Source organism: Vagococcus fluvialis bH819 (assembly GCF_900163795.1).
Taxonomy (GTDB): domain Bacteria; phylum Bacillota; class Bacilli; order Lactobacillales; family Vagococcaceae; genus Vagococcus; species Vagococcus fluvialis_A.
Genome location: NZ_FWFD01000015.1, coordinates 576716 through 634386, shown reverse-complemented (window position 1 = coordinate 634386; position 57671 = coordinate 576716). Strand labels below are relative to the sequence as shown.

At 31.0% G+C, this 57671-nt stretch carries 65 protein-coding genes and 1 riboswitch (2 of these 66 running past the window's edge); of the genes, 5 read left to right on the top strand and 60 right to left on the bottom strand.

All coding sequences use genetic code 11. The features are described 5' to 3' along the window. The 40 genes from FM121_RS12620 to flgB all read right to left on the bottom strand — a co-directional run. Positions 1 to 77: the beginning of a WxL protein peptidoglycan domain-containing protein gene (locus FM121_RS12620; RefSeq protein ID WP_086952514.1), read on the bottom strand. 958 nt of this gene lie to the left of the window's left edge; 77 of the gene's 1035 nt are visible here — the first part of the coding sequence; it begins with the start codon at positions 75 to 77; the stop codon falls past the left edge of the window. 216 nt (positions 78 to 293) lie between these two features. After that, positions 294 to 1247 carry a flagellar hook-associated protein FlgL gene (gene flgL / locus FM121_RS12615; protein ID WP_086952513.1) on the bottom strand — a complete coding sequence of 318 codons (954 nt, stop codon included), beginning with the start codon at positions 1245 to 1247 and terminating at the stop codon, positions 294 to 296. Between the two features lie 6 nt (positions 1248 to 1253). Continuing rightward, positions 1254 to 2780 carry a flagellar hook-associated protein FlgK gene (flgK, locus tag FM121_RS12610; protein ID WP_086952512.1) on the bottom strand — a complete coding sequence of 509 codons (1527 nt, stop codon included), beginning with the start codon at positions 2778 to 2780 and terminating at the stop codon, positions 1254 to 1256. A 21-nt stretch (positions 2781 to 2801) separates the two neighbouring features. Continuing rightward, on the bottom strand, positions 2802 to 3164 hold the full coding sequence (locus tag FM121_RS12605; protein ID WP_086952511.1) for a hypothetical protein: 363 nt from the start codon (positions 3162 to 3164) through the stop codon (positions 2802 to 2804). A 1-nt stretch (position 3165) separates the two neighbouring features. Further along, on the bottom strand, positions 3166 to 3447 hold the full coding sequence (gene flgM, locus FM121_RS12600) for a flagellar biosynthesis anti-sigma factor FlgM (protein ID WP_086952510.1): 282 nt from the start codon (positions 3445 to 3447) through the stop codon (positions 3166 to 3168). Positions 3448 to 3625: 178 nt separating this feature from the next. After that, complete coding sequence (fliY, locus tag FM121_RS12595; RefSeq protein WP_086952509.1) at positions 3626 to 4675, bottom strand: flagellar motor switch phosphatase FliY; 1050 nt, start codon at positions 4673 to 4675, stop codon at positions 3626 to 3628. Next, positions 4675 to 5673 carry a flagellar motor switch protein FliM gene (gene fliM, locus FM121_RS12590; RefSeq protein ID WP_086952508.1) on the bottom strand — a complete coding sequence of 333 codons (999 nt, stop codon included), beginning with the start codon at positions 5671 to 5673 and terminating at the stop codon, positions 4675 to 4677. Before fliM ends, fliY begins: the two co-directional genes overlap by 1 nt. Continuing rightward, positions 5670 to 6080, bottom strand: a complete 411-nt coding sequence (locus FM121_RS12585) for a chemotaxis protein CheW (protein ID WP_086952507.1) — start codon at positions 6078 to 6080, stop codon at positions 5670 to 5672. The genes fliM and FM121_RS12585 overlap by 4 nt, the downstream gene beginning before the upstream one ends. 27 nt (positions 6081 to 6107) lie before the next feature. Further along, complete coding sequence (locus FM121_RS12580; protein WP_086952506.1) at positions 6108 to 6470, bottom strand: response regulator; 363 nt, start codon at positions 6468 to 6470, stop codon at positions 6108 to 6110. A gap of 17 nt (positions 6471 to 6487) precedes the next feature. After that, positions 6488 to 7084: a chemotaxis protein CheC gene (locus FM121_RS12575; RefSeq protein WP_256958459.1), complete on the bottom strand. Its 597-nt coding sequence runs from the start codon at positions 7082 to 7084 to the stop codon at positions 6488 to 6490. Further along, complete coding sequence (locus FM121_RS12570) at positions 7081 to 9096, bottom strand: chemotaxis protein CheA (RefSeq protein WP_086952505.1); 2016 nt, start codon at positions 9094 to 9096, stop codon at positions 7081 to 7083. Before FM121_RS12570 ends, FM121_RS12575 begins: the two co-directional genes overlap by 4 nt. A 17-nt stretch (positions 9097 to 9113) precedes the next feature. Beyond that, positions 9114 to 9884, bottom strand: a complete 771-nt coding sequence (locus tag FM121_RS12565) for a CheR family methyltransferase (protein WP_086952504.1) — start codon at positions 9882 to 9884, stop codon at positions 9114 to 9116. Further along, positions 9884 to 10897, bottom strand: a complete 1014-nt coding sequence (locus FM121_RS12560; protein WP_179203872.1) for a protein-glutamate methylesterase/protein-glutamine glutaminase — start codon at positions 10895 to 10897, stop codon at positions 9884 to 9886. Before FM121_RS12560 ends, FM121_RS12565 begins: the two co-directional genes overlap by 1 nt. Before the next feature lie 17 nt (positions 10898 to 10914). Then, a complete protein-coding gene (locus tag FM121_RS12555; protein WP_086952503.1) occupies positions 10915 to 11406 on the bottom strand; it encodes a chemotaxis protein CheD in 492 nt (163 codons plus the stop codon). After that, positions 11399 to 11902 (bottom strand): chemotaxis protein CheW, encoded by a 504-nt coding sequence (locus FM121_RS12550; protein ID WP_179203871.1) that lies wholly within the window; start codon positions 11900 to 11902, stop codon positions 11399 to 11401. The genes FM121_RS12555 and FM121_RS12550 overlap by 8 nt, the downstream gene beginning before the upstream one ends. A gap of 32 nt (positions 11903 to 11934) precedes the next feature. After that, positions 11935 to 13974, bottom strand: a complete 2040-nt coding sequence (locus FM121_RS12545) for a methyl-accepting chemotaxis protein (RefSeq protein WP_086952501.1) — start codon at positions 13972 to 13974, stop codon at positions 11935 to 11937. Positions 13975 to 14008: 34 nt separating this feature from the next. Beyond that, positions 14009 to 16069 (bottom strand): methyl-accepting chemotaxis protein, encoded by a 2061-nt coding sequence (locus tag FM121_RS12540; protein ID WP_179203870.1) that lies wholly within the window; start codon positions 16067 to 16069, stop codon positions 14009 to 14011. Positions 16070 to 16090: 21 nt separating this feature from the next. After that, a complete protein-coding gene (locus FM121_RS12535; RefSeq protein WP_086952499.1) occupies positions 16091 to 16801 on the bottom strand; it encodes a cell division ATP-binding protein FtsE in 711 nt (236 codons plus the stop codon). A gap of 14 nt (positions 16802 to 16815) precedes the next feature. Beyond that, complete coding sequence (locus tag FM121_RS12530) at positions 16816 to 17553, bottom strand: flagellar hook-basal body protein (protein WP_086952498.1); 738 nt, start codon at positions 17551 to 17553, stop codon at positions 16816 to 16818. A gap of 16 nt (positions 17554 to 17569) precedes the next feature. Then, on the bottom strand, positions 17570 to 18277 hold the full coding sequence (locus FM121_RS12525; RefSeq protein WP_086952497.1) for a flagellar hook-basal body protein: 708 nt from the start codon (positions 18275 to 18277) through the stop codon (positions 17570 to 17572). Beyond that, positions 18274 to 18984, bottom strand: a complete 711-nt coding sequence (locus FM121_RS12520) for a sigma-70 family RNA polymerase sigma factor (RefSeq protein WP_086952496.1) — start codon at positions 18982 to 18984, stop codon at positions 18274 to 18276. Before FM121_RS12520 ends, FM121_RS12525 begins: the two co-directional genes overlap by 4 nt. A 50-nt stretch (positions 18985 to 19034) precedes the next feature. Further along, positions 19035 to 21107, bottom strand: a complete 2073-nt coding sequence (gene flhA / locus FM121_RS12515) for a flagellar biosynthesis protein FlhA (RefSeq protein ID WP_086952495.1) — start codon at positions 21105 to 21107, stop codon at positions 19035 to 19037. Positions 21108 to 21149: 42 nt separating this feature from the next. Continuing rightward, a complete protein-coding gene (locus FM121_RS12510; RefSeq protein WP_086952494.1) occupies positions 21150 to 22217 on the bottom strand; it encodes an EscU/YscU/HrcU family type III secretion system export apparatus switch protein in 1068 nt (355 codons plus the stop codon). 4 nt (positions 22218 to 22221) lie between these two features. Then, positions 22222 to 22983 (bottom strand): flagellar biosynthetic protein FliR, encoded by a 762-nt coding sequence (gene fliR, locus FM121_RS12505; protein WP_256958458.1) that lies wholly within the window; start codon positions 22981 to 22983, stop codon positions 22222 to 22224. A gap of 9 nt (positions 22984 to 22992) precedes the next feature. After that, entirely contained in the window at positions 22993 to 23256 is a 264-nt protein-coding gene (gene fliQ, locus FM121_RS12500; RefSeq protein WP_086952492.1) for a flagellar biosynthesis protein FliQ, read from the bottom strand. Positions 23257 to 23269: 13 nt separating this feature from the next. Next, entirely contained in the window at positions 23270 to 24022 is a 753-nt protein-coding gene (gene fliP / locus FM121_RS12495; RefSeq protein ID WP_086952491.1) for a flagellar type III secretion system pore protein FliP, read from the bottom strand. Next, positions 24006 to 24386 carry a flagellar biosynthetic protein FliO gene (locus FM121_RS12490; protein ID WP_086952490.1) on the bottom strand — a complete coding sequence of 127 codons (381 nt, stop codon included), beginning with the start codon at positions 24384 to 24386 and terminating at the stop codon, positions 24006 to 24008. The genes fliP and FM121_RS12490 overlap by 17 nt, the downstream gene beginning before the upstream one ends. A gap of 16 nt (positions 24387 to 24402) precedes the next feature. Continuing rightward, the gene (locus tag FM121_RS12485; RefSeq protein WP_086952489.1) at positions 24403 to 24906 is read right to left on the bottom strand and encodes a flagellar basal body-associated FliL family protein; all 504 of its coding nucleotides are present in this window, start codon (positions 24904 to 24906) and stop codon (positions 24403 to 24405) included. Between the two features lie 17 nt (positions 24907 to 24923). Beyond that, positions 24924 to 25079 (bottom strand): flagellar FlbD family protein, encoded by a 156-nt coding sequence (locus tag FM121_RS12480; RefSeq protein WP_373385082.1) that lies wholly within the window; start codon positions 25077 to 25079, stop codon positions 24924 to 24926. A gap of 86 nt (positions 25080 to 25165) precedes the next feature. Further along, positions 25166 to 26065 carry a flagellar hook-basal body protein gene (locus FM121_RS12475; protein WP_086952487.1) on the bottom strand — a complete coding sequence of 300 codons (900 nt, stop codon included), beginning with the start codon at positions 26063 to 26065 and terminating at the stop codon, positions 25166 to 25168. A gap of 92 nt (positions 26066 to 26157) precedes the next feature. Beyond that, positions 26158 to 26643 (bottom strand): flagellar hook capping FlgD N-terminal domain-containing protein, encoded by a 486-nt coding sequence (locus FM121_RS12470; protein ID WP_086952486.1) that lies wholly within the window; start codon positions 26641 to 26643, stop codon positions 26158 to 26160. 12 nt (positions 26644 to 26655) lie between these two features. Beyond that, positions 26656 to 27924, bottom strand: coding sequence for a flagellar hook-length control protein FliK (locus FM121_RS12465; protein ID WP_086952485.1), 1269 nt, complete (start codon positions 27922 to 27924; stop codon positions 26656 to 26658). A gap of 17 nt (positions 27925 to 27941) precedes the next feature. Further along, positions 27942 to 28376: a flagellar export protein FliJ gene (gene fliJ, locus FM121_RS12460; protein WP_086952484.1), complete on the bottom strand. Its 435-nt coding sequence runs from the start codon at positions 28374 to 28376 to the stop codon at positions 27942 to 27944. Positions 28377 to 28390: 14 nt separating this feature from the next. Continuing rightward, positions 28391 to 29719: a flagellar protein export ATPase FliI gene (gene fliI / locus FM121_RS12455; protein ID WP_086952483.1), complete on the bottom strand. Its 1329-nt coding sequence runs from the start codon at positions 29717 to 29719 to the stop codon at positions 28391 to 28393. Continuing rightward, entirely contained in the window at positions 29712 to 30563 is an 852-nt protein-coding gene (locus FM121_RS12450) for a FliH/SctL family protein (protein WP_179203869.1), read from the bottom strand. Before FM121_RS12450 ends, fliI begins: the two co-directional genes overlap by 8 nt. After that, a complete protein-coding gene (gene fliG / locus FM121_RS12445; protein WP_086952481.1) occupies positions 30547 to 31551 on the bottom strand; it encodes a flagellar motor switch protein FliG in 1005 nt (334 codons plus the stop codon). Before fliG ends, FM121_RS12450 begins: the two co-directional genes overlap by 17 nt. An 8-nt stretch (positions 31552 to 31559) precedes the next feature. Further along, on the bottom strand, positions 31560 to 33173 hold the full coding sequence (gene fliF / locus FM121_RS12440) for a flagellar basal-body MS-ring/collar protein FliF (protein ID WP_086952480.1): 1614 nt from the start codon (positions 33171 to 33173) through the stop codon (positions 31560 to 31562). Between the two features lie 29 nt (positions 33174 to 33202). Then, a complete protein-coding gene (fliE, locus tag FM121_RS12435; RefSeq protein ID WP_086952479.1) occupies positions 33203 to 33523 on the bottom strand; it encodes a flagellar hook-basal body complex protein FliE in 321 nt (106 codons plus the stop codon). A 26-nt stretch (positions 33524 to 33549) separates the two neighbouring features. Beyond that, the gene (gene flgC, locus FM121_RS12430) at positions 33550 to 33969 is read right to left on the bottom strand and encodes a flagellar basal body rod protein FlgC (protein ID WP_086952478.1); all 420 of its coding nucleotides are present in this window, start codon (positions 33967 to 33969) and stop codon (positions 33550 to 33552) included. Between the two features lie 39 nt (positions 33970 to 34008). After that, the gene (gene flgB, locus FM121_RS12425) at positions 34009 to 34398 is read right to left on the bottom strand and encodes a flagellar basal body rod protein FlgB (protein WP_086952477.1); all 390 of its coding nucleotides are present in this window, start codon (positions 34396 to 34398) and stop codon (positions 34009 to 34011) included. 579 nt (positions 34399 to 34977) lie between these two features. Between flgB and motA the strand changes: the two genes are divergently transcribed. Further along, the gene (gene motA, locus FM121_RS12420) at positions 34978 to 35745 is read left to right on the top strand and encodes a flagellar motor stator protein MotA (protein WP_086952476.1); all 768 of its coding nucleotides are present in this window, start codon (positions 34978 to 34980) and stop codon (positions 35743 to 35745) included. Positions 35746 to 35779: 34 nt separating this feature from the next. After that, the gene (locus FM121_RS12415) at positions 35780 to 36547 is read left to right on the top strand and encodes an OmpA/MotB family protein (RefSeq protein ID WP_086952475.1); all 768 of its coding nucleotides are present in this window, start codon (positions 35780 to 35782) and stop codon (positions 36545 to 36547) included. 155 nt (positions 36548 to 36702) lie between these two features. On the opposite strand, the gene FM121_RS12410 is transcribed toward FM121_RS12415, so the two are convergent. The 7 genes from FM121_RS12410 to FM121_RS12380 all read right to left on the bottom strand — a co-directional run bounded on the left by FM121_RS12410 (position 36703) and on the right by FM121_RS12380 (position 43975). Further along, on the bottom strand, positions 36703 to 36978 hold the full coding sequence (locus FM121_RS12410; RefSeq protein WP_086952474.1) for an HU family DNA-binding protein: 276 nt from the start codon (positions 36976 to 36978) through the stop codon (positions 36703 to 36705). Positions 36979 to 37214: 236 nt separating this feature from the next. Then, positions 37215 to 38525: a ribosome biogenesis GTPase Der gene (der, locus tag FM121_RS12405; protein WP_086952473.1), complete on the bottom strand. Its 1311-nt coding sequence runs from the start codon at positions 38523 to 38525 to the stop codon at positions 37215 to 37217. Positions 38526 to 38713: 188 nt separating this feature from the next. Continuing rightward, positions 38714 to 39889, bottom strand: coding sequence for a 30S ribosomal protein S1 (gene rpsA / locus FM121_RS12400; protein WP_086952472.1), 1176 nt, complete (start codon positions 39887 to 39889; stop codon positions 38714 to 38716). Between the two features lie 101 nt (positions 39890 to 39990). Next, positions 39991 to 40662, bottom strand: coding sequence for a (d)CMP kinase (cmk, locus tag FM121_RS12395; protein WP_086952471.1), 672 nt, complete (start codon positions 40660 to 40662; stop codon positions 39991 to 39993). Positions 40663 to 40776: 114 nt separating this feature from the next. Then, complete coding sequence (locus FM121_RS12390) at positions 40777 to 41427, bottom strand: LysM peptidoglycan-binding domain-containing protein (protein WP_086952470.1); 651 nt, start codon at positions 41425 to 41427, stop codon at positions 40777 to 40779. A 65-nt stretch (positions 41428 to 41492) separates the two neighbouring features. Further along, on the bottom strand, positions 41493 to 42926 hold the full coding sequence (locus FM121_RS12385; RefSeq protein WP_086952469.1) for a RecQ family ATP-dependent DNA helicase: 1434 nt from the start codon (positions 42924 to 42926) through the stop codon (positions 41493 to 41495). Beyond that, a complete protein-coding gene (locus tag FM121_RS12380; protein ID WP_086952468.1) occupies positions 42923 to 43975 on the bottom strand; it encodes a helix-turn-helix domain-containing protein in 1053 nt (350 codons plus the stop codon). Before FM121_RS12380 ends, FM121_RS12385 begins: the two co-directional genes overlap by 4 nt. A gap of 28 nt (positions 43976 to 44003) precedes the next feature. Between FM121_RS12380 and FM121_RS12375 the strand changes: the two genes are divergently transcribed. Beyond that, complete coding sequence (locus FM121_RS12375; RefSeq protein WP_086952467.1) at positions 44004 to 44210, top strand: ferredoxin; 207 nt, start codon at positions 44004 to 44006, stop codon at positions 44208 to 44210. 116 nt (positions 44211 to 44326) lie between these two features. Here FM121_RS12375 and FM121_RS12370 read toward each other — a convergent pair whose 3' ends face one another. The 6 genes from FM121_RS12370 to xerD form a co-directional block, all read right to left on the bottom strand. Continuing rightward, on the bottom strand, positions 44327 to 46180 hold the full coding sequence (locus FM121_RS12370) for an acyltransferase family protein (protein ID WP_086952466.1): 1854 nt from the start codon (positions 46178 to 46180) through the stop codon (positions 44327 to 44329). A 298-nt stretch (positions 46181 to 46478) separates the two neighbouring features. After that, positions 46479 to 47054: an ECF transporter S component gene (locus FM121_RS12365; protein ID WP_086952465.1), complete on the bottom strand. Its 576-nt coding sequence runs from the start codon at positions 47052 to 47054 to the stop codon at positions 46479 to 46481. Between the two features lie 133 nt (positions 47055 to 47187). Next, positions 47188 to 47318, bottom strand: a riboswitch (FMN riboswitch). Positions 47319 to 47374: 56 nt separating this feature from the next. After that, complete coding sequence (locus FM121_RS12360; protein WP_086952464.1) at positions 47375 to 48094, bottom strand: pseudouridine synthase; 720 nt, start codon at positions 48092 to 48094, stop codon at positions 47375 to 47377. Further along, entirely contained in the window at positions 48095 to 48694 is a 600-nt protein-coding gene (gene scpB / locus FM121_RS12355; protein WP_086952463.1) for an SMC-Scp complex subunit ScpB, read from the bottom strand. Then, the gene (locus FM121_RS12350) at positions 48681 to 49457 is read right to left on the bottom strand and encodes a segregation/condensation protein A (RefSeq protein ID WP_086952462.1); all 777 of its coding nucleotides are present in this window, start codon (positions 49455 to 49457) and stop codon (positions 48681 to 48683) included. The genes scpB and FM121_RS12350 overlap by 14 nt, the downstream gene beginning before the upstream one ends. A 19-nt stretch (positions 49458 to 49476) precedes the next feature. Next, entirely contained in the window at positions 49477 to 50373 is an 897-nt protein-coding gene (gene xerD, locus FM121_RS12345; protein WP_086952461.1) for a site-specific tyrosine recombinase XerD, read from the bottom strand. Positions 50374 to 50530: 157 nt separating this feature from the next. Here xerD and FM121_RS12340 point away from each other — a divergent pair, with 157 nt between their 5' ends. Then, positions 50531 to 51280 carry a hypothetical protein gene (locus tag FM121_RS12340; protein ID WP_086952460.1) on the top strand — a complete coding sequence of 250 codons (750 nt, stop codon included), beginning with the start codon at positions 50531 to 50533 and terminating at the stop codon, positions 51278 to 51280. 12 nt (positions 51281 to 51292) lie between these two features. Beyond that, entirely contained in the window at positions 51293 to 51880 is a 588-nt protein-coding gene (locus FM121_RS12335) for a DNA-3-methyladenine glycosylase I (protein WP_086952459.1), read from the top strand. A 10-nt stretch (positions 51881 to 51890) separates the two neighbouring features. On the opposite strand, the gene fur is transcribed toward FM121_RS12335, so the two are convergent. From fur to pyk, 7 genes are all read right to left on the bottom strand, one after another. Next, on the bottom strand, positions 51891 to 52346 hold the full coding sequence (fur, locus tag FM121_RS12330) for a ferric iron uptake transcriptional regulator (protein ID WP_086952546.1): 456 nt from the start codon (positions 52344 to 52346) through the stop codon (positions 51891 to 51893). A gap of 118 nt (positions 52347 to 52464) precedes the next feature. Then, entirely contained in the window at positions 52465 to 53325 is an 861-nt protein-coding gene (locus FM121_RS12325; RefSeq protein WP_086952458.1) for a CvfB family protein, read from the bottom strand. Positions 53326 to 53388: 63 nt separating this feature from the next. Further along, complete coding sequence (locus FM121_RS12320; protein ID WP_086952457.1) at positions 53389 to 53940, bottom strand: GNAT family N-acetyltransferase; 552 nt, start codon at positions 53938 to 53940, stop codon at positions 53389 to 53391. A gap of 19 nt (positions 53941 to 53959) precedes the next feature. Next, complete coding sequence (locus tag FM121_RS12315) at positions 53960 to 54289, bottom strand: AzlD domain-containing protein (RefSeq protein ID WP_086952456.1); 330 nt, start codon at positions 54287 to 54289, stop codon at positions 53960 to 53962. Next, a complete protein-coding gene (locus FM121_RS12310; RefSeq protein ID WP_086952455.1) occupies positions 54276 to 54989 on the bottom strand; it encodes an AzlC family ABC transporter permease in 714 nt (237 codons plus the stop codon). Before FM121_RS12310 ends, FM121_RS12315 begins: the two co-directional genes overlap by 14 nt. Before the next feature lie 73 nt (positions 54990 to 55062). Next, positions 55063 to 56244: an MFS transporter gene (locus tag FM121_RS12305; protein ID WP_086952454.1), complete on the bottom strand. Its 1182-nt coding sequence runs from the start codon at positions 56242 to 56244 to the stop codon at positions 55063 to 55065. A gap of 125 nt (positions 56245 to 56369) precedes the next feature. Next, positions 56370 to 57671: the 3' portion of a pyruvate kinase gene (gene pyk / locus FM121_RS12300; protein ID WP_086952453.1), read on the bottom strand. 453 nt of this gene lie beyond the right edge of the window; 1302 of the gene's 1755 nt are visible here — the last part of the coding sequence; its start codon lies off the right edge, out of view; its stop codon occupies positions 56370 to 56372.

Here is a 57671-nt window from a genome sequence, read left to right as displayed (position 1 = left end):
TCTACTTGATACGAAAAAAATAAACAACCAAACAATATAAGCGTTAAAAATATCTTTAAACTTTTTGTATTTACCATTTCTCTCCTCCTAAAAAATTAAAGATTCCTTTAATAAACTAAAAAGATAGCCATCTAAAAAAACACTTGATATATATATTTATCGGTAATAAAATAACACTTATTAATTATTTATTAGAAATTTTTCATTTAACATTGTTCTATTTTTCACTTGATAGTATTAAAAAAAACTATCAAAAATATGGTAATAAGCCACATTTTGATAGTTTTTCTATTTTATATGTAATCCAATATTGATGTCTGCATAATTTTTGTTCCCACTGAAAGACAGGCTTGGTAAGCAACCATTTCAGTACTCCATTCCATATACTTCTCAGCTAAATCAATATCTTGTTTCTCAGATAAAGCTTCTTTTAATTGTAAATTCTCAGCTTCATTGCGATCCTTGGCTGACTCTAAACGGTTAGTTGTCGTTCCAATTTTGGCTCGTGAATCGACCATATTTTCAAGATGATTATCCCATCTGGCTATAAGACCTGTAGCTGGTTCATCACTGGTTGCTGCTGTTCCAGAAATGGCTGCATGATCATTATTATTCATAGCAAGCATCAAATCTTGAACAAATATATTTAAATTATCAACATTGCCATCAGCATCTGTCGTTTCATTCATGAATTTACTACCATCAGTTACAAGTTCAACAGTCACACCTTCTGAGATCTCTCTTGGAAGATTGTTATCTGTTCCGTGGTATTTAATTTCTGTGATGTCTCCGTTACTATCTTTAACAACTTCAAAAGGTGGGGTTGTTGTATTTTGTCCCCCAAATACATATCTGCCATCATAAGTAGTGTTAAGTGAATCTACGATTCCATCAATTTCAGATATCATTTCCTGTTTATTGGCTTTCATCTCATCTGGACCTAAAGTATCATTAGCACTTGCTAATAATAAATCTCTAACACGGTGCATTGATTCAGTCGCATTTTTAAGAGCCGCATCTTGAGTATTACTCCAACCAATGGATTCATTGATAGTTGTATTGTATCCTTCGTTTCTATAAATTGAGTCATTCATATTTAATATTTTAGAAAATGCTAAAGGATTATCTGACGATTTTTCAATTTCTAAAAATGAACTTAATTGACGATGATACTTATTCATTCTTGTATAATTATGATTTAAATTCCGTTGAAATGACGCATGTTGATTAGCATCGGATACTCTCATTCTTTATTACACTCCTGTTCTATTAATTAATGTGTCGAGTAGATCAGAGACGACTGATATTACTCTTGCATTAGCTTGAAACGCTCTTTGAAAACGCATAACATCGGTGATTTCCTCATTGATATTTACCCCAGAAACAGAATATTTACGATCTTCTAATTGAAAAAGTAAAAACTCTTGCGTGTTCACTCTATTATCAGCTTGTTGTTTTGCAATACCATTTTTAGTCACAATATCAATGTAAGAACCAAGTAAAGTTGATCCACCAGGCTCATCTTTAAAAGACATTGTATCTGGATCATATTCAAATTTAGCATCTGGGTATCCAAATCGGGCATTCTTTAAGTTACCAAGTGCTAAAGCTCTCGATCCATCACCTACAGCGCCATCAGGTCCAACATCTTTCCCTGCATTTACTAATGAAGGATCTTTTTTTATATCTTCATTTACTTTTATACTCTTCGCACTGTTATTTTCATCAAAAGTAAAAAAATCAATACTCTTACCATCATCTGAATGAATCGTATTAACAGAAGTTGCTAAATTATAGACAAAAATATTAAACTCTTCTGTTCTTGCATTAATTTCTGCTAAGCCCTCTTGTAATCCTTTAGCTGCTCCACTTTCTACCTCAATTGGTTGGAAAGTAGTTGGCGTATCTTTAGGATTTGAAATCAACAACTGACCAACCGGATATGTTTCACCATTTGTTAATGGTACTTTTTCATTCGTTAAGTTTCCACCTTCTGAAACAAGTGGCTGGCCATTTTCATCAGTTCCTACTACAACACTAATTGTTCTAATTTCACCAGGGGCTAGTATTGTTTCTCCACCCATTTTTACTGACACACGACCGTACTCATCAAAAGTAGTGTCTATATTACCGAAACCAGATAAATCCTCTAGAAGCATATCTCGTCTATCTAGCAAATCATTAGGGACACCACCGTCAGCAGATGCTTTGAAAATTTGTTGGTTAATTTCATTTAATTCTTCTAATTTACTATTAAAATCCAAAACATTTTTTTCTAGAACTGAGACAGTATCATTGTGTAACGTTTCAAGTTGTTTAGCTGTACGATTAATATTTTCAGCCAAATTATTACCATTTTCAACTACTATCAATTTTGCAGTATTTGATTCTGGGTTATTTGCCAATTGTGACCAAGCATCAAAATAAGCAGCTAAATCATCTGATAATGCTTTTTGTCCTGGCGTTTCATTAAAAATACTTTCGATTTGACCCAAAACATCTGCCTTTTGTTGGTATTGATTATAGACAGAATTTTCTTTTCTGATATTAGCTAGTACAAATTGATCTGAAGCTCTTGTGATAGAAGATACTTTTGACCCTGTCCCAATTTGCCCTATACCTGTATAATTATAAGGTTGATTAGTTTCCATCTCTGCCCTTTGTCTTGAATAACCAGGGGTATTGGCATTAGCAATATTATGTGATGATGTTTCTAGAGCTGTTTGTTGGGTGTTCATACCGCTATTAGCAGTTCCTAGTGTTCCGAATAAGCCTGTCATTGTATTCCTCCTATATCTTTTTTACATTGAGTGATTGATAAAACCAACATCTACTTGATTTTTTAGATTACCTTTATTAGAGTAAGTTGCGTTTGTTTTTTGCGCAATTTCACCAACAGCCTTTATAAAATTATCATTAAAAGCCATTGCCTGTTTTGTTAAGAGAAGGTTATTATCTTGCAACTCTTTTACTTCACGTAGTAATCCTTTTTCACTTTCGTTTGGTACCCCTTTGATACTACTAAGAGAATCTACGATTAGTTCTTTTTGTTTCACTATTTTTTCAATTTGAATGCCATCACTTTCTAGTAATGCTTTTTTCTCTTTTTTTAATACACGTATTAATTGTTTTAATGTTGGTGTAATTTGTTTAGTAGGTTCCATATTATTGTTGTTGTCCTTTTATCGTTTCAAATAATTTATCGGCTAATTCATCGGAAGATATTTTATATGAACCATCGTTAATTGCTTTTTTAATCTCTGCAACTCTTTTAGAATTATCACTTTCAATCACTTGGTCACTTAATCTAATTTGTTTACTTGCGTTTGAAAGATTAATTGCAACAGATTCTTCTTTTGTAACTTTTTTGTTTTTTTCATTAATATCATTGTTTTTTTGTGAATTATAATTATCACAATATTTTGAATACTGATTATTTATTTTCATGTAAATTCTCCTTTAATTAAAATAATAGAGATGAGTATTTGTTTCTACATAATAGTTATCGGATCTTTTGAAAAAAAATTAATACTTTTCATAATTACTTTATAAGTCACTATTAGGTCTATAAAAAAATTTAACAAAAAAACTAATCGAACAAGTCAAAAGACTTATTCTGATTAGTTTAGTTTAAATTATTTATTCGTTGTTTTTGAGAAAGGATACTCGTAATTCTAATACCAAAGTTCTCATTGATAACAACTACTTCCCCATGAGCTAGTAACTTACCATTAACATAAACTTCCAAAGGTTCGTCTGTTAATTTATCTAGTTCAACAACAGAACCTACACCAATTGACAGTATTTCTTTAATTGATTTTCTGCTATTTCCTAAAACAACACTGAAATCCAAAGGAACATCCATTAATAAATCAAGATTATCACTATTTGTTTCTACTTTTTTTACATCTAAATCTTCAAATTCAGGCTGTTGAATAACAACTTTACGTGTATTTTCTTGTGTTTGAATCGTTTCTTCAACTATTTTTTCTTTCACGACTTCACGTCCTTTTAGAACTTCTGCTGTATCTTGCATCATTAGTTCTGAAATTTCTTCAACCATTTCACGTGTGTAAATTTGCATAATTTCACTTTCAATAACACCTTCAACTGATAAATCAAAAGAAACTTTCGACACGACTGTTTCTAAATCTATCCCAGTGTAACTTACTGATTCTTCATCTTTCCATAAATTAACTTCAGGAGGTAAAATATCAACTTTTTTACCAATCATCGTTGCCATTGAAGTCGAAGCCGATCCAATCATTTGGTTCATAGCTTCTCCAACTGCGCTTAATTCTAATTCTGTAAATTCATTACTTTCTGGATGTCCATCTCCACCAATCATTAAATCTGCAATTATAATTGCATCCTCAACATTTAAAAGCATTAAGTTACTGCCCTCTAAACCTTCTTTAAAACCAACGACTGAAGATACTTTCGGAGTTACCAGATCACTTAAAATTTCTTTGAATTTAACATATTTTACCCTAGGAGTTGTAATTGTCACTCTCCTATTTAAAATTGAAGATAATGTTGTCGCAGCTTGAGACATTGATATATTTCCGACTTCTCCAATTAGATCTGTTATATCTTGATTAAAGAGAGGTTCTATTTCTTCGTTTCCATCTTTTATCATATTATCTATTTGCTCTTGAGATAAACCTTCGCTCATTATTCTGATTCTCCTTCTGAAATTTCTAATACTTCAACTGCTAACCTATTTTCTTTTTTACCTGGTTTTACATAACCAAAGAATTGATCACCAGCATACATTTTTAAAGGTTCTGAAATTTTTTGATTTAAACTTATCGCATCTCCAATTTCAAGATTGATGAAATCAGAAAGAGTCATTGTCGTTGTGCCTAAAATCGTCTCTAAACCTAAATCAACACTTTTGATATTTTTATGTAAATGATCACTATCTTCTTGATTAAATCCTTTATCTGAGTCGAACCAATTTCTAAAACTAAGTTTATCCATAATACCTTCAAAAAAGACATAAGGAATACATAAATTAATAAATGTTTTTTGATTCAATACTGAAACTGTGCACGTTACAAGTACCACTGGCTCATTAGGAGACATATTTTGTAGCAATTGAGGGTTAGTATCTATACCACTTAAATTACAATCAAGCTCTACTAAATCTTTCCATGCTGTTTCAAAGGATACTATTAATATTTTATAAACTTCTTCTAGTAAAGCTAATTCGATATCTGTAAAACTTTTCTTATTTTCAGTATTACTTTTCCCAATTTCAGTTTCACTGCCACCGCACAGTAACTCAACTAAAATCATAGAAAATTGTGGATTAATTTCAATCATCTGGATTCCTGTTAGTGGTGCTGATTGGAATAGACCAAGTAACGTAAATTTAGGTATCGAATGGATGAACTCATCGTAACTAATTTGCTCAATTGATGTTAATTTAAACGATACATTTGACCTAATTTGAGTCGTAAGATTATTTCCTGCATATTTAGAAAAGTCCTCAAAAATCATAAATAAAGTGTTAATATATTCTTTTGATAATTTAGTAGGTCTTCTAAAGTCATATGCTTTAGCATGACTTTCTTCTTCCTTTTCTAAATAAGCTTGTTCATCAATCTCTCCACTGTTCATAGCACTTAAAAGTTTATCAATTTCTTGTTGTGTCAATACTTGTGTCAAATTGATCCCTCATTTTCAGTAAATATTGTCATAATGTCAATAATATTAGTTAGTTTATCTTGTATAGAAATAATTCCTTCTATATTCTCATTATTTTTTGTTTCTAATGGTTGAATTTCTTCAGTTTTTATAGAAAAAACGCCAACAATATCTTCCACAAGTAAACCAATTTTTTCTTCTTCATTTGTTATTACAATTATATTTTTATGGAGTTTGTTATCCTCTTCTTCTAAAAACTTCGAAAAATTAACAAGTGTGACAATTGTTCCTCTAAGATTAATTAACCCTTCAACCCATTTAGGTGCTTGAGGTACTTGAAAAATTTTAGTTGACTTTATAATTTCTCCTACATTCTCCGTACGAATGCCATAATATTTTTCACCTTTAGTAAAGACAATTAATTGCATAATATTTTCTCCTCAATATTATATTGACTAGACACTGACTTTATCCAACGCTTTAATAACACGCTCTGAATCAAAAGGTTTAACAATAAAGTCAAGTGCTCCTTCACGTATAGCTTCCATTACCATTGATTGTTGGCCCATTGCACTACACATTAAAATCTTTGCATTTGGATCAAAAGCTTTAATTTTCTTTAGAGCTTCCACACCATCCATTTCAGGCATAGTAATATCCATTGTTACTAAGTCTGGTTTTTCAGATTTATACTTTTCCACAGCTTCTAAGCCATTTTGAGCTTCACCTAATACTGAATAACCATTTTTTTCTAAAATATCCTTAAGCTTCATTCTCATAAATACCGCATCATCTACTATTAAAACTGTTTTTGTCATTTTATATTTCCTACTTTCTACATTCCTATTGATTTAAACAAATTTTCTAAAACACCGACTTCTGGGATGAAATAAAGTAAAGCATCCATTTTTTTTCCAGAATAATAAAACTCATTTTCTATAATTAAAATCTCATCATCAAACTGATCAAACGCCATATACAAACTACTTATGATTGAACCAAACATATCAATCGTTAAGTTTGGGTCCGACGAAACTATTTTTAAATTTAACAACTGACTAATAGCGTTCAAAAAAGAGTTAACTAATATATTAGAAAGCTCCATAATCGCTGAACCAATCATTTCATCTGTCTTTTCAAAACCTGGTGGTAACATCATGTCACATATTTCACTTGCAGAACTTTCAGGTAAAGCAAATAAAAACATGCCTTCACCGTCACTACTTATCTGAATAGTTGCTGCATAAATCACTTCACTTTCTGGCATTATTTTTTTATACAATTCCTCATATTCCATTACTTTTATTAAAGGAACAACCATCTCCACTGGTTTATCAATTAAAACAGATATACTTGTTGCTGCATTTCCACCACCAATATTTACCAATTCTTTTAGTGCATCAATTTCTAGTGAATTTAATTTATTCATCATACTGTTTTCACACTACCTTCACTACATATAACATTTATATCAATAATCAATGTTATGTCTCCATTTCCAAGAATAGTAGCTCCTAAAAATTTATTTAAGTGTTTTAATTCTTTACCTAATTTTTTAATAACAATTTCTTGTTGACCGATTAAATCATCAACTAAAAATGCGTAATAATTTTTACCTAATAGAACTATAATAAGATGAGGGTGAGCATTTTCGATTTCATTTTTTTTCAATTGAAGTGATTCTTGTAATCTAATTACTGGTATCGCAATGTCTTGGTACATAAATACTTCTTTTGTATGAACTTTGACAATATCTTTTTCCGAAACTTCAAAAACTTTTTCAATTGAGCTTTGTGGCAATGCGAACAATTCACCTGATACTTCCACCATAAGTGATTGAATAATTGAAAGAGTTAATGGCAAATTAATTGTAAAAATTGATCCCATATTTACTTCACTTTGAAGTTCAATAGTTCCTCCGAGTTGACTGATTTTAGATTGGACAACATCCATACCTACGCCTCTTCCGGAAACATTTGTTACTTCTTGAGCCGTTGAAAACCCAGGATGAAAAATTAGATGAATGATTTCTTTATCTGACATCCCCTCAGTTGAAATCCCTTTTTTTTCAGCACTTTTCTTTATAATGTCTGGATTTATTCCTTTACCATCATCAGAAACTGTAATAGTTACACGATTTCCCTGCTGAAAAGCACTTATTTTAATTTCCCCTTCAACTGGTTTACCTAATTCTTTTCTCCGCGCTCGAGATTCAATTCCATGATCAGCAGAATTTCTTATAAGATGGACAAGTGGCTCACTTAATTCTGATACAACTGTTCGGTCAAGCTCAGTATCTTCTCCCTCAATAACTAAGATCATGTCTTTATCCAAATCTTTTGCTAAATCACGAACTACTCGTGGAAACCGATTCATAACTACACTAACTTGTTGCATTCGTATTTTTAATACTAAATCCTGTAATTCAGATGTAATACGAGCAACTTCTGTCAATGGCTCTTTGATATCATGTTTTGTATCATTCATGCTTATATTTTCTAGTCTTGTTCTATAGACTACTAATTCTGACACTAAATTCATAAAGGTATCCAGTTTTATTAAATCCACTTTAATCGACTGTTGTCCATGTTTCGGAATATTTTTTGATTTTTCTTTTTTAGCCGTTTTTATTTCTGTAGTTGTTTTTTTTGTTTCTGGTAAAAGTTGTTTGTTAAACGTTTCTTCTGGCGATAAAATACTTATAGAATCAATGTCACTATTAGATTGTATATTTTTTTCAACTTCTTCAATATTTTTTTCAGTGATCAAAACTATATGGAAATCACGATCAAATTCACCTTTTTCTAACGTTTCTGTATCAGGATAACTGAATGTAATTTCACCGACTTCGTTTAATTTATCTAAAATTAAATAAACTCTTGGTGCTTTTAGAGTGCATTCTTTATCTAATCTTATACTTACAGCAAATGGTGTATACTCTGTGTTTTCTAAATCATTCATTAACTGAACGTCTTCAGTTGTTAATAATTCTGAGGGAAATCTAATTTCCTTAAGAGTTACATCTCCTTTATTTTCCACAACGATTTTTTTTTCAAATTCTTTATTCTCTATCTCTTCTAATTTTTTCATTAAACTTGCAATTTCTTCATCTTGAAAATCAGTTTCACTTCTCAAACTTTCAATGATCTCAGATAAAGAATCTAAACAGTCAAAAATAAGGGAAATACTATCTGAATTCACTTCAACTACTTTATTTTTAAATAATTGAAAGACATTTTCCATACGATGAGTCAATTTTGCCATTGTTTCATAACCCATTGTAGCAGCCATACCTTTTAACGTATGAGCAGATCTAAATATGCTATCAATTGTCTCTTCATTTTCAGGGTCGTTCTCAAGTTCTAAAACACCATCATTTAAGTTTTCTAAATGCTCATCTGCTTCTTCAAAAAACAGTTCTCGATATTTTTCATTTTCGTCCAATAAACTTCCTCCTTTCTTTATTTTTGATAGATAAACGAGTCAATTTTTTTAAAGCCAAATTTTTCTGGCTGATTTATAGTTTCTGTAGCTCCTGTAAAAAATATGCCTCCGGGAACTAAAGAATCATAAAATTTTTGATACAATTCGTCACGTGCATCCGGTTTGAAATAAATTGTTACATTTCTGCAGATAATCAAATGAAATCCTGTTTCAAATCTACTTTGTAATAAATCATGTTCCTTAAATCTAATATTATTTTTAATTTCAGGTTTAAGTTCAAAACCATTATTTTTTTCAACAAAATGTTGCTGCAATTGTTTTTGAGAAACATTTTTTAATTCATTTTTAAAATAAAAACCATTTTTTGCTCTATTTAAAATTAATTTATCAATATCCGTGGCTAAAATCTTTCCTGATAATTTAATGTTATTCTCTGCAAAAAGCATAGCCAGGCTATATGGTTCAGAACCGTTAGAACATGCTGCACTCCAACATTTAATGGTGTTAAAATTATTTTGTAAGTCATTTTTCAAATGTTTTGTTAATGCTATAAATAGTTCTGGATTTCTAAAAAATTCGGTCACATTAATTGTAAGATAATTTTTTAATTCTTCTTTAACCTCAATGTCTTTCTCCATTAAGGACATATAATCTTTTAGATTGGTAATTTCTCTACTTTCCATCATATTGAGTATTCTACGTTGTAATTGATTTTCCTTATACGATGATAAGTCCATTCCTAAGTAGCGATTACCCCATTTATTGAATTCTTCAAAATTATTTTTCATTATTTCACCCTTATCATCCAATTTAATTTTGTTCCAATCATATCCAAAGATAGAATTTCATCTACAACTCCCAATTCAACTGCACGTCTTGGCATTCCATAAACCACTGATGTTTCTCTATCTTGAGCAATTGTATATCCTTTATTTTCTGAAATAATTTTCATTCCTTCAGCCCCATCACTGCCCATACCAGTTAAAATAATACCTACTAAACTTTTACCATATACTTTGGATGCCGTTTCAAACAATGGATCTACAGCAGGTCTAACACTATTTATTTTTTCTTCTTCATTAGTCAAATAAATTCTTTTCTGATCAATTCTCATATGATAATCTCCAGGAGCTATATAGACAACTCCTGGTTTGATTAAATCCATATGTTTTGCTTCAACAACTTCTACAGCAGCTTCACTATTCATACGATTCGAAAATGACTTTGTAAATCCAGAAGGCATATGTTGAACAATAAATATAGGAACTGATAATTCTTTTGGAATATATTTTATTAATTCCATTAATGCTTTTGGTCCCCCGGTGGAAGAACCAATAACAATACCTCTAACTTTGGTAGGAAATTTTTTTTCATAATTTTGTCTTTTTGTTTCACTTATTTCTTTACTACTTGGTATTGTCACAATTGATTTAATCTTTGTCTCTAGTTCACGCATAAAAGATGCTTCAATTTGTGAAATATTGAGAGGTTTTTCCACAAAATCCATGGCACCATATTCTAAGCAAGTAATTGTCATTTCTTTTCCTGAATGAGAACTCAGCATAATTACTGGAATTTTATATTCTTTTTTTATTATTTTTAAAGTTTCTAAACCACCTATTCCAGACATCTCAATATCAAGCGTAATCAAATTGGGAGTTTCTCTTTTCAATTTTAACAATGCATCTTCACCACTTCTTGCTACTGCGCACACCGTGACATTAGATATACTATTAATTTGATCCGATATAACTTTTCTCATAAAAGCTGAATCATCAACAACCATTACTTTTATCGTCATTTAATCTACCTCTCATTTTATAATTCGTGAACTTCTCTATTTACCATTTTTATAGAAACCGTCATTGTCTCTGAATCAACAAAGATAGAACGTCCCATGTCTCCTCCAACATGCCTTCCAACAATTGGGATTCTTAGTTCTTTTAAAACTTTTTCAACGGCTTCTATATTTCTTTCACCTACATTTTGAGTTTTCACATCATTGGCAAGTTTAAACATGCTAGCTCCTCCAGCAATTTTAGCAGCCAATCGACTAGGAGTTGCTTGTTGTTTTTTGATTTCAGTCACCATTGCCGGAATTGCTAAATCTGCAAATTTTTCGACTTTAACAACACTACGTGTACTAAACATTTCACTGTCAGGTAACATGATGTGACTTAAACCAACTAACTTATTTTTTTTATCGCAGATCACAATACCGATGCACGATCCCAACCCTAATGTGATTAGTTGATTAGGTGCTTCAGTAATTTTATAATCTGAAATCCCTACTTTTATCTCTTTAGTCATTGATTTTCATCATCTCACTACTGTCATCCGACATAACTTCAGTTTGACTTTCTAACGAACGCAATAATTTATCTAGCATTATATTACCTTCAAAAAGCGCATCAATATCTAATTGAATGACAATACCATCTTTTGTTTTAACAAAGCTTTTAATATAATTTTTATCAAACGTTACATCGTTAGTCATTAACTCAAACTGATTAACGGAAAAATCTACAATTCCTCTAATTGATTCAACTACCAATCCTAGAAATTCATCTTTCCACTGAACAACAATTATTTTTAAATCATCGTTTAATTCAGTAGATTCACCATATAATCGCTGATTTAAATCTATTATGGGTAAGACATGAGCATTGTGCTCTACAACTCCTAAAACAAATAGTGATGTTTCAGGAATTGGTATTGGTTTAGTCCACTGAATTATTTTTTCAATTTTTTTTATCGGAAGGCTCAGTTCTTGTCGTTGACTAAAAAAAACAATTTGTTTTTCCATCATTTTTCCTCCATTAAAACAATTTTACTTTTTTAAATTTTAAAATTATTGACCTGTTCTTTCAAACCTTCAGCAATCATTTCAAGGTCCTGTATATTGGCAGTAAACTCTTGCATTGTTGCTAATATTTCTTCTGCATTTGCTGAGACTTCTTCTGTGCCTGCTGAATTTTCTTCAGTTGATGCGGATATATTTTCAACTGAAAATAATACATCGTCTTTCTGCTGTTTAATATCTTGGCTCAACTGATCAATCTTATGAACATTTTGAATAATAATATCAAACTGATTAGTTACTTTATCTGTTGATTCAATGGCATTATTAATTATTTCAGTTTGTTTTTGTCCACCATCGTATGAAGCTGAAACTTGGGTTACCATCTCATTTGATTTATTTTGAATTGCTTCAATGATGGATTCAATATCTTTTGTCGAACCAGCACTTTGCTCTGCTAATTTACGAACCTCTTCTGCAACAACAGCAAATCCTTTACCAGCCTCACCTGCTCTAGCAGCTTCTATAGAAGCGTTTAATGCAAGTAAATTGGTTTGGGTAGAAATGTCAGTAATAACTTGAATAATTTTGTTGATATTTTGAATATCCATGTTCATTCCTGTCATGTCATCAACTAATAATTTAAGCTTTTCCCTCTCAATTTCCCAATTTTCATGAACATCATGCATCAAATCAGAATTACTTTTATTATCTTTACTTGCTGTAATAGCTTGGTCATTCATTTCTAATGCTGATTGATTAATTACTTCAATTGTATTGCCTAAATCATTCATTTCACTTACTGTTTTTTCTGCATCTATTGCCTGTGAACTGGTAGCTTGAGCGATTCCTGTAATGGTCTCAGAAACTTCTTCAGTCGCTGAATTGGTTTGCTTAGAAATCTCTGATAAAGAAATACTCATATCTGCTATTTGATTACTCTCTGTTTGAATATTCTTTACAAGGTTTGAAAAACCATCTAGCATTCCATTGTAGGCATTAGCTATTTGACTGATTTCGCTACCATTTTCTTTAACCTCGCCTGATCCAAATAATTTTGTTACTAATGTATTAGCTTTTTTATCATTATCGCCTCGAATATTTGTTATTTTTGATTTCAAATCACCAGAGCTAGCTTTTTCAAAGTAATATACTAACGTTTGTACTAAACGTATTATTAGTTTAGAAACAAATAGTGCAATAAAAATGGCTATAATTCCCCAAATACCGATAATTATTGAAGATAATTTAAGCATTTCAGCTTGTTTTGATTGAAATTCTTTTTCAGCTGCTTCTGCAATGATAAATAGATCACCTTTAGTTTTAAAATAATAATCACGACCTGCTGGTGTATGTACCATGCCCTTTTGTTCTGTCATTTTTTTAAATCCAACATTTTCTTGAACACTTTTACCAATTTCATTTTTATCATTTGACGCCAATACTTCACCATCAAGTGTTACTAATTTCATTCCACCATAAATACCAATTGGAGTAGAATTCACAATATTTACCGCTTCGTTCATTTTTACATCAATTGCAAGAATACCTTTTACTTGATTATTTTCAACGAGAGTAGTCGAGACTGTATTAATAATTTCTCCAGTGTTTAAATCCTTAATAGGTTTTGACATATGTATTGTTTGTGTGTCAGACATTGCTGAAGTATACCAATCACGTTCCTTATACTGCTCTACTGTCATTTTAAAATCAACAACGCTAACAAGTTCTTTTCCAGTTGGAGCAAAATAAACATCTTCATAGTTATCAGAAGAATCATATAAAAATTTCATGATTTTTTTTATTTCTTGTTGTTTTTTTGATGTATTCAAATCTCCTTTAAAAACTTCATGATTTTTAAGTATTTCCATGTCATTTTTAGCAATATTTTGTGCAGAATTGGCTTGTCTTTGAACACTATCTATTTTTTCATGTGATTCTATTTCCAGTCGATGTTGTAAAGTCTCTTGCATTACCTTCATATTAATTAGTAACACAGTAATCACAGGTACAATGGTCAAAAATAAGATAAATCCTATTATCTTATTTTTGACTGATTTTGTTTTTGGTTTTTTCATATTAACAAATCCTTTTAGATTTTATAGTCACTCCTTATTTCAAGATAAAACCATTTGCTTGCCTTTTCAATATTTCTGAAATTTGCTCTAAAGATTCAATATTACTTGTAAATTCTTGCATCGTTGCCAATATTTCTTCTGCATTTGCTGAGACTTCTTCTGTGCCTGCTGAATTTTCTTCTGTTGAGGCTGAAATATTTTCAACTGCAAATAATACTGAGTCTTTTTGATTTGTTGCTTCTTTACTCAATTGATCCACCAGCTCTATTTCTTTAATTAATATTTCAAACTGATCAACTACTTCATGTGTTGATTCTATCGCTTGATTAATAACTTCTGTTTGCTTTTCTCCACCTTCATATGAATCTTTTACTTGAGTTACCATGCCGTTAGATTTATTTTGAATTGCTTCAATTATAATTTCTATATCTTTGGTTGATTTAGCGCTTTGTTCTGCTAATTTTCTAACCTCTTCTGCTACTACAGCAAAACCTTTTCCAGCTTCTCCAGCTCTCGCTGCTTCAATCGATGCATTTAAGGCAAGTAAATTGGTTTGTGATGAGATATCTGTAATGACTTGAATTATTTTGTTAATGTTTTGAATATCTGAATTCATACCACCTATATTGGTTACTAATTCACCTAATTTATAGCGTTCACTTTCCCAATTATCAAAAACATTCTGCATTAAATCAGAATTTTTTTCATTAACTTTCGTTGCATTTTCTGTAACTTTGTTCATATCTGATGATGATTTTTGAATAGAATCAATAACATTTCCTAAATCGTTCATTTCATTTACAGTTTTTTCAGCATCCATTGCTTGTGAACTCGTTGCTTGTGCGATGCCTGTGATTGTTTCTGATACTTCTTCTGTTGCTGAATTTGTTTGTTTAGAAATTTCTGATAGGGAAACCGTCATATCAGCTATCTCATTACTTTCTTTTTGGATTCCATTAACTAATCCTGCAAATCCAGTCAACATATTGTTATAAGCTATGATAATTTGAGAAATTTCGTTACCATTTTCATGAATAGAACCATCACCTAATAATCGACTAAGTATTGGAATATTAACCGTTTCTTTTTCAAATCCCTTAGTGTTAGTTATTTTAGCAGTCAAATCTCCATTAGCTGCTTTTTCAAAAGAATGAACAATCATATTGGCTATCCTAATGACACGTTTAGAAATTAAAACAGCTATAATAACTGCTATTAATCCCCAAATTAAAACAACTACACCTGAAATTTTGAATAGTGAACTACGCTCTTGGTCTAATTCTTTATCAGAAACACCTGAAAATAGAAGTAAACCTGTTTTTGTTTTTCCGACATAAACTTTATCAGTTCCACTACCTACATATCCAGATTTTTCTGGTTTATTTTTGAAGAATACTTTTTCTGAAATATTTTTATTTTTAAACTCAGGACTACCAGACACCAACACCTGTCCATCTTTAGTTGTCAGCATCATACTTCCTGTCACACCTAATTTGGCTTCTTTTACCATTTTACCAACTTCAGCTAAATTTATATCTACGCCAATAATCCCTTGAGTACCATTTTCATTAGCTATTGTTGTTGCCGCAGTAACTGAAACATCGCCTGTAGCTGATGATGTATAAGGGTTTGTCCAAATAGTTTTACCAGGTTTTTCTAACGCCTTTTTATACCACTCACGATCTGTTCTTTCGCCAGCTTTTGCATCTTTTTGACTACCTAAAGCTGAAATGCTATCCTGATCAATCGGTTGATAAAAAACATTTTCTGTATTTTCATCCGATCCATTTACAAGTTTCAACGTATGCCGTATGTTTTCTCTACTCTCATTATTTTTATTTAATTTTTGTAAGCTACCATCTTCTTTTATTGTTTCAATCGAACTTTCTACATTATGCTGAATTGTGTCCATTCTCTGAATAACACGTTCTGTGCTATTCTTTTCTTCAATTGCCACTCTATGGATAACTAATTTAGTTACTAAAGTTGTATTTAATAGTAATACAATAATAACGGGTATTATACCCATAAATAAAATAACGCTAATAATGACTTTACCTAGCGACTTTCCCTTTTTCGTTTCTTTTTTATTCATAAAATCCTCCATTTATGTTTTTTAAATTACAAAAATATCTTTATAATCACTTTTTAGTCCATAAGAACCTTCTTTTTGATCTCTGACAATCATTCCTTTTTTTATTTCTAATACACGATATCTAATTGTATTTACAATTGTTGAATTATGTGTTGCCATTAAAATTGTCGTTCCTTTTTGATTAAGTTGATAAAGTATTTTCATAACATCTATCGCTGATTTGTTATCCAAATTCCCTGTTGGTTCATCTGCCAATAATATTTTTGGTTGATTTAAAATGGCTCTGGCAATCGCTATTTTTTGTTTCTGACCAATTGACAATTCATCAGGATAGTAATCTTTATAATCCAACATACCCACTTCTTCTAAAGCAACGGTCACTTTTTTCTTTATATTTTTTCGATGTTCTCCAATTGCATGGAGAACATACACTAAGTTTTTGTACACTGTTAAAGATTCTAAAAGAACTATATCTTGCGGTATTATACCGATTTGTCTTCTAAATTCAGGTATTTTTTGATTTGGTAACCGACATAAATCTACATTTCCAACATTTAAAAGTCCATGTGATAAACGCTCTTCACAAGTCATTAATTTTATTAAGGTTGACTTGCCTGCTCCACTTGGACCAACAAGATAGATAAATTCTCCCTGTTCTATGTCTAAAGTTATATTTCTTAATGCTATAGAGTTTTCAGTATATTTTTTAAAAACATTTACTAACCTGATCATGTCATATCTTTCCTTTATTGTTTAAAGTTGTTAATTATCTGCATCATATCATCAGTTGATTGTGCAACTTTGGTATTCATAGAATATGCTCGTTGAGTAACAATCATATCTGTCATTTGTCCGGCTAAATCAACATTGGATGCTTCTAAATAATGTTGTTTTACATTTGGATTTTGTATTCTTGGTAAATTCTGATTACCTGGTAATTGAAATAAATTGTCCCCTATTTCTAAAAATTGTTCATATTGGTTACTTTCAAAAACAGGGATTTCTCCAACAACTTGATTCCCAATAGTGATCTGTCCCTTTTCACTTACTGTCGGATTTCCATTAGGCCAATCATTCTTTGGTAAAAAGTAATTTATTTCAACTCTATTTCCATCACTTGTTCTAAGTGTCCCTTGAGCATCAAATCTAAATGATCCATCTCGGGTGTAAGATAATTCATTGTTTGCAGTTCTTACACCGAAAAATCCTTCTCCCATAAGAGCAAGATCAAAGTCATTTGTTCCTGGGATAATTCCTCCTTGAGTTAAATTTAATTGTCCTTGTTCAGTTCTAGTTCCACGAGATATACCATTCATCAGAATATTTCCTCTAGAAGAAGTATCTTCTCTCAATAATTCATGAAAATTAGCATCCTTCTCTTTAAATCCAACTGTATTGGAATTCGCAATATTATTTGAAATAATATCTAAATTTGTTTGTAAACCGTTTATACCACTTTTACTTACTGCTAAACTTGGATTCAATATTAAAAACTCCTTTCTAAGCTCGACCTATTTCATTTGTCAATTTACGTAGCGTCTCATCAGATGTGTGTAACGCCTTTTGATTTATTTCAAACTGACGAGCAGTATCCATTAGTGTTGTCATTTCATTTACCATATTCACATTAGATCCCTCTAACATACTGCTCCGAACTTGGCTCGTTCTATCTTCAATTCCTGGATTTTCAGCAGTAAAAAGTGATTCTCCTTGAGCAACTAAATCAGCTTGATCATTAAACTTGGTTAATTGAAAATTTGGCTGATCATTTCTAACGTCAATAGGCGCTCGGTTTTGTGATAGAACAATATTCCCATCTTGAGTAATAAGCTGATTTTGTTGATTCACTTGGAAGTGACCATTCTTAGTGTAACCAGTTTGTCCATTAGGTAATTGAACATTAAAATAACCCTCACCTAGTACAGCAAAATCAGATTGCTTATTAGTTTGTTTAAAAGAGCCACTACTCATATCTTTAAATATTTCGTCCACTTTATTTCCAAAAACAAATGAACCAAGTTCTTTTCGTTTATTTAATCCTGGACCACCTGTAAAATTATGTAAATTTTGTTCTTCATCTGTTTTCTGGATTGTTTGCTGACTTTTATATCCATAGGTATTAACATTAGCTACATTTGAACTTGTATTTTCTTGTTTTGTTTGTAGAACACTTAAATTTCTTTGTAAAGTATACATACTTCGTATCATATTAATTCATCCTCAACTATTTTTTTTAGTTTTATCAATGTTTTACCGTGTAATTGAGAAACTCTTGGAACTGATATTTCAAGTATTTCAGCAATTTCTTTAAGTGTTAATTCTTCTGTATAATAAAGATTTAGAATAATTTGTTCTCGTTCTTTCAGCAACGCAACAGCTTTTCTTAATGCTTGCTTTTTCTCATCATCTATCATCATTTTGTCTATTGGTATTGAATCAGTGTCTTCAATCATATCCTTTAATTCTAATGTTTCACCTTGTATTGTAAAAATAGTATCATCTAATGAAATATTAGCTAAATAATGAATTGTTTCGTGGATTTTGGATAATTGTTTGGTATTTATATTTAATTCTTCACAAATTTCTTTATCTGTAGCCGTTGTCATTTTTTCACGTTCAATTTTTTCTTTCGCTTTATAAAAGCTATCTAAATGTCCCATCCGAGATCGAGATACTCTAGATGTTTTTCTAATTTCATCAATTACGGCACCTCTAATGCGTATGTATGCGTAACTTTCAAAAGAAACCTTTTTATTGACATCAAATTTTTTTAAAGCATCCATTAAACCAATCACACCAATGTTAAATAAATCATCTTTATCATATTCTGCTGATTTTATATCAATTCTATTAACTACACGTCTAACAAATGGTAAATGTTTTACTATTTCAGCTTCATAATCAACTTCGTACATAACAATTTACCTCCTCTCTTATAGCTGTGTAATTTTTTATGACTTTATTGTCATTTAAGTGAGATCATTCCTAACGTTTCAATTTCAACTTCATTCGGAACTTCATTTAAGGAAAGTACAGCGAGTCCTGGAAAATTATAAGAGATTAATTTTTTTAAGGTTAGTCTTGTTGTTGGCGAGGCTAAGATCACATGCTGAACATTTTCAGCCGTTAATTTTTGATGTGTTCTATTTATAGAATCGAATAGTTGTGTTATTATTTCTGGTTTTAAAACTGGTATTGAACCAGAAGTTGTTTTTTGAGTATTTGTTGAAATCATTTCTTCAACTTCTGGATGAATAGTTACGACCCTCAAAATATTATCCTCACCTAAATACTGTTTAACAATCGTCCGTTTTAAAGACTGTCTAACATGTTCAGTCAGAACTTCAACATCTTTTGTTACCATGCCAAAATCCGCTAATGTTTCAAGTATTGTAACTAAATCATTTATAGGTATTTGTTCTTTAAGTAAGTTTTGTAGAACCTTTTGAACTTCACCTAACCGCATAATATCAGGTATCAGTTCGTCTATAACTACATTGTACTTATCTTTAATCCCTTCAAGTAAATGTTTTACTTCTTGTCTCCCCAAAAGTTCTGCTGTATTACTATAAATAACTTCTTTTAAATGAGTAGCTATAACAGTCACAGGTTCTACAATAGTAGCACCGTGTATGTCTGCAGTATCTCTATCTGTTTCTTCAATCCATAATGCATCTAGGCCAAACGCTGGCTCTTTAGCATCTATACCTTCTAAGTTTAATTGTTCATTTTCAGGATTGATTACCATTAACTTGTTAGGATAGATAATTCCCCTTGCAACTTCATTGCCTTTTATCTTAATACAATAATCATTAGGACCAAGTTGTAGATTATCGCGAATTCTAATCGGAGTTAACAAGACTCCCAATTCATGTGCACACTGCTTTCGAATATTGACAATTTGGCGCATAAGAGAATTATCTATACTATCGTCAGTCATCGGAATCAACGTGTAACCAATTTCGACAGAAATCGGTTCTACTTGGAACGAAGAAACTGTATCATCTTCATCTAATTCTTGTTCTTTTTGCAACAATAGTAATTCTTGTTTTTGTTCTGCTATTTTTTGCTCTTCTTGGTCTATACTCTGATATTTTTTAAATGCTATAAAACCAAATCCAGCTGACATAATAATAAAAGGAATTTTTGGAAATCCGGGTACTAACGCTATCACTAGTAGTACACACGAAACTATCCCAGCTATCAGAGGATTAGGAAAGAAATCTTTTTTTATTGATGTTCCGAATGTACTATCATTATTAGACCTTGTGACAATAATACCTGATGAAATTGAAATCAATAATGATGGAATTTGACTGACCAGTCCATCCCCAATTGATAATTTTCCGAATTTACTTAATGCTTCAGTAACTTCCATTCCTTGTCCTACAGAAAATATCAGAATACCTCCTAATAAATTAATTAACGTTATGATAATACCAGCAATGGCATCACCTTTCACAAATTTACTAGCTCCATCCATCGCTCCGTAAAAGCTAGCTTCTCGTTGAAGGTCGCTCCTTCTTTGTTTTGCTACGTCTTCAGTAATTAATCCGGAATTTAAATCAGCATCAATTGCCATCTGTTTACCTGGCATTGCATCTAATGTGAACCGCGCTGAAACTTCGGAAACTCGCCCTGCTCCATTTGTAACAACAACTATTTGTACGATAGTAATAATTACAAAAATAACAGCTCCAACGATATAATTATTTCCAGCTACTACATCAGCAAACGCATCAATAACTTTTCCTGCATTTCCCTTGGTTAACACTAATCGTGTGGACGCAATATTTAATCCTAATCTAAACATCGTTGTTATTAACAATAATGTCGGGAATGTTGTAAACTCTAAAACACTTTTTGTGAATAATGTGATTAATAATATGTTAATTCCGACTGTTATGTTAACAATAATTAAGAAATCCAATATAGAACTTGGTAAGGGAATAATAATCAATCCAATGACAGCTACAACGACAAAGGAGATAATAACATCAGAATAGTTTTTATTTTTTAAGTTTATTTTTGACCCCAAATTTTTTCATTGCCTCCATAATCTACCTTTTAAATCTAAATATTATATTTTATATTTATTTTCTTCATTCATTTTATAAACAAAAGCTAAAATTTCAGCTATTGTTTCATACATATCAACAGGAATTGGTTGCCCTATTTCTGTTGATTTATATAGCGAACGTGCTACAGGTTTATTTTCTAAGATTGGTACATTATTAAGTGTTGCTTCTTCCCTTATTTTTTTTGCTATTAACTCTGCACCTTTAGCCACAACAATTGGAACACCATTATTTTCTTTATCATATTGTATGGCTATCGCTAAGTGTGTTGGGTTGGTTATGACGACTGTTGAATCTTTTACTTGCCCCATCATTCCAGAAATCAGTTCCATATACATACTTTTTCGTTTGGATTTTATGAGTTGATCCCCTTCTTGTTGTTTGTACTCATCTTTCACTTCTTGTTTAGACATTTTCATTTTCTTTCTAAAAGACAACCATTGAACTACGTAATCAAGTACACCTAATAGAAAGAGAATAATTGCTAACTTGAAACTTAGTTTTTTTAAAAAATTTAAAATAAAAAATGGTAAGGCATGTATTCCAACAGAACCTGCATTGAAAAAGTTGCCTAAAACTGATTTAATTTCATGCAAAGTAATAGTAAAAACTAAAATTAGCTTCCCTAAATTTTTAAGCAGTGTGAATAATGCTTTCTTATTAAATAAATTTTTAAATCCGCTAATTGGATTTAGTTTTTTGAAATCAGGTTTAATAGGTTTTGTTGTAAATAAAAAGCCTACTTGTAATAAATTACTAACCCATGCACTGAAAAAAGCAATAACCATAAATGGTGCAACGATCACGAAAAATTTCATTATATTTTGAAAGCCGATAGCACTAAGATTATTTTCTAAATTTTCATAGCCATATAAATTAGTGTAATAACTTTTAATTAATCCCGAACATTGTCTTATAACATATTCCCAGAGAGGTACAAAAAAGATGGAAAATATTAGAAAAGAGGTTGCTGATACAAGATCAGGACTCTTAACTAGTTCCCCTTTTTTTCTAGCATCTCTGAGCTTCTTGGGGCTGGCTTTTTCTGTTTTACTATCTTTATCAGACATACCCTCACCTCGCTAACGATTGTACAAATTCACTCATATATCTATTCATTTCTGGGAATATATGGACAATTAATTGAAGTAAATTAGGTAAAAATAATAATAAAAAGAAAAAACTTATTAAAATTTTCATAGGCATTCCTAACATTAAAACGTTAATTTGTGGAACACTTCTTGATACAATACCTAAAACACAATCTGTTACAAATGCAACTAATACTACTGGAGATGCCAACATAATCGACATTTCAAATACTTTAGAAAAGAGTTTGACCATACCTTCTACAGTATTCCCTCCCAGTGAAGATTGGGTTAAAGGGACAATTTCAAATGAATTCAATAGATTTTGAATCACAATATGATGCATATCAGTAACAAAAAATAAAGTTAGTGCTAGCCAATAATATAAACGCCCATAATTTGAACCTTGAATGCCGATCGTTTGGTCATAAACTGATCCCATCGAAAAACCTACTTGAAAATCTATAATTTGGCCTGCCATCTCGACTGTAGAAAAGATAAGTTGGACAACAAATCCTAACGCAATACCTACCAGCACTTCTTTAATGACGAAAAAAATAAATATATATATATTTTCAATTACTATTTTTTCTGGAATAATGCTGTAGACACTAATTGTTAATGAAATACTAATAAAGATTTTTAACAAACTAGGTGTTTGTTTAAATGAAAATCCTGGTGCAGTGACCATGAAACTAGAAATTCTGCAAAATATTAAAATAAAGGTAACTAATATTGTATTCATCATTCACCTAACTTATAAAGAAGACATGATTTCAAACATACTTTTGGTAAATTCGATTAATGTCGTAATCATGAAATTTCCAAGTATTATCAAAAATAAAAATACAGTTAATAATTTCGGTACAAAACTTAATGTTTGTTCTTGAATTTGAGTAGTTGCTTGTATAATACTTATTAACAATCCCACGACCATTGCAACTAATAAAATTGGACCTGCTATCAAAATAATCTTAAGAAAAGCTTCGCGCATGACATCTAAAACCAATTCAATTGTCATAAAAAAATCCTTTCTATTGGAACCCTCGTACAAGTGTCTCAACTACTAAATACCAACCATCAACTAAAACAAAAAGTAGTAATTTGAAAGGTAAAGAAATCATAACAGGTGACAACATAAACATCCCCATTGACATTAATATACTTGATACAGCCATATCAATTATTAAGAAAGGAATAAAAATTAAGAATCCGATACTAAATGCTGTTCGTAATTCACTTATCAAAAATGCTGGTGTCACAATATGGATTGGTAGTGACTCAGGATTCTTTACTTCTTTTTGATTAGAATTTTTAACAAACAAAGCTAAATCTTTTTCTCTTGTTTCTTTTAGCATAAATTTCTTTATCGGTTTCTCCGCGAGCTTTATAGATTCAGCTTGCGTAATTTCATCTTTCATCAAAGGTTTGATTGCAGTTTTATTCACTTCGCTATATACAGGTTGCATAATAAAAAATGTTAGAAACAAAGCAATCCCTATAAGCACTTGATTAGGTGGTGTCTGTTGTGTTCCTAATGAATTTCTAACAAACGAAAGAACCATAATTATTCTTGTGAAACATGTTGTTAAAATTAAAAGAGTTGGAATCAGTGTTAGAACAGTCATTAGTACGAATAACTTTACTGAATCTGTTGTTCCTGTTGTTCCAACTAGCTTACTAACAGTATCTGTCAACTCATCCACAGGAGCAGCTGTTGCTCTCATTGGAAAGTAAAAAAGACCAAGAATTATTAAAGTAAGTTTATCTTTAATCCGTCTCTTCATTCTTGATCTCCTTTTTAGTAATTTTTTTTGTTATTTTTTTACAAAAACCAATTATTTGTGCTTGTCTCTTTTCTCTAAATTCATCATCAACCATCTTTTGGATTTTTATTTGTGTTATTTCTTCAGTTGATAGTTCTTTGATCAATTCATTCCGTTCAGATGTCATACTCATTAAATAATATTTTTGACAAACAAGTACAATAGCCATTGAAGATTCTTTACCAACCGTTAATTTTTCTAAAATTTCTATATTTTTACTTTGTTTTTGATTAAATTTATTCATATAGCTTAATGTTATTCTTATTAACACGATCACTGCAAATAGAAAAACAATACTTTTAAAAATTAAAAAAATACTACTCATCATTTCCCCTTCTATGTTACTGAATTACTAAATTGGTAATAAAAACTTCTCGTACCAACGCTGAACCATAATCTTTGTTAATCTGATCTCTTAATTCTTCTTTTAATTTATTAACACCATTTTGATCTGCTAAAATACTAGCACTATCTTTTTGTCTTAATTTATTGATGATGCTATCTCGGACGACTTCATTATTACTTGTAATAATTTCCGCATTCTTACTACTACTTGTTAATAGTGATAACTCAATTCTTATATAAGAAGTTTCTTTATCTTGTCCTTCTGCTAAATTAACTAAAAACTCTTCTAAAGGAACGGATACTTCATCTTTATTGTATTTTTTTTCAACTTCTAATACTTCAGTTTTCGGCTCTGTTTTATGTGTGAATTTATTTCCAATTATTGTACCTACTGTACCTGCTATAACACCAACTACTGCAATAACTATGATCAGAATAATTGATTTTATACTCTTTTTTTTATCTTTTTTTTCTTCGTCCCTAAGCTCTTCTGATTCCATTTTCAACACCCCATAAATTAATTATCATTTTCCTTGGTAAAATTTCTTACCTCTTTTTGATAATTCAAAAAGAATTGTACTACTTCTTCTGAAGACTCTTTTACCATAATTGTTTTGCCATCAGATAATGTAATCACAGTATCTGGTGCTTGATCGATCCGATATATAAGCATAGAATTTAAATAAAACTCCTGATTGTTCATAGATGTTAATTTAATCATGTCATCCTCTTTCCACCAAGCAACAGACCTGGTTTATATTATCGTTTTAAATTAATTAATTCTTGAAGCATCTCATCTGATGTTGTAATTGATCTGGAGTTCGCTTGATATGCTCGACTCGTAATAATCATATCCGTAAATTCAGTTGCTAAATCCACATTTGACCCTTCAAGGGCGCCTTGAATTAAACGTCCACTTCCGTCTTGCCCTGCTCGTACATAATTAGCTTCACCTGAGTTATTAGATTGCATGTAATTATTTCCACCTTGCTTTTCCAAACCGTCTGGATTTGCAAATGTTGTGACTGCAACTTGTCCGATTACATAAGTACTATCATCGCTATAGCGACCAGTAACAAGACCAGATTGATCAATTGTGAAGTTTACTAAATTAATTTCTTTGCCATCTTCTGTAGTTAATTTATTAGGAATGACAATAGGTCCTACCGGTTCCTTTAAATCATTTTGAGCATTAAACTCTGGGCTATTCTTAATTGGCTCACCTGTTTTCGGTTGATATCCCATTACTTTATATCCATCAACGTTTACTAACGTCCCATTACTATCCAAGCTAAAAGCACCATTTCTTGTGTAGTATTTCGTTTCATCTTGATCATCTTTTTGTAAGACGAAGTAGCCTTTATCATCTAAAGCAAAATCAAGTGGTCTCCCCGTTGGTTGAGGCGTTCCAATCGTATTCATCTTATCAATTGATCCAACTTGTACACCTAAACCAACTTGTCGCGGATTAACTCCACCGCCACCAGTCATAGTTGGTCCTTGTGCATTTGCTTCTGTATTACTCATAACATCTTGAAATGTCACCCGTTCTGATTTGTAACCATAAGTATTAACATTCGCAATATTATTGGCTGTTACATCCATTTTTGTTTGTTGACTTTTCATCCCACTTACGCCTGAATTCATAGAGTTTAACATTATTTTTCCCCTTACATTGCACACTGTGCTTTTTTATATTTTAAACATACAGATTAATTATTCATCATGAATCTGCTGTCAAAAATCACTATTTACTTATCTTGATTTTCTTGTTCTGGTTTTTCAGTCTCTTCTTCTGTTTTCTTTCCTGCTCCAATAGTTGACACTTGAGCCATTAAATAATCTTTCCCGTCGATTACGATAGTGGCTAGCCCACCTTTAAATTTAACTTGTTCCACTTCACCTTCAATAGTGGTATCTTTATCCACAACAACTGATACTGTTCGACCAATCAATCCGATTGCTTGTTGCTGATGAGTCATCATCATCGTGTATTCTAAATCTCCACTTATTTCTTGAAGTTGTTCCAATGTTGCAAAAGTAACCATTTGTGTTATATAATCAGTCCCTCCACTACCACCACCATCGGATCCATCAAAGCTTGGGTTAGCCATAGATGCTGCTAATATTTTTAGAAAACCATCCATATCTAATCCATTATTTTTTTTTCTATCTGTTGGAACATAACCACCAGTATAATCATTACTCACATCTCTATTTTCTATCAAATCCGGCATTTTTTTACCTCCTTAAACTAAAATATCTACTGAATCTCCATTATTATTACTTTGAACTTTTTTTAATTCATCATTTGAGTCATACTGTTTTATTTGTTTGTTGGAATTTAATTTATTTTGTTGATTCTGCTGTCTGTGATCTAAATTACCTTCAAATTGTGATTCCGATTGAGTTGATAAATTTAATAAAACTTCTGTTTTAGATACTACAATATTTTGTTTTTCCAAATTTTCTTGTAGCATGGGTAAACTATGAGTAATAAGTTCTCTGACTTTTGGTGTGTCCACTATAAATTTCGCAATTAATTTTCCGTCCTTCATATCTATAATGACATCTAAATCACCAAGATTTTCAGGCTTTAGTGTTATTTTGAAACTTTTGCTATTATTACTATCTAAACTATCTGTTTCCCTAATAATTTTAGTTACTATATTTTCCATATTTTCAGTATCAAAATTTGAATTTCCACTTATTTTAGATTGATTAAAATCACTTGTTTCTTTTGTTACTTCATTTTCACTGTCTCTAATTAACATATTATAATTCTGATAGTCAATATCGTTTTCATTCACTTTTGTTATTTGATTATTTATTTTCTCTATTGGTTCATCCAGACTAATTTCTTTTTTTTGTTGTGAAGCGTTCATTGAGTTAGTAAGATCGATAAAATTTATTTCATTATTTTTAGTTGTTAAATTTGTAATAGATTCTTTTTTTAATATTTTATCTTGTTCCTCTAATGAAATCAGAGATTTAGTGCTATTTTCTGAATTTATATTAGTGAAATTAGTTTCCTTTTTAAGCTCACTTAGATCAATTGATCTAACTCCATGCACCTCAGATTTTCCCGCTAAATTAATAGATATTAATGATTCTCTACTAATTTCAGTATTACTATAACTTAAGTTACTATCTTTGAATTTTGAAATAACAAATTCTTTAATTTCTGTTTCGTTGTTCTTATTTAAATCAATATTAGACTCTAAATAATTATTTAAATTTGAATCTATTTTAGATTCTTCAATTAACTCATCTTTAACAGTTTTATCTTTGATTACTACACTTTCTGATTTTTCTTTTAGTTCACTTTTAATATCTCCAGACTCATCATTAACCATTATTCGTTCAAAATTTTCATTTGTTTCAATATTTTGCATATTTTCATTAGCAACTAATTGATTACATAATAAGTCAGAAAAAACATCTTGATTTCCTTCAATTTTTTTCCCTGCTTTTTTTGAACTATTATCGTTAACTGAGGCAATCATTCCTACATCCATTAGTTTTCACTTCTTTTCTATATAACTGAATTTTTGAAACGTAATGTTCCCATTTCATCTAACTCTTTTTGTTCCTCACTTTTTTGCTCAAGTAAATAACTATCAAAATGTTTTTCTTTTAGTTTTTCTAAAATTTTTCGTTCTTTTTGAGCACCAACAAAAATTTCTTTCATTTTTTCAGTCTCATTAGAATATTTTTTAACTGTCTCTTCTTGTTTAACTATTTCATTGTCTAGATGATTTTTATAGATATATTGCTGTCTCAATGTGTTGATATCCACTAAATTTGTTTGCTCTTGTTTTATTCTACATCTAGCTTCTACAATACCTTCTAAAATGCTTTCTTGTTCTCTTTGAGCTTGTTGGTATACCAAAAATGATCTTTTAGCATCTTCTTCTTGCGAAGACCTCCAATTTAAAATATTATCTAAAGAAAATTTATACTGTCCCAATCAAAAACACTTCCTTACCATTGTTTTTTTGATAAAAATATCTGATTTAGCATTTCCGTTGTTTGATTAAAAGAAAAGGGTTCATCCACTTTTTGAACTAAAAATTTTTTTATATCATCTTGTAATTCAATAGCTTGGTCTACTTTAGGATTTGTTCCAATTTTGTATGCACCAATATCAATTAAATCTTTTGCATCAGCATAAATGGATAAATTTTCTTTGAGCTTTCCAGCTTTTTCATTTTGATCAGCATGAACAATGGTTTTCATTAATCTACTCAAACTCTGTTGAATATCAATAGCAGGATAATGATTTTCTCCTGCTATTTTTCTTGATAACACAACATGCCCATCCAAAATCCCTCGAACTGCATCAGCTATAGGTTCATTCATATCATCACCTTCAACTAGAACAGTGTAAAAAGCAGTAATTGAACCTTTATCTGACATACCACTTCGTTCTAATAATCTTGGTAACATTGCGAAAACAGAAGGAGTATACCCTTTGGATGTAGGTGGTTCACCAGTAGCTAGACCAATTTCTCTTTGAGCCATTGCAAATCGTGTTACTGAGTCCATCATTAAGACAACCTTTTTCCCTTGATCTCTGTAATATTCTGCTACTGCAGTAGCTACAAACGCTCCCTTCAATCTTACTAAAGGTGGCTGATCTGAGGTAGCGCAAACAATTACCGATTTTTTATAGCCTTCTGGACCTAAATCATTTTCAATAAATTCTGTCACTTCTCGTCCACGTTCACCTATTAAACCAATTACTATAACATCAGCATCACAATTTCTTGCAATCATTCCTAACAAGGTACTTTTTCCTACCCCACTACCGGCAAAAATCCCAAGCCGTTGACCTTCTCCTACAGTTAAAATTCCATCAATTGCTTTTACACCAGTACTCATTACAGTTTCTATACGCCTTCTTTTAAATGGATCTGGTGATTCTTGATCCACTGGATATATCGTTCCTGCTTTATTTTTTTCACCAGTCAAAATTCTACCAAGTCCGTCTAATGTTTTCCCTAATAAATCATCTGAAATTTCCACCTCAAGAGATGTTCCAGTCGGTTTTACTAAACAACCAGGTCCAATTCCTTTTAACTCATCTAAAGGCATTAACAATACTGTTTTATTAACAAATCCAACTACCTCAGCCATAACGATCTTTTTAGTTTTTTCTATTTCTATGTGACAAACTTCACCTATAAAAACATCCAGACCTTCCACTTTTATTATTAAACCAACCACTTGGCTAACTTTTCCAAACCTTATGATATAGTCTTTTTTACTAAACTTATTATTAAGATTACTTATTGATAAATTTTCATTCATTCAACTCACCTTTAGTTATATCCAAAACCATTAAATCAAGTTGTTTTCTTATTTGTAAATCAATAACTTCAAAGTTTGTATCAATAACACAACCATTTAATTCCAAAGAATCATCAACAAATACTGCAAATTTAATACTAGGAAATTCATTTTTTACTTTTTGCATATATGTTTTAGTACTTTCAAAATTAGATTTTGTAACAAATATAGTGATAAAATTATTATCTTTGTCTAATTTATTTAGAACAGGTTGTAAAATATCACTCAATTCTATCTCATTTAAAGATAGTTCTTTATTAATTATTTTTTCTGCCATAATTGATGCTAAATTTACAAAATCAGATTGTTTTTCTTTTTGGTAAGTGACTACTTCTTTTTTTGCTTCTTCAATAATTTTCAATGCATTCTTTTTTAGATATTCAGATTCTTCAATACCTGCTTGATAACCTTCTACTTTTCCAACTTCATATCCATCTAACCGACCTTCTTTTAAACCAGATTGATAGGCTTCTTTTTTTAGAAGCTCACCTTCTTGATATGAACTTTCTATCACATTTTCTTTTATTAGTCTTAATTCTTTAAAAAATTTATCTCTTTCTTTTTTTATTACTTGATGGTACTTTTTTTTCATTTTTTCTAACTCTAAATTAAATTGGGTTATTCTAACACTTTGATAATCCCGAGATTCATCTGTTTGAGTATTCGCATCAAAAAAATTTATATTTTCATCACTATTAAGGAAATTTATTTCCTTTTTTTTAGGTATATATGTTGTTTCAATTTTTTTTACATCTTGTCGTTCAACAACATTTTTATATTTAAAAAAATTATGAGATGACTGCATCTTGATCACCTCTTCCGATGTAAATTTCTCCCTCCTCATCTAATCGACGAATAACTGCAACAATATTTTGTTGAGCTTCCTCAACGGCAGATAATCTAGCAGGTCCCATAAATTGTAAATCTTCTTTTAACATTTCAACAGAACGAGTACTTTGATTGCCATAAATAAAGTCTTTAATTGTATCAGACGCACCTTTAAGAGCGAGAACTAGCACATCATGATTAACTTCACGTAATACTTTTTGTACATCTGATCTTTCAAGTCCAACAATATCGTCAAACGTAAATAGATTAGCTTTAATTTCTTCCGATAGCTCTGGTTGAGTTTTCTCAAGATCACTAATAATATTTTTCTCTGTACTTCTACCAACTGAATTTAAAATCTCAACTAATGTATCCACACCACCGACATTTTCAGTATCATTTTCAATAAAGTTAGAGAATTTATTTTCAATTACTTGCTCAATTTTTTCGATAATAATAGGTGATGTCCCAGAAATCGTTCCTATTTTTTCAGCGATTTCAGCTTGTCTATTATCTGGAAAATTGGCTAAAATTTCTGCTGCTTTATCTGGTTGCATATAACATAAAATCAAAGCTACTGTTTGAGGATGTTCCTCTAATAGTAAGTTAGTTAATTGCTGAGGATCCGCTTTTCTAGCAATATTAAAAGGTCGTTCTCTCAATTGAATTTGCGTTAACACGTCTATAACTTCTTTAGCTTTTTGAGCTCCTAGAGCCTTATTTAATAAATCTACTGCATAATCAATTCCACCATCAATCATATGTCTACGTGCAGTAGACATATGGATAAATTCCTCTATAACCAGTTCTTTTTCTTCTGGATTAACATGATCTATATTAGCTATTTCATAACTAACTTTTTGAATATGTTTTTCAGGAAGAAGCTTCATTATTTGAGAGGATGTCTCAGATCCTAGTGAAATCAATAAAAGAGCTGCTTTTCTTATTCCATTTACATTTTCCATTGACTCACCTACTCATCTTTCATCCAAACTTTAATTAATTCTGCTGCAAGTTCTGGGTTATTTTTTGCATATTGTTTAGCCTTTTCTTCTTTTTCAATTGCATCTTGATACTGTAAATTCTCATCTTCATTCATTGGTTCTGATTTTTCTATTTTTGATATATTTTCCTCAATATTACTTACAACTTGATTGATTTCCTCACTGTCAGTAATATTTAGATTTTCTCCAGCAACATCTATTTGTTCATAATCATAAAAATCGTCTTTTTTCTTTTTATTTCTAATAATAAATATAATTAAAAGAATTGCAGTCAATATAATTACTGAAATAATAGCTACTCCAATCGGACTAAGTAATATATCTTTTAATTTTGCTGATTTATTACCATTTCCATCTTCTGCGTCTATATCATCTTCTTTTGCAAATTTTATTCCTTGAATCGTTATTTTGTCACCACGTTCACGATCAAATCCAACAGCTGACTGTACTAACTCTTCGATTTGATTTTTTTCTTGAACAGATAAATTTTCGTTTATTAAAACTGAAGCAGTTACTCTTTTGACTACACCAGGAGCATTAAGAACTTTGGTTGTTTCAGTATCAAGTTCATTATTTATAGTATGACTATAAGATTTTCCATTTTCTCCATCATCTCCAATAACATTAGTAACATTATCTTGAATATTTCCGCCTTCTATTGCTTGTTGATCAATTCCGGCACCGTCAGAATTAGCTTTTATTTCTTCACTTCTAACTCTAGGATTATCATAGACTACGGATGTTCTTTCTATAGAATCAAAATCTAAATCTACATTAACTGCAACATTCAATTTATCTTTTTCAAATAGAGTTCCTAACATACTATTTGTTTTATCTTCAAGCTTAACTTCAAAATCATCTTTAGCTTTTTGATATTTACCTGTTAAGTCAGTAGAACCATTCCCTCTTTTTTCATCTAAAATATCTGAAAGAACATTCCCTTGTTCATCAACAATTTTTATATTTTTTTGTGGTAAATTTTCGACAGCTCCACTTGTTAAAGAAGCAATCCCTTTTATAGCATCTTCACTTAAAATTTGATTAGGCTTAAGTTTTAAAATAATAGATGCTGTTGCTTCTTTATTTTTCTCTTCGAATATACTTCTATCTGGTGTAACTAACATTACTTTAGCTTCTTTTACAGCATCAAGAGATTCAATTGATCGTTGTAACTCTCCAGTTATCGCTCGTTGATACATAATTTTACGATCTTCATCAGTCGTCATCATGTTCTTTTCATCAAAAATTTCAAAACCAGTTGATTTATTAGGTAATTGATTATCCATCGCCAGTTCAATTCGGATTTTATCTATTTCATTTGACTCGACTAGGATCTTACTTCCTTTATCATCTAATTTGTATTTCATACCTCGTTCGTCTAGGCTTTTAACAATATTCCCCGAATCAACATCTGATAAATCAGAAAATAAAACGGCATAATCTGTTTTATTTCTCACATATGTTGAAAAAATAATAATTAGAAGGAGACTAACTCCAGCCATCATAATACTTAACTTCCCAATTCTCCCTAAATTCTTCCATTTTTCGATGAGAGTATCTTTTAACTCATGTACCTTTTCCATGTACTAAACCATTTCCCTTCACCATTCAATTAAAATTGCATATTTTTTACATCATTATATGCTTCAACACATTTATTTCTAACTTGAACAGCAGTTTGGAGAACAAGCTGTGATTTATTCATATCAATCATTGCCGTATGAATATTATCTAAATCCCCAGAAATTAATTTGGGAATATTATCACTACTTTTAGCTACTTGGTCATCTACACTATCAATGGCTTTACTAAGAAAATTTTCAAATTCTGGTTGATTGCTTAAATCTACTTTATTTTCATTAGGAAGCATGACATCTTTTAATTGATTTTGATATTGTGATATTTCATTATAATTATTTTTTATGACATTCATTTAAGTACTCCTTTTTTTATTTTTATTTAATCCTTAGAAATTTCCAAAGCTTTTTTCATTAAGTTTTTACTTGATTCAAACGCAGTTGCGTTAGCTTCATATGTCCTTAATGTATTCATCATATTTAGCATTTCATCACTCAAATTGACATTTGGTATTTCTAAGTATCCTCGGTCATCAGCATCTGGATGATCCGGTTGATAAATAGTTCTAACTTCTTCATCTTGTCTAATACCAGTTGTTTTTACACCAAAACTTTTATAGTTGCTATTATTAGTTTCTCTATTCAAACTTTCTTGAAATGTGACCGTTTTTCGTTTATACGGACCACCTTCTTCTGTTCTAGTTGTATTAACATTTGCAATATTAGTTGAAATGGTATCTAATTTCATACGTTCTAATGTTAAACCACTTGTATTAATATTAAACGAGTCAAAAACTCCCATTTTTTATCCCTCCATTTTTGAAATTAAATATTCACTTAATTAGTGATTAATTACATAGTTTAGCTGTGATAGTTCATGATTAACTTGACGCTGTAATGTGCTATAGTACAACTCATTTACAGCTTTTTCACTCATTTCATATTCTAAATCAACATTGTTTCCGTTATCTTTAACTGAAGTGTCATTTTTTCTTGCTAATTCAGGTTCAAAATCACTAAAATTGTTACCTAATGGTATATGTCTTTCATTAGTTTGTCTTAATGCTAACTCGTTAGTATTTGTAGCTTTTCTTAATTTCTCTTCAAATAAAACTCGTTCAACTTTATATCCTGGCGTATTGATATTAGCAATATTATTGGATATGGTTTTTTGTCTTAAATCAGAAGCATTCATTGCTTGATTTAAAAATTCTACACTTTGAAATGTCATATGTATCCTCCTTTTTATTTTTAAATTATCAACAATACTAGTATCTTTTAATATAGTACAAAATATATTGTTATATTAACAATATATTCTGTTTATCAAATTTTCAATAAAAATAACATTTTTTTAAATATAATATAATTTTTTATTTAATTTAGAACAAACAAAAAAACAAGTAACTGTTAATATGTTTAATAATCGTGTTATATCCACGATATTCAATAAATGGTCGGTTAATTGAAAATAACAACAAAACAAAAAAATTAATAATTATTTTTATTTATTATTAAAATCGGAATATACTATTTTTGTTGAATACGATTGTTCTTTATCCCTATATTTATTTAAATAACTTCTTCACTATAATTTATTTACTGGATAATTACAATAAAAAAATAGATGAAAAATAAATATTTTTTTCTCATTTTTTTTTCATGATTAATCTCTTAATTTTTTTTAAAACTATCCGATATAAATAAATGTAGTGTTTTTTTATAGTTAGAAAAAATATGTGATTAATTTCACCTTATTATATCTAGATAAATAAAAAAACAAACGAAAAATAAGGTTAGGTGAATAAATATGGACATTTTTTTATTACTAGGTGTTATAGCGGGCGTTTTATCTGTTGTTGTCGGGATGATTGTGAAAGGTGCCGATGCTCTAGTACTTCTAAATCCAGCTGCAATTATTATTATCGGTGTTGGAACTTTAGCTGCATTAGTTAATTCTTTTCCTAGAGAAGATATTAAACGACTGCCCAAAATTTTAGGTGTACTTTTTAAAAACAAAAAAACAACTTCTTCAAAAGACTTAGTTGAAGTTATTATGTCTCTTGCTCAAAAAGCTAGACAGGAAGGGATATTGGCACTTGAAAGTACTGTCGATAGTTTAGAAGATCCTTTTTTAAAGAATGGCATGCAAATGGTGGTTGATGGAGTCAATGTGGAACAAATTGAAGAAATTCTAAATAATGAAATTTCTGCTTTAGAAGACAGACATCGTGTGGGAGCTTCTATGTTTAAGGCCGCGGGTTCGTCCTCACCAACTTTAGGTGTTTTAGGAGCGGTAATTGGACTTATAGGTGCGCTTGGCGATTTAAATGATGTTGACGCATTGGGACATATGATATCTGCTGCTTTTGTAGCTACTCTCTATGGAATATTTTTTGGTTATGTTATGTTTATTCCTTTTTATTCTCGCTTAACTAGAAAGTCAGAAGAGGAAGTAAAAAATATGTTGATTGTTTTAGAAGGCGTTTTGGCTATTCAAGCTGGTCACAATCCCAATACAATCGAAAGAAAACTTAACGGTATGCTTGATCCTAATGAAAAATTAAAAACAGATTAATTACTAATTCTAAAGAAAGTAGGGTTACATTGGCATGAAAAAAAGACCTAAAAAGCATGAAGAACATGCAGATGAGGGTTGGTTGTTACCATACTCAGATATGTTAACATTGCTGTTAGCACTTTTCATCGTCATGTTTGCCATGGCAAAAACTGATGATGGAAAACTAGATGAATTAAGTAATGAATTTAGCGTCATCCTATCTGGAAAAAATAATGGCAGCGACAATGGTATCTTACCTGGACAACAAAAAAAGACACCTTCTGATTCAAAGGAAAATAAAAAAAGTAAAAAGAGTGAAAAAACAAAGGTGGTAGAGAAACCAGAAAAATCTCAAGAAGAAAAAAAAATGCAAGCTGCTGGTGACTCTATTAAAGATGAACTATCAAAAGCAGGCCATGCTGAAGATATTGATGTTGATCTAGAACAAGACGGTTTACGAATTGCTATAAAAAGTGGTCTTTTATTTTCATCAGGAAGTGCAGACATTACTGGTGATGTAGAAGATATCGTAAAAAAAGTAGCTGATTCTTTAAAAGATTTGGATAACGATTTAATTGTTGCAGGATACACTGATAATGTTCCCAGTAATACGACAGAATTCCCTTCAAATTGGGAACTTAGTTCTGCACGTGCTATGACTGTTATGAAACTTCTTGTGAAACATCAGGCTACTAGTGAGGATCGAATTTCTGTGCAAGCTTATGGTGAATTTAAACCAAAAGTACCTAATAATAACGATGAAAATCGTGCAAGCAATAGACGTGTAGAAATTTTTATTATAAAAAAAGATAAAAGATAAGATATTGACTAAAAAAGTCAGTATCTTTTTTTGAACAGTTAATTGAGTAAAAGGAAAAAGTTAAATATTTTTTTGGCTACTCCTTGCCCCTTTTGAGTTTAATTTTACTTAGACAAACAAAAAACCCTTGATATACAAGGGTTTTTTTGTCTAAACTATTTTACAGCGTCTTTTAAAGCTTTACCTGGTTTGAATGCAGGAACTTTACTTGCTGCGATTTGGATTTCTTCACCTGTTTGTGGGTTGCGTCCTTTACGGGCAGCTCTTTCACGTACTTCGAAGTTACCAAAACCGATTAATTGAACTTTTTCGCCTTCTGCTAAAAATTCTTGAACTGAAGCAAATACTGCATCTACTGATGAAGTTGCGTCTTTTTTAGTTAAACCAGTTGCTTCTGCAACTTTTTCGATTAATTCTGCTTTGTTAGCCATGTTTCTATTTCACCTCCTTATAAAGGAAATTGATGGTTAATTTGAACATCATATTTTAGGCAATCATTTTTGAGTGGTCCAAAAATGACAGTTTGAAATATTCAAAATAATATTTCTTAAACAAAGATACCATAAGAATCAAGTGATAGCAATGCTTTTAGCCGTATTAACACTTTTTTTTTACATTCGATTAATTAAAGTTGAAAATAAAATATAACTATGCTAAAATGCCTTTTTTATTTTCTACGTCTTGAAATTACTCGAATTGGAGTGCCTTCAAATTCAAAAGCTTTACGTATTTGATTCTCTAAAAATCTAGAATATGAAAAATGCATTAACTCTTCTTCGTTTACAAAAACAACAAAAGTAGGTGGTTTAATAGCCACTTGAGTAGCGTAGAATATTTTTAATCTTTTTCCTTTATCTGTAGGCGTTGGATTAATCGCTACTGCATCCATAATGACATCGTTTAACACTGAAGATGGAATTCTAAGTGTTTGGTTCTGACTCACTCTCTCAATCATTTCTGGTAATGTGTGTAATCTTTGTTTAGTTTTCGCAGATACATATGCAATTGGAGCATAGTCTAAATATTTAAATTCTGTTCTAATATCTTCTTCAAATTTTTTCATTGTATGATTATCTTTATCTAATGTATCCCATTTATTCACGACAATGATGATAGCTTTGCCAGCTTCATGAGCAAAACCTGCAATACGCTTGTCATATTCCCGAATACCTTCTTCTGCATTTAACACCACTAAAGCAACATCAGAACGGTCAATAGCACGCATTGCTCGCATAACACTGTATTTTTCAGTGCTTTCATAAACTTTTCCTTTTTTACGCATACCCGCTGTATCAATCATTTCAAATTTTTGGCCTTCTGGTGAGACAAACGAAGTATCAATTGCATCTCTTGTTGTTCCAGCTATGTCAGAAACAATCACACGTTCTTCACCAAGAATGGCATTGATTAATGATGATTTACCGACATTAGGGCGACCAATCAAACTAAAACGAATAGTATCATCTGCCTCAGCTTCTGGAACCATTTTTAAGTGCTCACATACTTTGTCTAAAGCATCTCCTAATCCGATACCATGACTACCAGAAACAGGAATAGGGTCACCAAGACCTAGTGAGTAAAACTCAAATATATCATTTCTCATCTCGGGATTATCTACTTTATTAACCACTAAAACAACTGGCTTATCACTTCTATATAAAATTCTTGAAACATATTCATCCGCATCAGTTATACCTTCTCGGCCACTTACTACTAGCATAATAACATCTGCTTCTTCAATGGCAATCTCTGCTTGATGTTTGATTTGATCCATAAAAGGTTCATCACTCATCTCGATACCACCTGTATCTATAATACTAAACTCTCGACCTAGCCAATCTCCGTGAGCATAAATACGATCTCTAGTCACTCCTGGAATGTCTTCAACGATTGATATTCTTTCTCCAGCTATACGGTTAAATAATGTTGATTTACCTACGTTAGGTCTTCCTACGATTGCTAATGTTGGGTTTGCCATATTGGCCACCTCCTATATTCTTTACATTATAATTCATCCTTATAAAGTTTATCCGATAGCGTCTTTCCTTGCAAGTAAAACATTAAAAATATTTCAAAATAACATACATTGCTTTTTATTTTCATACAAACAAAGACGTTCAAAAAACAAAGAGGATGACTACTATTTAAGTCACCCTCTTCAGTCTTTTATTTATTTTCAGTTAAATCTTGTCCAATAACATCACCTAATGTAAATCCTGTAGATTCTTCTGGCATGACGTATGTTTCCTCAACAAGTTCTTCTTCTTTTTCATCTAAAGCTTTTATACTTAAACCAATCCGTTTATTATCTTCACTTACATCTAGTACTTTAACAGTTACTTTTTGGCCTTCTTCTAGAGCCTCGTGAGGCGTTGCTATATGTTTATGTGAAATTTGAGAAATATGCACTAAACCTTCTACACCTGGTAAAACTTCAACAAAAGCTCCGAATGAAGTTAAGCGATTAACAGTTCCCTCAAGAATGCTATTAACAGAAGCACGTTCACTTACATTTTCCCAAGGACCAGCTTGTGTCTCTTTTATAGATAAAGAAATGCGATCTTTTTCAGGATCGATACTCAATACTTTTACTTTCACTTCATCTCCAACAGACAGCACATCTTCTGGTTTATCTACATGAGTATAAGAAATCTCAGATACATGTACTAATCCGTCTACGCCACCTAAGTCAATAAATGCACCAAAATTAGTTAGACGTGCTACTTTCCCTGTAATAATATCACCAGCAAGTATTTTACTTAACAATTCTTTTTTAGCTGATTCTTTTTCTAGTTCAACTATTGCTCGATGAGAAAGAATCAAACGGTTTTCTGAAGGTTCTATCTCAATTATTTTATAAGCTAATACTTTTCCTTTATAGTCTGAAAAATCAGATACAAAATGATCTTCTACCATTGACGCAGGAACAAAACCACGAACACCTGCATCAACAACTAAGCCTCCTCTAACAACATCTGTTACTGGGGCTTCGATTGTTCGACCTTCTTTAAAAGCTTCTTCAATATCTTCCCAAACTTTTTTAGCATCGACACGTCGTTTTGATAGCAAATAACTACCATTCTCTTTGTCTTTTCCAATTTCTGAAATAACGACTAAATCAATAATATCACCAATATTGACCACATCAGTTACATCATCAACCGCTAATGTAGATAGTTCTTTTAACGGAATAACACCTTCCACACCTGCGCCAATAATTCCAACAATTGCTTGTTTGTTATCATCGACTGAAAGAATTTCCCCTTTCACCAAGTCTCCAACTTTTACTTCTTGTACACTTGCCATAGCGTTTAACATTGTTTCATTCGTTTGTTCTGTCATTTTCCCATCCTCCTCAACAACAATAGTACAACATTCATTGTATACTACTATTCTACCTAAAATAAAAACACTTTACTAGGGTAAAATGTTCTTTTTATCTATTATAAAAATGTTTTCATCTCTTTTTCTATTTCTTGAACCACTTCTTGAATTGTTAATCCTGAAGTATCTACTAAAATGGCATCTTGTGCTTGGACTAATGGTGAATTTTTTCGATTCGAGTCATAATGATCCCTATCGGCAATTTCCTTTTTTAAAATCTCAAAATCTGTTTTAATTCCTTTTGAAAGATTCTCTTTATAACGTCTTTCTGCACGTTCCTCAACGCTAGCCACAAGAAACATCTTTAAATCAGCATTTGGTAAAACGACCGTTCCGATATCACGACCATCCATAACAATACTATTCGATGATGTAATTTCCTGTTGCCTATTAACCATTTCTTCTCTAATTGTTTTATATGCAGAAACTTTAGATACAGCATTTGTAACTTCATTCACTCTAATTTCGTTAGTTACATCTTTTTGATTCAGGTAAACATGCTGACCGTCATTTTTTTGCTTAAAGTCAATTACAATTCTAGATAATAACTCTGATAATTCTTTCTCTGAATCTAAATCAACTTTATTTTCGAGAGCTGCCAGTGTTAGAGCGCGATACATCGCACCAGTATCACAATAAATGAAGCCTCTTTTTTTTGCCAAAATTTTTGCGACAGTACTTTTTCCAGCTGAAGCTGGTCCGTCAATTGCTATTTGAATACTTTTTTTCATTTGTTTACACCTTTACTTTATAAATTAAAAGAGGCTGACTCAACTGTCTGCCTCTTTTTATTTTAACAATAATATTTGTAGTCAAGAGATTCACAAGACTTTTGACTCTTAATTTTATTTAATTCTAATTTGTTGACCTGGTTGAATATTTTGTATATCTAATCCTGGATTTAATTGATAAATAACACTTTCATCAATACCATATGTTTGAGATATCTTCCAAATACTTCTATTGGCATCACTATCACCATAAGATACAGAACTTCCTCCAGCTACTTGTTGTTGGTTATTTGTATCTTGAGCATTTCCAGCATTATTTTGATTGTTTTGTGCCTCGCCTGGTGATACTTCTACATCAGCAAATTCTTTTGATGAAGAAGAACTTGATCCACTAGTTGAAGATGTACTACTTGATGTACTTGAACTTGTCGAACTACTTGATGTTTTTTCTTTTGTTTCTGAAGATTTTTTAGCTACTTTAGAACTATCTTCGATAACAACTGAACTTTTCGCAGTCTTGCCTTCGTTCATTTTAGTGTTCATATTAAAATACAAAATAGCTGATACAGGAACTAACACAATTAAGAATAATAACACAACTAGTATAATGACATACCAATTTTTGCCTTCTTCTTGAACTCTTCTGTCTGTTCTTGAATTACCATCATCTTCTATTTCTTCTTTTTCATCTTGACCCTCATATATGGGTTGATCCCAAGGTTCTTTTTCGTTTAATTCATCTTTATCATTATCTTTTCTACTCACTTATTAACCTCCTCAAAAACTTCTGAATTTATTCTATCACATATTAACATATATTTCTTTAAAAATTATATTAAAAACAATTTTTTTAGAATCTCTTTAGAATTGATAGCAACTTCTGTATTTTTTTCTTGATTAAATGCCTCTTCTAATCCTGGTATTTCTAACTGACATTTATCACAGCAAACTTCCTGTTTCACTGTGTGATAACTACTATTAAAATAATTTAAGATGAACTGGCGACGGCAATAAAAACTATTTATGTACATTCCCATTTTTTGAGTTTTATTTTTTTTTTCAAATTGCTTGATTCTTATATTTTTTTCAAACAATTCCCAATCCCAATGACTTTTCTCCAACTGTACTAACCACTTTTTTTGAATGTCTGTCAAAATATTTTCATATTTTTTAAGTTCATCTTTTGTTTTACCTTTTAAAAATAATAAATCTTTTTTTTGATTAAAACTTTCCTCTTGTAAATAATAATGAATGCGTTCATCTCCAGATTGGTAGAGTAAAATAGAAAGGCTTTGTTTTCCATCTCTACCAGCTCTTCCTGATTCCTGAACATAATTTTCTAAACTATCTGGCAAATGGTAATGGATAACAAAACGTACATTTTTTTTGTTAACCCCCATTCCAAAAGCACTCGTGGCACACAATATTCGAATATCATCTTTAATAAACTGTTGTTGAATTTTCATCCGATCAATAGCTGCTACATCCCCGTGATAAAATGCTACTTTATAGGGTAATTGGTTATTTAAAATACTTGAAACTCTTTCGGCTTCTTTTTTACTTGAAAAATAGATAATTCCTGGAATATTTCTATTTTTTAAAAAGTTTAGCAAGTAGTCTGTTTTATCTTCACAACTTTTAACTTGATAAAATATATTTTCACGATTAACCGAATAAGAAAATTTTGTTAACTCTCCAGATGAAAATATTTCTTCCTCGATATCTTTAGCAACCGATTCTGTTGCTGTTGCTGTTAATGCTAATGTTAAAGGATTGTTAAGCTTTGACAAGCACGCCTTCAACTCTAAATAACTTGGTCTAAAATCATGCCCCCACTCGGAGATACAATGAGCTTCATCAATTACAAATAATGAAATCGATAGTTTCATAAATTTTTGAATGACATCACTTTGATTTAAAGTCTCTGGACTAACAAAAATGAATTTAAATTTTTCTAAATTAGATAGTACATATTTTTTTGATGAAAAATCTAACGTACTATTGAGGGCAATGACAGATTTTTCACCCATTTCTCGCAATTGAGAAACTTGATCTTCCATCAAAGAAATTAATGGTGAAATAATGACTGTCTGACCATTAAATAAATAACTAGGTAACTGATAACAAAGAGATTTACCTGTACCAGTTGGTAAGATTGTAAATGTGTTTTCTCCTCTTAACAGCGATTCTATGGTTTCTTTTTGGCCAATTTTAAATGTTGAAAAACCAAATTTATTTTTTAAGATTTCTTCTAAATTATTCACTCTATCTTCTCCTGTTCAACTAAACTAAATTGAAACATTTTAAATTCATAAAACGTCAAGCCTGAAACTGCCGACACTGCCTCTTTATACACCCATTTTCTAAAATCAGGTTTTTCTTTTCTGTATTCATTTAATTGATTGATTTTATCATCTGAAATAAACAATAAATTATTTTTTTCGCCTTGAACTAAATAAATTTCAATTAGGTGATCCACTATGGTACTTTCTTTAAGGTTTCTTATCATACTAATTTCTTTAATTGATTTATTTTTAATAAATATTTCCTTTGTAATTAAGCTGCTTTCTTCTTTCACCAATCCTTTTTCAATTTGAATAATATCAAAAAAGACTGGGAATTTTTCATGCTTTTGTTCTATTAAAAAAATCAATTGATGAACAGCATTCTTAAATTCTAAATAAGCAAATATTATGTCTACATCATGTTCCTCCGCTATTTGTTGAAGGGTTTCTCCTATATGTTCATGTCCAACAAGTTGCTTAAAAATATACGTTTGTTGCTGTATTGATAAATATTCTGTTAACAACAACCACTCTTCATAAAACTTGGGAATAATATTTTCACTTTGCATATTAAGCCATCGTTTCAATTGCTGTTGCCGATATAAGCTATTTTCAATTGGTAAATAATTACGTTCTTTATAAGATTTTTCAGATAAAACTTGGGTAGTAAAAATAAGCCTCTGCCAAACTTTTATATCCCATTTATAATAATGTAATTGATTCAAGTACTCTAAATTGGGAAATAATACCTCTTCATTTATAATTTTTATTCCCTTTTTAGATATTTGAACAGCACCTTCTTCAGTATCAACTAAGTAATTTTCTTCCTTTAACTGGGCAATCATTTCTAGATAACTGTCTTCTTTTAATTTAGGAAATAAATAAAAATAATCCAACACATTATAAAAATAACCATAAGATAGAATTGATGCTGTTTTTTTTCCTTTTAACAAATGATATAATGTTGATATTCGCATGGAATGATTACTATTAAAGCAACTTAAAATAAAATAATGGTAAAATGTCATGATTCACCTCGATAAGGAGTTTTTTTATATGTTATGTAAAATTATACCAAAAAAATGTATTGCATGTGGACTTTGTCAGATTAAATCCCCTGAATTTTTTGACTACTATGATGATGGTATAGTCAAATTTCGCGATACTGAAGATAAAGAAGTAATACTCTCTGACACCTTGCCTGAGACGCTTCTAAACGCTTATAAAACATGCCCAACACGTGCTATTATCATCGAAAAATAAAAAGAGAGGATGCACCATAAATAGAAATTTATGATGCAACTTCTCTTTTTTAATAAATAAACATCAAATTTATTCTTCTTATCTTTTTTCACATTAACTATTTTCATCGTAACTTCTTATTTTAAAACATCATAAATTTCTTTTCCTACAAAATTAGCAAAGATAACAGCTCCCTCAGGTGTTAAATGCACGTTATCACCATCAAACCAATTACCATACCCTTCAGAATATTTTTTCCAATCAATTACATGAGCATTATCAAATCGATCTGCTGTTTTCTCTAACTCTGTATTGACTGTTTTTTGCCAAGGTTTTTGAACCATAGTATTTACAAAAAAGACTGGTCTGTTATCTACTTGTTTCATTACATTGTCAACATCACTAGATGTAAAACTTCCATTTGTTCCTAAAACAACGATAACAATATCTCCCAATTTATCTTCTTTATTAGTTTTTTTAAACACATCTTCACTGTTCATGAACTGCCTACCTACTTCTGCATCAATAAAATTATTTGGGAAGACTTGTTGTAGCTCTGGTGCCGCACTCAACAACAATGAATCACCTATGGCACTTATTTTTTTAGCTTTTAAAAATTCACTTTCCGTATTTGTTAAAGTAACTAAATTATTTTCTTTTGTTGATGAATCTGTTGTTTCTGCAGTGGTAGTATTTGTTTTTTCTTTCTCTGAAGATTTAGACTCACTTGTTTTAGGCTTAGAAATTAATTTTTTATTTTTTTCTAATTTTTTTTGTAATGCTATACTTTCTTCTGTTCTTCCTGATGGTGCACTAACTAAAGCATAAGTAAATGAAATTGTAAATGTTAATATAATGCCTACAGTTAATTTTCCATTTAAAGATTCTGTTAAATCTTCAAATCGATTCGTACCAATTTTATTTGTTTTTTTCCAATCAATATCAAATAAAACCAGTTGAACAATCCGATAAGTAATTTCTGATAATAATAAAATAAGGATTAGTTGGATAATAAGGTGAATAAAGCTATGATCACCATTCCACTTAATTGTTTTTTCATAGACAATCATCACAGGAAATTGCCATAAATAAATTTCATAACTTCTGGTTCCAATCCATTTAAACAACGGATTAGTTAAAAATTGATTGGCTTGATTACTAACGATAACAGTACCTAATAAAACAGAACTACATAAACTAAATAAAAACATGCCACCCCTATAGGTAAAACTCCAATTATCTTTAATCAATATAAGACCTAATAAAACTAATGCTAAAGACACAACAAAAGCACTTATTTTATATTTACTATCTAATTTTTGTAATATTTCATCTTTCTCTCTTAAGAAAACAGCCAAATAAGCTCCCATTAAGATGGAGAATATTCTTGTATCCGTTCCATAATACACTCGGTTTATGCTTTCTGGCTGATAGATAAATGCCATCAGTAATCCCGATATGATAACTCCTACTAAAATAAAACTTTTCAATAAATGATAATCTTTTCTTTTAAAAATGAGCAATGCTAATATAATTGGCCAAATAATATAAAATTGACCTTCAATAGATAATGACCATAGATGTGTAAATGCAGATTCATTCCCAAAACGATCAAAATAAGAAGATCCGTTAAATATTTGCCATATATTATTAATATTTAATAAGCTTGTTAGAAAAATTTGTTTTAAATTTTGTAATAAATCTTTAGATAGAAACACAAAACTACTTCCAGATACAACAAACATCATGATTAAAGAAGGATAAATCCTTCTGGCTCGTTTAAAATAAAAACTTTTAAGACTTATTTTTTTTCTAGACTCCCACTGATTTAGTAATATATCTGTCATTAAGTATCCTGAAATGACAAAAAATAGCGTCACACCTAAATAACCACCAGGCATTTTACTTGGAATTAAATGGTAGAGAATAACTCCAATCACTGCAATCGAACGCAAACCATCTATACCTGTAATATATTTTCTTTTATTCATTAGTTAAAACCTCTTTTGATATTCTTTATATGACATATATTAAGGTATTTTTACAAACATTTCAAGTTATGTAACAAAAACAAATACCATTAATGCTATTAAAACGTAAAATTGTGAATTTTTTATGTTTTTTTATTATAAAATATCCTATTTATGATAAAATTACGTTGTTTTTATTTAATATAATAGAAATATTAGAAATTTTTCGTAACAAATAAAATGATTAACAAAAAAGTTTTCAAACCAAAAATCAGGCTTGAAAACTTTTTTAAAGGTTAAAATTAAATTAAAAAGCATACTATTTTTTCACTATAATCATTCTTTTTTGAATAACCGGAATTAATTTTTTATATGTTGCAAAAAAAACAACACTGACAGCTAACCCTTTAAATAAATTAAAAGGTACAATGCCATATAGAACCATCTCTTTTATCGGCATGCCAAAATTCATCCCTGCTAAAGAAATATAAAGTGGTGTAATAACAAAATAGTTAGCGATAGCCATAAATACTGTTAAGGCTAATGAACTGATAGTCATCCCAATTACTAAATTTTTATTATTATTTTCTCTTTTCATCATAAAATATATAGGTAATAGCATTATAACTGATGCTATAAAACCAGTTAAATTCCCAATCAAACTTAAAACATGTCCACCATGCATTAAAAAGTTGAGTGTCGAACGAATAAAAGCAATCGTAATCCCTCCTACTGGACCTAAAACAAAGGTTCCGATTAAGATGGGAATATCACTGAAATCCAATTTCAACCAGTCAAATCCTGGTAAAACAGGTATTTCTACTAATAATAATAAATACGAAAATGAAGCTAATAACGCTGCGACTACCATCTTTTCTGTCTTGCTTTTTCTCATGAGAGAATCCTCCTATTAAGGAACATCTTCAGACATGTTTCAGAACTTTCAAATAAAAAACTGCCTTTTCATCTATTCTCTACAAAGAGCAAGACAAAAAACAGTGCATTATCTGATAATATTCTCAAATAAGCCCTATCTTCTTTACTCCAGACTCTAACTGTCGGTACTGGAATTACACCAGTTCGGCAAAAATGAAAAATCACTTAAGCTCGTGGACTATAACCACCGGTCGGGAATTACACCCTGCCCGTGAAGACGACCTTTTTTTATTTTTTTAACACTTTAATTATAACCAATTAGTTAAAAATTTCAACTATTTATCCTTTAGCCTCAACTAAAATTTGACTAACTTCTTTTTTACTTAGCTCACGATACTGTCCTGGTCTTAAACCGGTTAATTCTACGCTACCCATTTTTTCACGTTTTAACTTAATAACTGGAAATTTAATCATTTCGAACATTTTTTTCACTTGGTGATTACGTCCTTCATGAATTGTCAATTCGATGACACTAGTTTTTTTAACATGATCATTTGAAATGACTTTATATCTTGCCGGAGCTGTTTTTCTACCATCTATTTTTAATCCCTTCGTTAAAGGTCTTAACTCTTCTGGTGTTGGACAGCCTTTGATTTTTGCTACATACGTTTTAGGAACCTCATGTTTAGGATGAGTTAAGATATTAGCAAATTCGCCATCATTTGTTAGTAAAAGCAAGCCCGATGTATCGTAATCCAGACGACCTACTGGGAAAATACGTTCACTAACACCTGGGAAGTAATCCGTTACTACAGTTCTATTTTTATCATCACTTACTGCTGATATAACACCTCTTGGCTTATAAAATAAATAATAAACATGTTGCTCTTGGTAAACTGGCACGCCATCTACTTCTATTTGATCATTACTTCCCACTTTAATTCCTAATTCTTTTACCTTTTTACCATTTACAGATACTCGACCTTCAAGGATCATTTCTTCTGATTTTCTTCGAGAAGCAACACCACAATGTGCTAATACTTTTTGTAATCTTTCCATTTAATTTCCACCTTGTTCTTCTATTTTTTCAAACTGTTCTTTAAAACGATCAAAAAATAAATCGTTTGGTATTTCTTTTTCTGCGTTTATTTCTAATTGATCCACTGTTGGCAACTCGTTGATTGATTTTAAACCAAAATAATCAAAAAAATAAGCCGTCGTACCATATAGAATAGCTCTTCCTGGACCTTCTACGCGTCCTTTTTCTTCAATCAATTGACGAGCTACTAATTTTTGGACTGAACCCGACGATTGAACGCCTCGTAACTCTTCAATTTCTGGACGTGTTATAGGTTGTTTGTATGCTACTATTGATAAACACTCTAACGCTGCTTGTGAAAGATTTTGATTAATTGAAGACTGCGCAAAAAGCTTGAGTACATCCGCATACTCTTTTTTGGTACTCAATATGAAATGATCTCCCACTTCTAATATTGTCACAGCTCGTTCTTCATCTTTATCATATTTTTCTTTTAAATCTAAAATAAATTGATACATATGAGCTGTCTTTTTATTTAAAATATTAGCCATCTCGTTTAATGTCAGCCCTTCATTTCCTGCAACAAACAGAAGAGCTTCAATTTTGCTAAATACTTCCATGGCTTACCTCTTCCATCTCTTTTTTTCGATACAAGACAATTGGTTCTTCTTTATTTGATTGTTTAGCAATTACTTCACCTGATTTAACTAACTCTAATAAAGCTAGAAATGTCGTCACAATCTCGTTTCGAGTGAACATGTTAAATAATGACTCAAAATGAATCCCTTCACTTACTCTAACTTTAAATAATTGACTAAGAATTTCTTGAATCTTGTCTTCTATAGTATATTCTTCTGTCAAAATACTTGCTGTATCTGGACCTAGTTCTTGTTGCCTGTTAACGATGTCACTAAAGGCTAAGAATAAGTCAATAGTCGTAATTTCATTAGGCTCTAAAGGAATAACTTCTTCTCGGTAATCACTCAAATTAGTAGCTTCCTTTGTATAGTATTTACCTCTTTCAAATTCTTTATCTTTAAGTAAAGAAGCAGCATATTTATACTTACGATACTCTAATAACTGGGCTACTAATTGATCTCTTGGGTCTATCTCATCGTCATACTCACCAATCCCTGACAAATCAACCTCTAATTTAGGAAGTAACGTTCTGCTCTTGATTGACATCAAGGTTGCGGCCATAACAATATACTCACCAGCCAATTCTAAATCTAATTCTTGCATTGAGCGAATGTAAACCATATATTGTTCTGTAATTTCAGCAATTGGAATATCATAAATATCAATTTCTAAAGTTTTAATTAAATGAAGTAACAAATCAAGTGGTCCTTCAAATTTTTCTAATTTTACGTTTAATTCTTTCATTATTCAATCCTTCTTATACTTATGCTCTTGGGAAATAAGTTTTGTAAACATCTGCCATTCTTTTTTTACTTATATGTGTATAAATTTGTGTAGTTGAAATATCAGCATGTCCTAATAATTCCTGAACCACTCTCAAATCAGCACCATTTTCTAATAAATGAGTAGCAAAACTATGTCTTAACGTATGTGGTGTTACTTCTTTTTCAATTCCTGCTTGAACAACATATACTTTAAGATTTTTCCAAATTCCTTGTCTTGAAAAGCCTTCTCCTTTGTAGTTTAAAAAAAGAATATTAGGTTTTTCTTTCGTATTTTTAGCTAATAATTCAGGTCGAGATTTTTCTAAATAAATCTCAACCCATTTTATAGCAACATCTCCTAATGGGATAATCCGCTCCTTATCTCCTTTGCCAATTGTTTGAAGTAACCCTAAAGACAAATGTAGATCGTCTAATTTCAAAGATATCAACTCAGTTACCCTTAAACCTGTAGCATACATCACTTCTAAGATAGCTCGGTCTCTTATCCCTAAACAATTTGATGTATCTGGTGATTCAATTATTTTTTCAACTTCTTTAATTGATAATGTTTTTGGTAACTTTTTGGCTTTTTTAGGAGTATCTATGTGTTGCATTGGATCATTATCTGTAAATCTTTCTTGTCTTAAAAATTGATGATATTTTCTCAAAGTAGAAACCATTCTTATAATGGTAGCTGATGATTTATCTGTGTTTTTAAGATATTCTAAAAAATCAAGGACAGTATATCTATCAATATCATCTAGAGAATCGATTTGTCTTTCATTTATAAATAAAGCATACTGATTCAAATCTCTTTGATAACTCTGGATGGTATTTTCAGATAGACCTCTTTCAATTTTTAAATAATGCAGATACTCTTGTATTTCATCTTTCATCTGTACACCCCACTTACCGTTTTCTATTTTAGCAGTTTTTACTACTTAATACTATTATTATGTAAACTATTTTTGTTTTTATTCAAATAGCGATAGACTTTTTTTTCTGTAGAATATACAATGGTGGTACTGCTAAAAAGAAGGGGTGTGATAGTAGTTGTTACCAAGTCAATCTGACTATAAAAATCTTCACTTGTTTAACATAATTAATGTTAATAATGATAATTATTACAAAAAATTAACCACATATTTTGAAGAGAAAAAAAGCTTTTTCAAAATATCTATTATTTTAGATATTCCGATTGTTTTTGTTTTAGCCCTATTCAGCACTATTCACTTTAAATCTTGTTGGTGGCTATTTTTTATCTATTTTCTTATTATTTTTATAATTAGTTTTTTCATTATTTGTTTACCAGTTTATTCATCCTTAGTTAAGACGACAAAGGAAAAAGAAAAAACTCTTTTTAATGAAGTTGATAAACATTTAACAGAATTAGCCAACCAAAATTATTTTTCAGAAGAAGCAAAAGCGAAAAGACTCTTAAATCAAGAGTTTGAGCTTATAAAAATCCAACCTTTATCTTCCTCTCGAATTAATTTAATTTTAAACAATCAAAAATTGGCTTCACAAGCAGTTGATTTTTACCATAAAAAAACAAATGACATCGATTACTCAACAACTATTTTCTTTGAACAACAACCCTTAAAGCCTGTTGCTTTAGCAACAATTAATTTTATAGGTCCTGATAAAAACTTCTCAATTCAAGCGCAAATTCCGATTGAATACGAATTAGTTAATGGTCTGGTAAGCGAACAAATAGTTTATTTTGATAAGACTGATTATATTGTTAATCCGACTATTTACATTGATCGACAACATTTCAACGAAATATATAAAATAAATTAACAGAGGTGACATGTGGATGAGTTAAAATGCCCTTGGGCAACTCGTAGCGAATTAGAATTAGTTTACCATGATGAGCAATGGGGATTTCCCTTACTTGATGATGATTTATTATTCGAGATGTTAATTCTTGAGACAATGCAAGCTGGCCTAAGTTGGACAACTATTTTAAATAAAAGAGCTGGAATGAAACTAGCCTATGATAATTTTGATCCTAAAATCATTCAAGAATATGATGATGAAAAAATAAACGAACTACTTAATAATGAATTGGTTATCCGTAATAAATTAAAAGTTAAATCCACTGTCTCAAATGCGAAGGCTTTTCTTAAAATTGTAGATGAATATGGCAGTTTTAGTCATTTCATCTGGTCTTATGTTGATCACACACCGATTCAAACGACAGCAAGTACCATGAGCGAGGTGCCAAACTTCACACCCTTAGCTGAAAAAATCTCTAAGGATTTAAAGAAAAAAGGATTTAAATTTATCGGACCTACTACCGTTTACGCATTTATGCAAAGCATTGGCATGGTAAATGATCATTTAACTTCTTGCCCTATTCATGAACATGCAAAAAAAGCAGCAACTCACTTAAAATGAGTTGTTGCTTTTATTCTTTTTTATCCAGACAATTATGACAAATACCATGAAAAGTTAGGCGATGATCTGTCACTCTAAATTTAAACCGTTTCTCGACAATTTGTTCTACTTCACCTAACAAGTCATCTTCAACCTCTTCAATATCGCCACATTCTAAACAAAGCAAATGGTGATGAAAATGTTTAGCTCCTTCTTTTCTCATATCATATCTAGCTAAACCATCAGTGAAACTTATTTTATCTAAAATTTTTAATTCTGTTAACATTTCTAACGTTCTATAAACGGTGGCTAAACCAATATCTGGAGCTTTTAATTTTGCTAACATATAAATTTCTTCCGCAGATAAATGGTCTTTTTCATTTTCTAATAAAACTAAGACGGTTGTTTCTCTCTGAGGAGTTAATTTGTAACTTGCTTCATGCAGTTTTTTCTTTATTCTAACTAATGACTCCATAGTATTTTCCATGGGCACTTGCGCACTTCCTTTTTATAATCATTATAATTTATTCTTGATTCCCAAAAAATCACTTTGTATAAATTATAATTTATATAAATCTTAAAAGCAATCATTCTCAATTAGATTTTTATTTTTTTACTAAAATTGTCCAACCATCTTCTTGAGTAATCAATCTTTCCTTCATCAATGAACCTAATGCTCTTTTGAATTGGCCTTTGCTTACTGCAAAAGTTGTTTGTATTTCTTCAGGTGTTGATTTATCTGAAAAATTGATTTTACCTTCAGGTGATCTTTCTAAAAATGTTAAAATCATTTGAGCATCTGATGAGATAACTTCATGTGATCTTGGTTTTAAAGAGACATTAACCACACCATCAGGTCGAACACCAATCACACGTCCAGAAACACGTTCACCTAATCGTGGCTCTTCAAAACGTTCTGAAGGGTGTATAAAGCCGATTTGCTTATCATCTGTAATAAAGAATGTTCCTACTAATTTTAAGCGGTAAACGATCCCTGTCACATCTTTATTATGCATTTCTTCAATAGTTCCTGCAGTCGACATTGCTAAAAATTCCACGTCGTCAGCAATGGTTGCCCATAGACGATCCTTTTCATCTACTTTTAATGAGACTAATAAATGGTCTCCTTTTTTTGGCCATAAGTTTCTCATCTCTGGTAGCTCATCTAAAGAAACCACAACTTCTTTATCTTTTAAACCAATATCAACAAAAACACCTAAGTCTTTTCTTGACGCAATTACTTCTGCAAATTCTTGATGATCTTTTCTTACTGAAGGAAGTGTTGTTGTAAACACATTTTGTTGTTTTTGATTTTGATAGGCAAAACCTTCTACCATGTCTCCGATTTCTCTTTGTCCTTCTTCTTTATCTAATAAAAAAGTGATACCATTTTTTTGGACAAAATAGCTATGATCATTTTCGTCAAAGATCATGCCAAGCCAAACGCTACCTATTAATTCATTCATTTTTTCCTTCATCCTTTCAAAGTCAACTTAGTATACCATATTACAAGGTGTCAAAAAATAATTTTAATAGCTCTCAATCAATAAATCTGGTGTAATTTGATGGTATATTTGGCTGATTTCTTTAATTAAGCTCTCTTCTGGTAATTTGCTTGTAGAGAGTGTCATTATTGCAAATTCTACGCCACCAAGTTTCATGTTTGTTTTTCTTCTAACAAAGTCATTTTTTTCATAAAAGCTCAATCGTCTATTTCTAATAACCTTCTCTTCTTCAGTCAAGGCAAAGTCGGGATCTTCTGACTCAATCACCAATTCTTTGATTATTGGGTTATTTTTAATCCATGTCACCATTTTACTTCCGTAACCAGAACCTCTCAAATCGCTCGTGACAGCAAAGTAATCTAATATCTTAATTTCCTCAGAATACCAAGAGAAACAAGCATAGGCTTTCGTTTCCATCCCTTCTACCATTATAAAACACGCGTACTTGCCTTGATCATACGCCTTTAGAATAGTTTCTAGTGTTTTTAATTCGTTTTCAGGAAAATCTACTACCATGTATTGATGATATATTTCAAAGAACTCTTCTTTTTTTACTTCTTTAAACTGTAATGTCACACTATTTCCTCCTGTTAAATTACATCATATACCTTATAAGTCCCATACTCACAATCCCAACAATAACTGTCCATATCAAACTTTTAGTTAAAAAACCAATTATAATGGTTGGAATACTTGCTAATAAATTTTCAGTGTGTAATCCTGTCATTTCACCAGCCTTAGAAATAAAGAGTGTTTGAGCAAATAATGCTGTTAGAATACTCATAGGAATATACGACATAAATTTTTTAGTTCTATTAGAAAATACCATTTTTTTACTAAAAATAAAAGGAACAACTCTGGGTAACCACGTGACGATACCACATCCAATTATCGTTAAAATAATTAGCACATTATCTTTTACCATCCGTCACCACTCCTACTCCACAGCCAATTAAAGTAGCTATTAAAACACTCATTTCCTTTGAAATCAAATGAGATAACAAGTATAAACTAAATACTACTGTCCCCAAAATCAATAATGTTTGCCCCGTTTTATTTTTTATTGGATATTCTATCTGTAAAATAATCAACCCGATAAACATCGCAACTAAAGCATAGTCCAATCCGATTAAATCAGGATCTGGTATTAAATTACCTAACACAGCACCTAACCAAGTTGAAAAAATCCACGTCAGATATGCTGTTATATTTAGTCCTGTTGTCCACTCAAAGGAAACGGCCTTTTTATTTGAAACAGCTGTCATTAAAACACCATAAGATTCATCTGTCAGTAGTGTTCCAATACCAATCGATTTAGGAATAGATAGCAAATTAAAATACTCTGATACAGAAAAACTCATCAAAAAATGACGCAAGTTGACTAAAAAGGTGGTAAATATAATCGCAGAAATAGGTGTCCCTGTAACTAGCATGCCAGTAATGATAAATTGAGAACTTCCCCCATAAACAATGATGGACATCAAAACAACTATCCAGATTGATAATCCCGAACTTTTACCAACAACTCCTGCAGCAATTCCGATACCTAAATACCCTAAAATCGTTGGGATACAAGCAATTACTCCCTCTTTAAACGTTTCATATCCTTTAGAATAACTTGTCATATTACCCCTCCTTTTTTGATTATAATAAAACACGAGCAATCTCACATCGAAATTGTTCGTGTTTTTAATTTGTTTATTTATTTTCTTCTGTTATTTCATTTGAAACTGGTTCCTTCTTCCATCTAAGTGAGAGGAAACTTGTTATTAATAGTACTAATGAAGAAACATAGTAAGGGTAAAAATGATTCACATCAAATAAAAAGCCTGATGCCATTGGTCCTAATATATTACCAAAACTCGTAAAAGTTGAATTTAAGCCATTAATAGTTCCTTGTCTGTTCCCAGCATGCCGAGATAAATAAGTTGTGATTGCTGGTCGAACTAAATCAAAAGCTAAAAAGACAATAAAAGTTGAAATTATGACAACCCAATTATTATCTGTAAAAGCGATTACTCCGACAAAAATAGCACTAGCAAAGAAAGAAATACGGATTAATCCAACTTCACCCACCATCTTAATCATCCCATCAAAGAAGACAACCTGACAAATTAACGCTAAAATCCCACTTACAGTAATGATTAATGCAATTTCAGTTGTATTAAATCCAAAATTAATAACTGCCATAATGCTATAAATAGATTCGAATGCTTGCAGACCAAAAGAAGAAATCAAGATGACAATAAAAGGAAATGTATATAATGGATTCTTGATAATTTCCTTAAATGAGCCTTCAGATGAAACTTGACCATGCATGATTTTCTTTTCTGGTTCTTTCAAAACAATAATAGTTAAAATACACCCTAAAAACCCTAATATAGCGGCAGCAAAAAAAGGTATCCTCATACCAAAATGAGCAATAAAACCACCTAATCCTGGACCAATTATAAAGCCACCACTAATAGCAGCAGATACTAATCCCATTGACTTAGGTCGTTCTTCAATCGTCGTTACGTCAGCAACGTACGCTGTCACAGAAGGCATTATTAAAGCTGCTCCTATCCCCCCTAGTGCCCTTGAAACGTATAACCAACTCACAACTTGACCTAGTCCAAATATCAACTCAGAAATACCAAATATCAGCATCCCCGCAGCAATCAATTTCTTTCTGCCAAATTTATCAGAGATATGTCCCGCAATTGGTGATGCTATTAATTGAGCTATAGCAAAAACTGAGACAAGAGTTCCCATTGTTGCTCCAGATAAATGCATTGATTCTTTTAACAAAGGCATAACAGGAATAACTAAACCAACACCCATAAACACTATAAATAGATTCGTGATAGCTAAATAAAGCATCGTATTTCTATTCTTCATACACTACCTCCTTTTCAATTCAATCCAGATTATTCTACACCATCTTGTCTGGTAAAAGCTAATATTTTAGATTAAAAAAAAGAAAAAGGAATAAATTCCCTTTTCTTTTATAAATAAGCTACTAATTAAAATGCTGTTTCGCCTTCGTAGATAGTTCCTTGACGTGGGTCAACAGTAATTGTTGAGCCATTTTTAATTGAACTTACTGCGTCTACTGCTCCAACGACAACTGGGATTCCTTCAGCGATTGCTACGACTGCAGCGTGAGAAGTTAATCCACCTTCTTCAACAACTAAAGCAGAAGCTTTTTCGATAGCTGGCATGTAATCTTTATCCGTTGTTTTAACAACTAATACAGAGCCAACTTCCATCATGTTAACTGCATCTTTAGCACATGATGCCACAACAGCTTTTGCAGAAACTGGTGTATCACCAATTCCTTGACCTGCAGTTAATTTAGAACCAATTAATTGAATTTTCATCAAGTTAGTTGTTCCTTTTTCTCCAATTGGAGCTCCTGCAGTGATTAAGATTAAATCGCCATCTTTAGCAAAACCAGTTTCTTTTGAAACTTTAGTTGCTAGAGTGAACATATCATCTGTTGAAGATGGTTTTTCAGTTACTTGTGGGAACACTCCCCAGTTAAGAGCTAAGCTTCTTGCATTTCTTTCGCTAAATGTAACAGCAACAATGTGTGCTTTTGGACGGTATTTAGAAATCATACGAGCTGTGTGACCTGAGTCAGTAGCTGCAACGATTGTTTGAATACTTAAGTTTTTAGCTGTATGTCCTACGGCTTGACCAATTGATTCTGTCATATCTGCTTTTTTATATAATTTAAGGGCGTAAGCATCTCTGTCGACTAAAACTCCTTCAGTACGAACAGCAATGTTGTGCATTGTTTTAACGGCTTCAACTGGATAATCACCAGCAGCTGTTTCACCTGATAACATGATAGCGTCTGTACCATCATAGATAGCATTAGCCACATCACTTGCTTCAGCGCGTGTTGGACGTGGGTTATGTTGCATTGAGTCTAACATTTGAGTTGCTGTAATAACTGGTTTACCTAAAGCATTACATTTTTTGATCATTTCTTTTTGAACAACAGGTACATCTTCTGTTGGAATTTCAACACCCATGTCACCACGAGCTACCATTAAACCAGCAGATACTGTTAAGATATCATCTAAGTTATCAATACCTTCTTGGTTTTCAATTTTAGAGATGATTTGGATGTGAGTCGCATTTTCTTCTTCTAAAATTTTTGTAATTTCTAAAACATCGCTTGTACGACGAACGAAACTTGCAGCGATGAAGTCAACATCGTTTTCAATACCAAAACGGATATCAGCAGCATCTTTTTCTGTAATACCAGGTAAGTTGATGCTTACGTTAGGAACGTTAACACCTTTTTTATTTTTAAG

What these genes read in the sequence shown, in the direction of transcription:
- fliF (WP_086952480.1), bottom strand. Translation starts at nt 33,173, where the DNA reads ATGGAAAAGGTACATGAGTTAAAAGATACTCTCATCGAAAAATGGAAG.
- FM121_RS12510 (WP_086952494.1), bottom strand. Translation starts at nt 22,217, where the DNA reads ATGTCTGATAAAGATAGTAAAACAGAAAAAGCCAGCCCCAAGAAGCTC.
- FM121_RS12465 (WP_086952485.1), bottom strand. Translation starts at nt 27,924, where the DNA reads ATGGATGTAGGAATGATTGCCTCAGTTAACGATAATAGTTCAAAAAAA.
- fliI (WP_086952483.1), bottom strand. Translation starts at nt 29,719, where the DNA reads ATGAATGAAAATTTATCAATAAGTAATCTTAATAATAAGTTTAGTAAA.
- FM121_RS12325 (WP_086952458.1), bottom strand. Translation starts at nt 53,325, where the DNA reads ATGAATGAATTAATAGGTAGCGTTTGGCTTGGCATGATCTTTGACGAA.
- flgM (WP_086952510.1), bottom strand. Translation starts at nt 3,447, where the DNA reads ATGAAAATAAATAATCAGTATTCAAAATATTGTGATAATTATAATTCA.
- FM121_RS12585 (WP_086952507.1), bottom strand. Translation starts at nt 6,080, where the DNA reads ATGCAATTAATTGTCTTTACTAAAGGTGAAAAATATTATGGCATTCGT.
- FM121_RS12375 (WP_086952467.1), top strand. Translation starts at nt 44,004, where the DNA reads ATGTTATGTAAAATTATACCAAAAAAATGTATTGCATGTGGACTTTGT.
- FM121_RS12485 (WP_086952489.1), bottom strand. Translation starts at nt 24,906, where the DNA reads ATGGAATCAGAAGAGCTTAGGGACGAAGAAAAAAAAGATAAAAAAAAG.
- der (WP_086952473.1), bottom strand. Translation starts at nt 38,525, where the DNA reads ATGGCAAACCCAACATTAGCAATCGTAGGAAGACCTAACGTAGGTAAA.
- flgL (WP_086952513.1), bottom strand. Translation starts at nt 1,247, where the DNA reads ATGAGAGTATCCGATGCTAATCAACATGCGTCATTTCAACGGAATTTA.
- FM121_RS12550 (WP_179203871.1), bottom strand. Translation starts at nt 11,902, where the DNA reads ATGGAAAAACAAATTGTTTTTTTTAGTCAACGACAAGAACTGAGCCTT.
- FM121_RS12565 (WP_086952504.1), bottom strand. Translation starts at nt 9,884, where the DNA reads ATGAAAAATAATTTTGAAGAATTCAATAAATGGGGTAATCGCTACTTA.
- FM121_RS12370 (WP_086952466.1), bottom strand. Translation starts at nt 46,180, where the DNA reads ATGAATAAAAGAAAATATATTACAGGTATAGATGGTTTGCGTTCGATT.
- FM121_RS12575 (WP_256958459.1), bottom strand. Translation starts at nt 7,084, where the DNA reads ATGATGAATAAATTAAATTCACTAGAAATTGATGCACTAAAAGAATTG.
- FM121_RS12560 (WP_179203872.1), bottom strand. Translation starts at nt 10,897, where the DNA reads ATGACGATAAAAGTAATGGTTGTTGATGATTCAGCTTTTATGAGAAAA.
- flgC (WP_086952478.1), bottom strand. Translation starts at nt 33,969, where the DNA reads ATGGGAGTTTTTGACTCGTTTAATATTAATACAAGTGGTTTAACATTA.
- FM121_RS12490 (WP_086952490.1), bottom strand. Translation starts at nt 24,386, where the DNA reads ATGAGTAGTATTTTTTTAATTTTTAAAAGTATTGTTTTTCTATTTGCA.
- FM121_RS12540 (WP_179203870.1), bottom strand. Translation starts at nt 16,069, where the DNA reads ATGAATAAAAAAGAAACGAAAAAGGGAAAGTCGCTAGGTAAAGTCATT.
- FM121_RS12310 (WP_086952455.1), bottom strand. Translation starts at nt 54,989, where the DNA reads ATGACAAGTTATTCTAAAGGATATGAAACGTTTAAAGAGGGAGTAATT.
- FM121_RS12380 (WP_086952468.1), bottom strand. Translation starts at nt 43,975, where the DNA reads ATGACATTTTACCATTATTTTATTTTAAGTTGCTTTAATAGTAATCAT.
- FM121_RS12360 (WP_086952464.1), bottom strand. Translation starts at nt 48,094, where the DNA reads ATGGAAAGATTACAAAAAGTATTAGCACATTGTGGTGTTGCTTCTCGA.
- fliQ (WP_086952492.1), bottom strand. Translation starts at nt 23,256, where the DNA reads ATGACAATTGAATTGGTTTTAGATGTCATGCGCGAAGCTTTTCTTAAG.
- FM121_RS12605 (WP_086952511.1), bottom strand. Translation starts at nt 3,164, where the DNA reads ATGGAACCTACTAAACAAATTACACCAACATTAAAACAATTAATACGT.
- FM121_RS12520 (WP_086952496.1), bottom strand. Translation starts at nt 18,984, where the DNA reads ATGTACGAAGTTGATTATGAAGCTGAAATAGTAAAACATTTACCATTT.
- FM121_RS12350 (WP_086952462.1), bottom strand. Translation starts at nt 49,457, where the DNA reads ATGAAAGAATTAAACGTAAAATTAGAAAAATTTGAAGGACCACTTGAT.
- fliP (WP_086952491.1), bottom strand. Translation starts at nt 24,022, where the DNA reads ATGAAGAGACGGATTAAAGATAAACTTACTTTAATAATTCTTGGTCTT.
- FM121_RS12555 (WP_086952503.1), bottom strand. Translation starts at nt 11,406, where the DNA reads ATGACTAAAGAGATAAAAGTAGGGATTTCAGATTATAAAATTACTGAA.
- FM121_RS12545 (WP_086952501.1), bottom strand. Translation starts at nt 13,974, where the DNA reads ATGAAAAAACCAAAAACAAAATCAGTCAAAAATAAGATAATAGGATTT.
- FM121_RS12480 (WP_373385082.1), bottom strand. Translation starts at nt 25,079, where the DNA reads ATGCTTATATATCGGATCGATCAAGCACCAGATACTGTGATTACATTA.
- FM121_RS12535 (WP_086952499.1), bottom strand. Translation starts at nt 16,801, where the DNA reads ATGATCAGGTTAGTAAATGTTTTTAAAAAATATACTGAAAACTCTATA.
- FM121_RS12305 (WP_086952454.1), bottom strand. Translation starts at nt 56,244, where the DNA reads ATGAAGAATAGAAATACGATGCTTTATTTAGCTATCACGAATCTATTT.
- FM121_RS12470 (WP_086952486.1), bottom strand. Translation starts at nt 26,643, where the DNA reads ATGCCGGATTTGATAGAAAATAGAGATGTGAGTAATGATTATACTGGT.
- fliE (WP_086952479.1), bottom strand. Translation starts at nt 33,523, where the DNA reads ATGAATGTCATAAAAAATAATTATAATGAAATATCACAATATCAAAAT.
- FM121_RS12475 (WP_086952487.1), bottom strand. Translation starts at nt 26,065, where the DNA reads ATGTTAAACTCTATGAATTCAGGCGTAAGTGGGATGAAAAGTCAACAA.
- fliY (WP_086952509.1), bottom strand. Translation starts at nt 4,675, where the DNA reads ATGAGCGAAGGTTTATCTCAAGAGCAAATAGATAATATGATAAAAGAT.
- motA (WP_086952476.1), top strand. Translation starts at nt 34,978, where the DNA reads ATGGACATTTTTTTATTACTAGGTGTTATAGCGGGCGTTTTATCTGTT.
- FM121_RS12415 (WP_086952475.1), top strand. Translation starts at nt 35,780, where the DNA reads ATGAAAAAAAGACCTAAAAAGCATGAAGAACATGCAGATGAGGGTTGG.
- flgK (WP_086952512.1), bottom strand. Translation starts at nt 2,780, where the DNA reads ATGACAGGCTTATTCGGAACACTAGGAACTGCTAATAGCGGTATGAAC.
- FM121_RS12365 (WP_086952465.1), bottom strand. Translation starts at nt 47,054, where the DNA reads ATGAGAAAAAGCAAGACAGAAAAGATGGTAGTCGCAGCGTTATTAGCT.
- fliR (WP_256958458.1), bottom strand. Translation starts at nt 22,983, where the DNA reads ATGATGAATACAATATTAGTTACCTTTATTTTAATATTTTGCAGAATT.
- scpB (WP_086952463.1), bottom strand. Translation starts at nt 48,694, where the DNA reads ATGGAAGTATTTAGCAAAATTGAAGCTCTTCTGTTTGTTGCAGGAAAT.
- FM121_RS12450 (WP_179203869.1), bottom strand. Translation starts at nt 30,563, where the DNA reads ATGCAGTCATCTCATAATTTTTTTAAATATAAAAATGTTGTTGAACGA.
- fliG (WP_086952481.1), bottom strand. Translation starts at nt 31,551, where the DNA reads ATGGAAAATGTAAATGGAATAAGAAAAGCAGCTCTTTTATTGATTTCA.
- FM121_RS12525 (WP_086952497.1), bottom strand. Translation starts at nt 18,277, where the DNA reads ATGATACGAAGTATGTATACTTTACAAAGAAATTTAAGTGTTCTACAA.
- FM121_RS12410 (WP_086952474.1), bottom strand. Translation starts at nt 36,978, where the DNA reads ATGGCTAACAAAGCAGAATTAATCGAAAAAGTTGCAGAAGCAACTGGT.
- fur (WP_086952546.1), bottom strand. Translation starts at nt 52,346, where the DNA reads ATGGAAAATACTATGGAGTCATTAGTTAGAATAAAGAAAAAACTGCAT.
- flgB (WP_086952477.1), bottom strand. Translation starts at nt 34,398, where the DNA reads ATGACATTTCAAAGTGTAGAATTTTTAAATCAAGCAATGAATGCTTCT.
- FM121_RS12580 (WP_086952506.1), bottom strand. Translation starts at nt 6,470, where the DNA reads ATGACAAAAACAGTTTTAATAGTAGATGATGCGGTATTTATGAGAATG.
- FM121_RS12315 (WP_086952456.1), bottom strand. Translation starts at nt 54,289, where the DNA reads ATGGTAAAAGATAATGTGCTAATTATTTTAACGATAATTGGATGTGGT.
- xerD (WP_086952461.1), bottom strand. Translation starts at nt 50,373, where the DNA reads ATGAAAGATGAAATACAAGAGTATCTGCATTATTTAAAAATTGAAAGA.
- cmk (WP_086952471.1), bottom strand. Translation starts at nt 40,662, where the DNA reads ATGAAAAAAAGTATTCAAATAGCAATTGACGGACCAGCTTCAGCTGGA.
- rpsA (WP_086952472.1), bottom strand. Translation starts at nt 39,889, where the DNA reads ATGACAGAACAAACGAATGAAACAATGTTAAACGCTATGGCAAGTGTA.